Annotated in this window: 55 protein-coding genes (1 of these 55 cut by a window edge); 24 read left to right on the plus strand and 31 right to left on the minus strand. The window is 68.4% G+C overall.

Annotation, left to right across the window (positions count from 1 at the left end; translation table 11 throughout):
* Positions 1–434: 434 nt before the first annotated feature.
* From tyrS to ACFWUR_RS20305, 6 genes are all read right to left on the minus strand, one after another.
* A complete protein-coding gene (gene tyrS, locus ACFWUR_RS20280; RefSeq protein WP_378908788.1) occupies positions 435–1,721 on the minus strand; it encodes a tyrosine--tRNA ligase in 1,287 nt (428 codons plus the stop codon).
* A 25-nt stretch (positions 1,722–1,746) separates the two neighbouring features.
* Positions 1,747–2,607 carry an alpha/beta hydrolase gene (locus ACFWUR_RS20285; protein ID WP_378908790.1) on the minus strand — a complete coding sequence of 287 codons (861 nt, stop codon included), beginning with the start codon at positions 2,605–2,607 and terminating at the stop codon, positions 1,747–1,749.
* Positions 2,608–2,792: 185 nt separating this feature from the next.
* Entirely contained in the window at positions 2,793–3,218 is a 426-nt protein-coding gene (locus ACFWUR_RS20290) for a DoxX family protein (RefSeq protein WP_378908791.1), read from the minus strand.
* A gap of 108 nt (positions 3,219–3,326) precedes the next feature.
* A complete protein-coding gene (locus ACFWUR_RS20295) occupies positions 3,327–3,950 on the minus strand; it encodes a DNA-3-methyladenine glycosylase (RefSeq protein WP_378908793.1) in 624 nt (207 codons plus the stop codon).
* A 117-nt stretch (positions 3,951–4,067) separates the two neighbouring features.
* The gene (locus ACFWUR_RS20300) at positions 4,068–4,946 is read right to left on the minus strand and encodes an RNA polymerase sigma-70 factor (protein WP_378908794.1); all 879 of its coding nucleotides are present in this window, start codon (positions 4,944–4,946) and stop codon (positions 4,068–4,070) included.
* Positions 4,947–4,958: 12 nt separating this feature from the next.
* Positions 4,959–6,134: an NAD(P)/FAD-dependent oxidoreductase gene (locus ACFWUR_RS20305; protein WP_378908795.1), complete on the minus strand. Its 1,176-nt coding sequence runs from the start codon at positions 6,132–6,134 to the stop codon at positions 4,959–4,961.
* 187 nt (positions 6,135–6,321) lie between these two features.
* On the opposite strand from ACFWUR_RS20305, the gene ACFWUR_RS20310 reads away from it, so the two are divergent.
* The 4 genes from ACFWUR_RS20310 (at position 6,322) to ACFWUR_RS20325 (ending at position 10,066) form a co-directional block, all read left to right on the plus strand.
* Positions 6,322–7,836, plus strand: a complete 1,515-nt coding sequence (locus ACFWUR_RS20310) for a multicopper oxidase family protein (RefSeq protein WP_378908797.1) — start codon at positions 6,322–6,324, stop codon at positions 7,834–7,836.
* A 72-nt stretch (positions 7,837–7,908) separates the two neighbouring features.
* Positions 7,909–8,640 carry an ABC transporter ATP-binding protein gene (locus ACFWUR_RS20315; RefSeq protein WP_378908798.1) on the plus strand — a complete coding sequence of 244 codons (732 nt, stop codon included), beginning with the start codon at positions 7,909–7,911 and terminating at the stop codon, positions 8,638–8,640.
* Entirely contained in the window at positions 8,637–9,398 is a 762-nt protein-coding gene (locus tag ACFWUR_RS20320; RefSeq protein ID WP_378908799.1) for an ABC transporter permease, read from the plus strand. The genes ACFWUR_RS20315 and ACFWUR_RS20320 overlap by 4 nt, the downstream gene beginning before the upstream one ends.
* Before the next feature lie 32 nt (positions 9,399–9,430).
* The gene (locus ACFWUR_RS20325) at positions 9,431–10,066 is read left to right on the plus strand and encodes a TetR family transcriptional regulator (RefSeq protein ID WP_378908801.1); all 636 of its coding nucleotides are present in this window, start codon (positions 9,431–9,433) and stop codon (positions 10,064–10,066) included.
* A gap of 85 nt (positions 10,067–10,151) precedes the next feature.
* Here the strand turns inward: ACFWUR_RS20325 and ACFWUR_RS20330 are convergent, their stop codons facing one another.
* Genes ACFWUR_RS20330 through ACFWUR_RS20340 form a run of 3 tightly spaced genes read right to left on the minus strand, consistent with a single transcriptional unit; the run spans position 10,152 to position 13,090 of the window.
* A complete protein-coding gene (locus tag ACFWUR_RS20330; RefSeq protein ID WP_378908802.1) occupies positions 10,152–10,376 on the minus strand; it encodes a Trm112 family protein in 225 nt (74 codons plus the stop codon).
* A 9-nt stretch (positions 10,377–10,385) separates the two neighbouring features.
* Entirely contained in the window at positions 10,386–10,823 is a 438-nt protein-coding gene (locus tag ACFWUR_RS20335) for a GtrA family protein (protein ID WP_378908803.1), read from the minus strand.
* Positions 10,820–13,090: a hypothetical protein gene (locus ACFWUR_RS20340; protein WP_378908804.1), complete on the minus strand. Its 2,271-nt coding sequence runs from the start codon at positions 13,088–13,090 to the stop codon at positions 10,820–10,822. Before ACFWUR_RS20340 ends, ACFWUR_RS20335 begins: the two co-directional genes overlap by 4 nt.
* 277 nt (positions 13,091–13,367) lie before the next feature.
* Here ACFWUR_RS20340 and ACFWUR_RS20345 point away from each other — a divergent pair, with 277 nt between their 5' ends.
* Together ACFWUR_RS20345 and rffA are read left to right on the plus strand one after the other, a co-directional pair.
* Entirely contained in the window at positions 13,368–14,408 is a 1,041-nt protein-coding gene (locus tag ACFWUR_RS20345) for a glycosyltransferase family 2 protein (protein ID WP_378909022.1), read from the plus strand.
* Positions 14,405–15,541: a dTDP-4-amino-4,6-dideoxygalactose transaminase gene (rffA, locus tag ACFWUR_RS20350; RefSeq protein ID WP_378908805.1), complete on the plus strand. Its 1,137-nt coding sequence runs from the start codon at positions 14,405–14,407 to the stop codon at positions 15,539–15,541. The genes ACFWUR_RS20345 and rffA overlap by 4 nt, the downstream gene beginning before the upstream one ends.
* A 109-nt stretch (positions 15,542–15,650) precedes the next feature.
* Here the strand turns inward: rffA and ACFWUR_RS20355 are convergent, their stop codons facing one another.
* Positions 15,651–18,608 carry an AMP-binding protein gene (locus ACFWUR_RS20355; protein WP_378908806.1) on the minus strand — a complete coding sequence of 986 codons (2,958 nt, stop codon included), beginning with the start codon at positions 18,606–18,608 and terminating at the stop codon, positions 15,651–15,653.
* 598 nt (positions 18,609–19,206) lie between these two features.
* Between ACFWUR_RS20355 and idi the strand changes: the two genes are divergently transcribed.
* The 4 genes from idi to ilvA all read left to right on the plus strand — a co-directional run bounded on the left by idi (position 19,207) and on the right by ilvA (position 22,917).
* A complete protein-coding gene (idi, locus tag ACFWUR_RS20360; protein ID WP_378908808.1) occupies positions 19,207–19,767 on the plus strand; it encodes an isopentenyl-diphosphate Delta-isomerase in 561 nt (186 codons plus the stop codon).
* A 188-nt stretch (positions 19,768–19,955) separates the two neighbouring features.
* Positions 19,956–20,309: a hypothetical protein gene (locus ACFWUR_RS20365; RefSeq protein ID WP_378908809.1), complete on the plus strand. Its 354-nt coding sequence runs from the start codon at positions 19,956–19,958 to the stop codon at positions 20,307–20,309.
* A 147-nt stretch (positions 20,310–20,456) separates the two neighbouring features.
* Positions 20,457–21,635 (plus strand): serine hydrolase domain-containing protein, encoded by a 1,179-nt coding sequence (locus ACFWUR_RS20370; protein ID WP_378908810.1) that lies wholly within the window; start codon positions 20,457–20,459, stop codon positions 21,633–21,635.
* A gap of 58 nt (positions 21,636–21,693) precedes the next feature.
* Positions 21,694–22,917 carry a threonine ammonia-lyase gene (gene ilvA / locus ACFWUR_RS20375; RefSeq protein ID WP_378908811.1) on the plus strand — a complete coding sequence of 408 codons (1,224 nt, stop codon included), beginning with the start codon at positions 21,694–21,696 and terminating at the stop codon, positions 22,915–22,917.
* Between the two features lie 16 nt (positions 22,918–22,933).
* Here ilvA and ACFWUR_RS20380 read toward each other — a convergent pair whose 3' ends face one another.
* The 3 genes from ACFWUR_RS20380 to ACFWUR_RS20390 all read right to left on the minus strand — a co-directional run bounded on the left by ACFWUR_RS20380 (position 22,934) and on the right by ACFWUR_RS20390 (position 26,055).
* A complete protein-coding gene (locus tag ACFWUR_RS20380; protein WP_378908813.1) occupies positions 22,934–23,257 on the minus strand; it encodes a DMT family transporter in 324 nt (107 codons plus the stop codon).
* Between the two features lie 71 nt (positions 23,258–23,328).
* Positions 23,329–24,747 (minus strand): argininosuccinate lyase, encoded by a 1,419-nt coding sequence (gene argH, locus ACFWUR_RS20385; protein ID WP_378908814.1) that lies wholly within the window; start codon positions 24,745–24,747, stop codon positions 23,329–23,331.
* 105 nt (positions 24,748–24,852) lie between these two features.
* Entirely contained in the window at positions 24,853–26,055 is a 1,203-nt protein-coding gene (locus ACFWUR_RS20390) for an argininosuccinate synthase (protein WP_378908815.1), read from the minus strand.
* 266 nt (positions 26,056–26,321) lie between these two features.
* Between ACFWUR_RS20390 and ACFWUR_RS20395 the strand changes: the two genes are divergently transcribed.
* The 4 genes from ACFWUR_RS20395 to ACFWUR_RS20410 all read left to right on the plus strand — a co-directional run bounded on the left by ACFWUR_RS20395 (position 26,322) and on the right by ACFWUR_RS20410 (position 27,716).
* Positions 26,322–26,462 carry a hypothetical protein gene (locus tag ACFWUR_RS20395; protein ID WP_378908816.1) on the plus strand — a complete coding sequence of 47 codons (141 nt, stop codon included), beginning with the start codon at positions 26,322–26,324 and terminating at the stop codon, positions 26,460–26,462.
* A gap of 31 nt (positions 26,463–26,493) precedes the next feature.
* Positions 26,494–26,625: a hypothetical protein gene (locus ACFWUR_RS20400; protein ID WP_378908818.1), complete on the plus strand. Its 132-nt coding sequence runs from the start codon at positions 26,494–26,496 to the stop codon at positions 26,623–26,625.
* Between the two features lie 61 nt (positions 26,626–26,686).
* Positions 26,687–26,842 carry a hypothetical protein gene (locus tag ACFWUR_RS20405; RefSeq protein ID WP_378908819.1) on the plus strand — a complete coding sequence of 52 codons (156 nt, stop codon included), beginning with the start codon at positions 26,687–26,689 and terminating at the stop codon, positions 26,840–26,842.
* Positions 26,843–26,906: 64 nt separating this feature from the next.
* On the plus strand, positions 26,907–27,716 hold the full coding sequence (locus ACFWUR_RS20410) for an aldose 1-epimerase (RefSeq protein ID WP_378908820.1): 810 nt from the start codon (positions 26,907–26,909) through the stop codon (positions 27,714–27,716).
* Between the two features lie 143 nt (positions 27,717–27,859).
* Here the strand turns inward: ACFWUR_RS20410 and ACFWUR_RS20415 are convergent, their stop codons facing one another.
* The 10 genes from ACFWUR_RS20415 to ACFWUR_RS20460 form a co-directional block, all read right to left on the minus strand.
* The gene (locus ACFWUR_RS20415) at positions 27,860–28,363 is read right to left on the minus strand and encodes an arginine repressor (RefSeq protein WP_378908821.1); all 504 of its coding nucleotides are present in this window, start codon (positions 28,361–28,363) and stop codon (positions 27,860–27,862) included.
* Positions 28,364–28,397: 34 nt separating this feature from the next.
* On the minus strand, positions 28,398–29,330 hold the full coding sequence (argF, locus tag ACFWUR_RS20420) for an ornithine carbamoyltransferase (protein WP_378908823.1): 933 nt from the start codon (positions 29,328–29,330) through the stop codon (positions 28,398–28,400).
* Complete coding sequence (locus ACFWUR_RS20425) at positions 29,327–30,529, minus strand: acetylornithine transaminase (protein WP_378908824.1); 1,203 nt, start codon at positions 30,527–30,529, stop codon at positions 29,327–29,329. The genes argF and ACFWUR_RS20425 overlap by 4 nt, the downstream gene beginning before the upstream one ends.
* Positions 30,526–31,440, minus strand: a complete 915-nt coding sequence (argB, locus tag ACFWUR_RS20430; RefSeq protein ID WP_378908825.1) for an acetylglutamate kinase — start codon at positions 31,438–31,440, stop codon at positions 30,526–30,528. Before argB ends, ACFWUR_RS20425 begins: the two co-directional genes overlap by 4 nt.
* Complete coding sequence (argJ, locus tag ACFWUR_RS20435; protein WP_378908827.1) at positions 31,437–32,663, minus strand: bifunctional glutamate N-acetyltransferase/amino-acid acetyltransferase ArgJ; 1,227 nt, start codon at positions 32,661–32,663, stop codon at positions 31,437–31,439. Before argJ ends, argB begins: the two co-directional genes overlap by 4 nt.
* Complete coding sequence (gene argC / locus ACFWUR_RS20440) at positions 32,660–33,718, minus strand: N-acetyl-gamma-glutamyl-phosphate reductase (protein WP_378908828.1); 1,059 nt, start codon at positions 33,716–33,718, stop codon at positions 32,660–32,662. Before argC ends, argJ begins: the two co-directional genes overlap by 4 nt.
* Before the next feature lie 27 nt (positions 33,719–33,745).
* Complete coding sequence (locus ACFWUR_RS20445) at positions 33,746–34,969, minus strand: cation:proton antiporter (RefSeq protein WP_378908829.1); 1,224 nt, start codon at positions 34,967–34,969, stop codon at positions 33,746–33,748.
* Between the two features lie 57 nt (positions 34,970–35,026).
* Complete coding sequence (locus ACFWUR_RS20450; RefSeq protein WP_378908831.1) at positions 35,027–35,593, minus strand: hypothetical protein; 567 nt, start codon at positions 35,591–35,593, stop codon at positions 35,027–35,029.
* Positions 35,590–36,159, minus strand: a complete 570-nt coding sequence (locus ACFWUR_RS20455; protein ID WP_378908832.1) for a TetR/AcrR family transcriptional regulator — start codon at positions 36,157–36,159, stop codon at positions 35,590–35,592. Before ACFWUR_RS20455 ends, ACFWUR_RS20450 begins: the two co-directional genes overlap by 4 nt.
* A gap of 184 nt (positions 36,160–36,343) precedes the next feature.
* Positions 36,344–36,835: a pyridoxamine 5'-phosphate oxidase family protein gene (locus ACFWUR_RS20460; RefSeq protein WP_378908833.1), complete on the minus strand. Its 492-nt coding sequence runs from the start codon at positions 36,833–36,835 to the stop codon at positions 36,344–36,346.
* A 63-nt stretch (positions 36,836–36,898) separates the two neighbouring features.
* Here ACFWUR_RS20460 and ACFWUR_RS20465 point away from each other — a divergent pair, with 63 nt between their 5' ends.
* Positions 36,899–37,885: a helix-turn-helix transcriptional regulator gene (locus ACFWUR_RS20465; RefSeq protein ID WP_378908834.1), complete on the plus strand. Its 987-nt coding sequence runs from the start codon at positions 36,899–36,901 to the stop codon at positions 37,883–37,885.
* A 91-nt stretch (positions 37,886–37,976) separates the two neighbouring features.
* Here ACFWUR_RS20465 and ACFWUR_RS20470 read toward each other — a convergent pair whose 3' ends face one another.
* On the minus strand, positions 37,977–39,074 hold the full coding sequence (locus ACFWUR_RS20470; RefSeq protein WP_378908836.1) for an FAD-dependent monooxygenase: 1,098 nt from the start codon (positions 39,072–39,074) through the stop codon (positions 37,977–37,979).
* Positions 39,075–39,175: 101 nt separating this feature from the next.
* Here ACFWUR_RS20470 and ACFWUR_RS20475 point away from each other — a divergent pair, with 101 nt between their 5' ends.
* The 4 genes from ACFWUR_RS20475 to ACFWUR_RS20490 all read left to right on the plus strand — a co-directional run bounded on the left by ACFWUR_RS20475 (position 39,176) and on the right by ACFWUR_RS20490 (position 43,018).
* The gene (locus ACFWUR_RS20475; protein ID WP_378908837.1) at positions 39,176–39,724 is read left to right on the plus strand and encodes a TetR/AcrR family transcriptional regulator; all 549 of its coding nucleotides are present in this window, start codon (positions 39,176–39,178) and stop codon (positions 39,722–39,724) included.
* 104 nt (positions 39,725–39,828) lie between these two features.
* Positions 39,829–41,247, plus strand: a complete 1,419-nt coding sequence (locus tag ACFWUR_RS20480) for a serine hydrolase domain-containing protein (protein ID WP_378908839.1) — start codon at positions 39,829–39,831, stop codon at positions 41,245–41,247.
* On the plus strand, positions 41,244–42,353 hold the full coding sequence (locus ACFWUR_RS20485) for a sensor histidine kinase (protein ID WP_378908840.1): 1,110 nt from the start codon (positions 41,244–41,246) through the stop codon (positions 42,351–42,353). Before ACFWUR_RS20480 ends, ACFWUR_RS20485 begins: the two co-directional genes overlap by 4 nt.
* Positions 42,350–43,018 (plus strand): response regulator, encoded by a 669-nt coding sequence (locus tag ACFWUR_RS20490; protein WP_378908842.1) that lies wholly within the window; start codon positions 42,350–42,352, stop codon positions 43,016–43,018. The genes ACFWUR_RS20485 and ACFWUR_RS20490 overlap by 4 nt, the downstream gene beginning before the upstream one ends.
* Positions 43,019–43,026: 8 nt before the next feature.
* Here the strand turns inward: ACFWUR_RS20490 and ACFWUR_RS20495 are convergent, their stop codons facing one another.
* From ACFWUR_RS20495 to ACFWUR_RS20510, 4 genes are read right to left on the minus strand one after another with little or no spacing between them, the layout of a single operon-like run.
* A complete protein-coding gene (locus ACFWUR_RS20495; RefSeq protein ID WP_378908843.1) occupies positions 43,027–44,454 on the minus strand; it encodes a GntP family permease in 1,428 nt (475 codons plus the stop codon).
* 10 nt (positions 44,455–44,464) lie between these two features.
* Positions 44,465–45,106 carry a bifunctional 4-hydroxy-2-oxoglutarate aldolase/2-dehydro-3-deoxy-phosphogluconate aldolase gene (locus tag ACFWUR_RS20500; RefSeq protein ID WP_378908844.1) on the minus strand — a complete coding sequence of 214 codons (642 nt, stop codon included), beginning with the start codon at positions 45,104–45,106 and terminating at the stop codon, positions 44,465–44,467.
* The gene (locus ACFWUR_RS20505; protein ID WP_378908846.1) at positions 45,103–46,716 is read right to left on the minus strand and encodes an amidohydrolase family protein; all 1,614 of its coding nucleotides are present in this window, start codon (positions 46,714–46,716) and stop codon (positions 45,103–45,105) included. Before ACFWUR_RS20505 ends, ACFWUR_RS20500 begins: the two co-directional genes overlap by 4 nt.
* Positions 46,717–46,725: 9 nt before the next feature.
* Positions 46,726–48,021, minus strand: a complete 1,296-nt coding sequence (locus ACFWUR_RS20510) for an amino acid deaminase (RefSeq protein WP_378908847.1) — start codon at positions 48,019–48,021, stop codon at positions 46,726–46,728.
* 155 nt (positions 48,022–48,176) lie between these two features.
* Between ACFWUR_RS20510 and ACFWUR_RS20515 the strand changes: the two genes are divergently transcribed.
* From ACFWUR_RS20515 to ACFWUR_RS20530, 4 genes are all read left to right on the plus strand, one after another.
* Positions 48,177–49,211 (plus strand): sugar kinase, encoded by a 1,035-nt coding sequence (locus tag ACFWUR_RS20515; protein WP_378908849.1) that lies wholly within the window; start codon positions 48,177–48,179, stop codon positions 49,209–49,211.
* Positions 49,208–49,978, plus strand: a complete 771-nt coding sequence (locus tag ACFWUR_RS20520; RefSeq protein WP_378908850.1) for an IclR family transcriptional regulator — start codon at positions 49,208–49,210, stop codon at positions 49,976–49,978. The genes ACFWUR_RS20515 and ACFWUR_RS20520 overlap by 4 nt, the downstream gene beginning before the upstream one ends.
* 6 nt (positions 49,979–49,984) lie before the next feature.
* Positions 49,985–50,392 (plus strand): RidA family protein, encoded by a 408-nt coding sequence (locus tag ACFWUR_RS20525; protein ID WP_378908852.1) that lies wholly within the window; start codon positions 49,985–49,987, stop codon positions 50,390–50,392.
* Between the two features lie 105 nt (positions 50,393–50,497).
* On the plus strand, positions 50,498–50,665 hold the full coding sequence (locus tag ACFWUR_RS20530) for a hypothetical protein (RefSeq protein ID WP_378908853.1): 168 nt from the start codon (positions 50,498–50,500) through the stop codon (positions 50,663–50,665).
* A 3-nt stretch (positions 50,666–50,668) separates the two neighbouring features.
* Here the strand turns inward: ACFWUR_RS20530 and ppc are convergent, their stop codons facing one another.
* The 3 genes from ppc to ACFWUR_RS20545 all read right to left on the minus strand — a co-directional run bounded on the left by ppc (position 50,669) and on the right by ACFWUR_RS20545 (position 55,200).
* Positions 50,669–53,440, minus strand: coding sequence for a phosphoenolpyruvate carboxylase (gene ppc / locus ACFWUR_RS20535; protein WP_378908854.1), 2,772 nt, complete (start codon positions 53,438–53,440; stop codon positions 50,669–50,671).
* A gap of 79 nt (positions 53,441–53,519) precedes the next feature.
* Positions 53,520–54,056, minus strand: coding sequence for a sugar O-acetyltransferase (locus tag ACFWUR_RS20540; RefSeq protein ID WP_378909023.1), 537 nt, complete (start codon positions 54,054–54,056; stop codon positions 53,520–53,522).
* Positions 54,057–54,132: 76 nt separating this feature from the next.
* Complete coding sequence (locus tag ACFWUR_RS20545; protein ID WP_378908856.1) at positions 54,133–55,200, minus strand: ABC transporter substrate-binding protein; 1,068 nt, start codon at positions 55,198–55,200, stop codon at positions 54,133–54,135.
* A gap of 82 nt (positions 55,201–55,282) precedes the next feature.
* On the opposite strand from ACFWUR_RS20545, the gene ACFWUR_RS20550 reads away from it, so the two are divergent.
* A protein-coding gene (locus ACFWUR_RS20550; RefSeq protein ID WP_378908857.1) for a FecCD family ABC transporter permease crosses the window boundary here: on the plus strand, positions 55,283–56,281 show its 5' portion. Its footprint extends 33 nt past the window's final position; the window shows 999 of its 1,032 coding nt (coding positions 1–999); it begins with the start codon at positions 55,283–55,285; its stop codon lies beyond the right edge, outside the window.

The raw sequence follows: 56,281 nt of genomic DNA on the forward strand, positions 1-56,281 counted from the left end.
ACGACCGGGGGGTACATGAAAGATTGGAACCAATAATAATTATTGGCACTGACATTCATCGACACACTATTGAGTTCTCAAAGAACACACGCACAAGCGAAATAACCGAAATCCTTCGGATCTTCCGCAGGGCAACTGTTCCAGCCTAACCTCACGTCCAGACGATGTCAATCGTAAGCCTGGTCACAAGATCTTCAGCTCTGTCAGGCGCTTCCCCGTACTACCGCGTTTTCCCTTGGCCCGCCAGCCTCTCGGGCTAGCGTCTCGGCTCCGGGTTGGTGTCCGTGTCGCTCTGACTTCCAATAAGTTACGCGCCGGATAACGCCGCGTCAAATCGCCTGAACAGCACCGAATCTCCGCAGGTCACGGCAGTGCGCGCAGCCGCTGCGCCGGCCTGAATCACACGCATGTGACTCAGGCCTCCGCAGACGACGTCAGGCTATCCGATGCACGCCGGCCATGTTCTTCTTTCCGCGCCGCAGCACCAGCCACTCACCGTGCAGGTAGTCGGCTTCGGACGGAGTCCATTCGATGTCGCTGACCCGCTGGTTGTTCACCGACGCCCCGCCTTCGTTCACAACGCGACGGGCCGCTCCCTTGCTCTCGCACAGGCCCGACGCGACGAGCAGGTCGACGATCGTGTTCGGTTCACCCGGCACCACTTCGGCGACCTTGCCGTCGACCGCGGTCTCACGCAGGGCGGCACCGAGCGTGGACAGTGGGAGTTCGCCCAGCTCACCGCGACCGAACAGTGCCTGGCTGGCGAGTTCCACCGCACGGGTCTCGGCCTCACCGTGCACGAGTGTGGTCATCTCCGCGGCCAGGCGCTTCTGCGCCTCGCGGGCGAACGGGCGTTCCACTGTCGCCTGCTCGAGTTCGTCGAGTTCTTCGCGGCTCAGGAAGGTGAACCAGCGCAGGTAACGCACGACATCGGCGTCGGCGGTGTTCACGAAGTACTGGTACCAGGCGTAGGGGCTGGTCAGTTCGGGGTCGAGCCACAAGCTGCCGCCACCGGTGGACTTGCCGAACTTCTTGCCGTCGGCCGAGGTCACCAGCGGCACGGTGAGCGCGTGCACGTGCGCGCCGTCGACGCGCCGGTTCAGCTCGACGCCCGCGATGATGTTGCCCCACTGATCGGATCCACCGACCTGCAGCGTGCAACCGTGTTCGCGCCGCAGCTGCACATAGTCGTTGGCCTGCAGCAGCATGTAGCTGAACTCGGTGTAGGAGATGCCGTCGCCTTCGAGCCGCCGTTTGACGGTGTCGCGGGCGAGCATGACGTTCACCGAGAAGTGCTTGCCGATGTCGCGCAGGAAGTCGACGGTCGACAGCGGCCCTGTCCAGTCCATGTTGTTGACGATCAACGCGCCGGTCGGTGAATCGTCGAGGTCGACGAAACGCTCGAGCTGCCCGCGGATGCGCTGGGCCCACTCGGCGACGGTGTCGGTCGAGTTCATCGTGCGTTCGCCCACGTCACGCGGGTCACCGATCATGCCGGTCGCGCCGCCGGCGAGCACGATCGGCCGATGCCCGGCCAGTTGGAAGCGCTTGAGCGCCAACAGCGGGACGAGGTGGCCTGCGTGCAGGCTGGCGGCGGTCGGGTCGAAGCCGGCATAGAGCGTCAGGGGCCCGGCGGCCGCGGCAGTGCGCAGCTCGTCCAGGTCGGTGGACTGCGCGATCAGGCCGCGCCAGGTCAGTTCGTCGAAGATGTCGCCGGTCACGCTGACCCATCTTTCCGCATGCGGATCATCGCTCGCGCGCAGGCCGGGCCCGAGTGAGCCAAGCCAGCAGATCGGCTTCGACCTCGTCGCGGTTGGTTTCGTTGAGCACTTCGTGGCGGGCGTCCGCGTAGACCTGGTAGGTGAGGTCGCGCAGGCCCGCGTCGCGGTAGCGCTGGACCAGCAGGTCGGACAGGCGCAGCTTGTCGTTGAGCGGATCCTTGTCGCCGACCATCACGTAGACGGGCAGATCGGTGCGCACGGTGCTCGGATCCGCCAACCTGGTCTGGGAGCTGACCGCGAGCAGCCCCATGTTCGCTTCGTCTATGGCGAAACCGCACCAGGGGTCGGCGTTGTAGGCGTCGACCTGGGCTTCGTCGCGGCTGATCCAGTCGGCGTCGGTGCGGGTGGGCTGGAACTCGGCATTGAAGAAGCCGATCAGGTCGCCACCGGCGGCCGCGATCTCGCCGAACAGGCCGTCGACCGCGGTGGTACCGCTCAGGACCACCTCGTCGACGAGGTCGGAATGGTCGAGCAGGTACTGCTGCACGGCGAAGGATCCGAGGCTGTGGCCGATCAGGGTGACGGGCAGGCCGGGATGACGTTCGCGCAGGATCTCGGTGAGCGCCACCTCGTCGGCGACGAGCAGGTTCCATCCGTCGGTGCCCAGGTCACCCGGTACGGGACCCATGCTCAGGCCGTGGCCGCGGTGGTCGTCGGCGTACACAGCGAAACCGAGGCCCGCGAGCCGTTCGGCGAGGTGGCCGTAGCGTTCGGAGTGTTCACCCATGCCGTGTGCGATCTGCACCACGCCGCGTGGCTCGGTCTCGGTGGGGAGCCAGCTCCGCACATGGATCGTGGTGCCGTCGCTGCTGGGGAAAGTGAACACGGGCGCTCCTGCTCGTACGGTCTTCTCGACGTGGTCCTCGATCGTCGCACCTGCGCTGAGTTCGCCCTATTGGATCCGGAGACGAAATCGCGGCCGTGTGATCAGCTCCGCGACCGAACCCTCGGCACGCCGATGATCGCCGCAGCCGCGGGGCTCCGGCGATCGTCAGCGTGTCGAGTCGCTGCTCATCGCAGCCATGCGGTGATGGTGGCGCGGCGCTCGTAGGCGATCCAGGCGAAGATCGCGGCCAGCACCAGCGGGAAGATCCCCATCGCAGGCTTGTCGGCGATGAAGGCCTGGGTGGCGGCGGCGAGCACGGTGAGCACCGACAGCCCCGCGGCGGCCAGGCCGCTGAGCCGCGGCACCATCAGGCCGATACCGCCTGCCACCTCGACGACTCCGATGAAGATGAGCAGCCCGAGGGGGATGGTCAGATTCTCGGGTGCGTTGTCCATCAGGGTGTTCGGGATGACGAGTTTCGGGCCGCCCGAAGCGATGACGAAGAACAGACCGAGCACGATCTGCAGAGTCCACAGGACGCGGTTGCGGATCTTGCCGGGGCGGTAGGTGGCGGCGCTGGAGAAGTTCGCGGAGTGGGTCGCAGTGGTCATTGTCTCGTCCTTCGAGTCGGTCGCGCCGGGTTGGTAGCGCGTTCAACAGATAGGACGGGCCGGCGCTCGCAAACTCATCGCTGTCGGCGAAGTCCTCCTAAAGCGCTGCTAAGCCGTCGGCCCGGCCGCGCGTGGGCTGCGCCGATAGGTCGAGACGGCGGGCGAAGCGGGGAGCCAGAACCGCCATGGGATCTCGGCGGCGACACTGACACCCACTCTGGGGCCGGAGGCGATATCGGACTGCGGCACAGGCGGTTTCAGTTCCAGGCGCAGAGCGGCGAAGGGGTCGAACAGCTCGGTTCCGTAGTCGGCCATACTGACGCCGAGCGCGCTGCCGACATTGCCCGGGCCCCGCGCCAGGTCGGTGTCCTTGCGCGCGGCAGGTCGGCGTTCGCGGGCGGTGTCGATGCCGTCGACCACTTCGGCCGCACGGACGAGCACCGCGCCTGCTTCGCCGTCGTAGCCACCGGTCACGTTCACACACAGGTGAATTCCGTACGAGCGGTAGACATAGAGACGCCCGGCCGGCCCGAACATCACCGCGTTGCGCGCGGTCGGCCCCGGCCAGGAATGCGCGGCTCGATCGGGCCAGGGCCCGTCGGGATCGCTGCCGTAGGCCTCGACCTCCACGATGCGCAGCGCGACCGGACCCGACCACATGATCGCGCCGAGCAGTCTGCGCGCGGCGGTGGGCGGATCTACGGCCAGTTCCTGGGCGGACACGTTGCCCATTGTCACTCAATTCGCGCGCCCGTCGCGATCCGCCGCGGCGCGGCCACTGTCGCCGCGGCGTGATCTCGAGCGTGCGAAGGGCGCGGGCGGGCGGCGCGCGGATGCGGCGCGAGCGGCTCAGCCGAGCAGTTCGGTGCCTCGATAGAGCCCTGCCAGCTTGCTCGGGTTGACCTGGAATCGCAGGTTCTGGATGTGTCCGTCGACCAGGTCGAAAGTGAATGCGGCGCCGGGGTTACCGGCGAAGGACGCAAGGGCGCCGAGCTCACCGTTGATGCTCGCCGAGGTGAGTTCGAAGCCCGCGGACGACGGTTTGGCGAGGACTCCGAGAATCCACCGGGCGACGTGGTCGGGGCCGTGCAGTGGCCGACGTGCGGCGGTGACCACGCCGCCGCCGTCGGACCAGCAGGTGACATCGGGGGCGAGCAGACCCATCAGGGCGTTGAGGTCACCGCCCGCGCAAGCAGCCATGAATTGTGCGGTGACCTGGGCGCGGGCGGCTTTGTCGGTATCGAATCGGGGGCGGCGCGACTGGACGTGGTTCTTCGCGCGGTGCGCGACCTGCCGCACGCTCGCCTCCGGCCGGTCGAGGGCTTCGGCGATTTCGGCATGCGAGTACCCGAAAACCTCGCGCAGCAGGAACACCGCGCGTTCGACGGGGGTGAGGGTTTCGAGCACCACGAGCATGGCGGTGGAGACGGTGTCGGCCAATTCGGTGTCCTCGGCGATATCGGGCGATGTCAGCACCGGCTCGGGCAGCCAGGGGCCGATATAGCTTTCACGGGTCGCGCGGGCGGAGGTGAGCCGGTTGAGCGAGAGATTGGTGACCGTGCGAACCAGGTAGGCCTTGGGGTGGGCGACCGTGGCGTGGTCGGTGTCGTTCCACTTCAGCCAGGCGTCCTGCAGGATGTCCTCGGCGTCGGTGACGGTGCCGAGCATGCGATAGGCGGTCGCGAACAGCAGGCGTCGGTGTTCGAGGAACGAATCCTGATCGGGCACGGGGTGAACCTTTCACACGGTGGCGCGAGTCGCTCTACCACCCTTGGACAGTTGCACGTTCATGGTCATCTTCTTACTTGCCTTGAATGTCGGAACGGGGCTACCGCTGACCAGCTCCTTGTAGGTGCGCGCGGCCCAACCGGTCAGGTAGAGGCGGCGCGGGCTGTCGTCGGCTCTGGTGAATTGGATGACCGCGTCGCGACGGCCCAGGCTCACCGGCTGGTGGAAGTAGCCGAAGCGAAACGGTCGGACCGTCTTGCCGCGCAGCTCCGCGGCGATCACGTCGGCGGTGTAGGCGGCGGTGGGCAGACCGCTCTGGCACGTGCCGTGTACCTGCCCCCACGCCTGGCGAACGGCTGCGGCGTCACCGACGGCGTGGATCATGGGGTGCGACACCGACTTCAGGGTGGGGTCGACGACGATGAGCCCCCGTGCGTCGGTCTCGATGCCTGCCTCGGTGGCCAACGGCGACACCCGCACGCCGGTGGTCCAGAGGGTGAGGTCGGCGCCGATCACCGTGCCGTCGGCGAGTTCGACGGCGTCGGGCCGCGCTTCGGCGACCCGCACGCCGATCTCGCGCACGATGCCGAGCCGATCCAGTGCCTTGCGCAGATGCGTGCGGGCCTTGTCGCCCATCATCGCGCCGGGCTCACCCGAGCTGATCAGGGTGACGCGCAGGCCTGGGTGGCTTTCCGCGATCTCGGTAGCGGCTTCGATGCCGGTGAGGCCGCCGCCGCAGACGGCGACCGACCCTCCCCGCGCCGCGAGAGCGGACAGCTTGCCGGCGAATTCGTGGGCCAGGCGCGGGTCGTCGAGTGTGAAGGCGTGCTCGGCGACGCCGGGCACCAGGGTTGTCTCGGCGGTGCTGCCGAGGGCGTAGATCAGCTCGTCGTAGGCGAGCTCGTCGCCGTCGACGGAGACGTTCTGCGCGGTCGGGTCGATCGCGGTGGCCCAGCCCTGGACGAAATCGACGCCTGTGCCGTCGAGGATTTCCCGGATGTCGTGGTGTGCGAGTTCTTGACCCGTGGCGATCTGATGCATCCGCAACCGCTCGGTGAAGCGTGCCGACGGGTTGACCAGTGTGATCGACACATCCAGCTTCCTGGTACGCCTGGCCAGGCGGATCGCGACCAGCATGCCGGTGTATCCGGCGCCGAGGACGACGATGCGGTGCGTGGTGGCAGTCATTGCGGTGCTCCTTGTCGGTGGGATGTTCATGGGACAAAGCAGCCGCCGGGAAAGTGACACCGCACCGATGTGACCCGCATCACTATCTCTCGCTGTGTGTGAACCCTGAACACCGCGGTCAGGAATCAGGGTCGAACCGGGGCCGCACCCCGATGTGGTGCGGCCTCGTCGTCCCTACCGTCGATGCATGGCTTCTCCCCCACGTCGGCTGCGCCGCCTTCTGCTCGGCGCGTGCGCGCTCGCCCTCACCCTGGTCACCGCGATCGTGGCCGCGGTGGCGTGGACATGGGCCGACGCCGACGTATCCACCGTCGGCACCACGGAATTCACTACACCACTGCACATTCCACCGCTCGCCGCCTCGACGGTCGATGCCGCTGGAACGCGGGTGTTCTCGCTCGATATGCGTACCGGGACCACCGAGTTCGAGCCCGGCCGTGCCACCGACACCTGGGGTTTCAACGGCAGCTACCTGGGACCGACCTTGCGCGCCGCCCGCGGTGAACGTGTGCGAGTCCAGGTGCGCAACCAGTTGCCCGAGGCCTCGACCGTGCATTGGCACGGCATGCACCTACCGGCCGCCATGGACGGCGGCCCACACCAGATGGTCGATCCCGGCGCCGCGTGGGCACCGGAATGGGCTGTGGACCAACCGGCTTCGACCCTGTGGTACCACCCGCACCCGCACGGCGCGACCGAGGATCATGTGCGACGCGGCCTGGCGGGCATGTTCCTGATCGATGACGGACCGAGTTCGCACCTGCCACTGCCGAGCGCCTACGGCGTCGACGACATCCCGGTGATCGTGCAGGACATGCGCCTGCGCGGCACCCGCCTGGACGGCGCGCACGCGATCTTCCGCGATATCGGGTTCCTCGGCGATCGCACCATGGTCAACGGCACCCTGTCCCCCTACCAGGAGGTCGGCGACGAACTGGTGCGGCTGCGCCTGCTCAATGCCTCGACCGCGCGGACCTACACCTTCGCCTTCGACGATGGTCGCCCGTTCGCGATGATCGGTTCCGACGGCGGTCTGCTCGAACGCCCCGCCACCCTGGACCGCATCCCACTCTCGCCCGGCGAGCGAGCCGAGATCGTGGTCCGAATGCGGCCCGGTGAGCGCACCGTATTGCGCAGTGAGAAGCTCGCCGCGGGCCTGGACTTCTGGGCGAACCGGTTCTCCGGCGGTGACGACACGTTCGATGTGCTCGAACTGCGCGCCGCGTCCACCCTGCGACCCTCCCCCGCGTTACCGCAAAACCTTGTCCCGCCGTCGATTCCCGACGGCACAGACTCCGTCGTCGAACGCCGATTCGACCTGACCTCGGCGGGTATCAACGGCGAGCGCATGGATTTGAGCCGCATCGACACGACCGTCACCCGAGGCACCACCGAGACCTGGATCGTGCACAACATCGACGGCATGGCGCACAACTTCCACGTCCACGATGTCCAGTTCCGGGTGCTCGACTACGACGGCGCCCCGCCCGCACCCGAACTGGGCGGCGCCAAGGACACCATCTTCCTGCCACCGAACACGGCGGCGACCCTGGCCCTGCGCTTCGACGGGCCCGCCGATCCGACGACGCCGTACATGTACCACTGCCACCTGCTGTGGCACGAGGATGTCGGGATGATGGGCCAGTTCACCGTCGTCGAACCAGGTCAACAGGCCGCGACACCGCCGAAACATTCCCACTGACCTTGCCAGGTCCACCGCGTCGCGCTAAATTCATCACGTAGTGAATTCAACACTCGATGAATTGAGGCGACCATGTCGCACACCGCACCGCCGATCGCAGTTCAGGTCGCGCACCTGACCGTCGAACGCGGACAACGCACCGTCCTGCACGACCTGACCCTGGACATCCCGCGCGGCTCGATCACCGGCCTGCTCGGGCCGTCGGGGTGCGGGAAGACCACCCTGCTGCGCAGCATCGTCGGCACGCAGCTGGTGGAGTCGGGCTCTGTCACCGTGCTCGGGGAGCCGGCGGGAAGCGCCGGGTTGCGCCGCCGGGTCGGCTACGTCACCCAGGCGCCGAGCATCTACTCCGACATCAGCGTCCGCGACAATGTGGCTTACTACGCCGCGCTCTACGGGCGCGACCGGGCCGACACCGAATCCGCGCTCACCGCAGTCGGTTTGGCCGATCACGCGGATCAGCTCGGCGATCAGCTCTCGGGTGGGCAGAAGACCAGGGCATCGCTGGCGTGCGCGCTCGTCGGCAAGCCCGAACTGCTCGTCCTCGACGAACCGACCGTCGGCCTCGATCCGGTGCTGCGGGTGGAGCTGTGGAAACAGTTCCGCGAATTGGCCGCGGCGGGAACGACTCTGCTGGTGTCGAGTCACGTGATGGACGAAGCCGAACACTGCGACAAGCTGTTGCTGATGCGCGAGGGCAACCTGCTCGCCCAGCTCAGTCCCGACCAATTGCGCGAACGCACCGACGAACAGAACCTCGAGGCCGCTTTCCTGACCTTGATCACGATGGGAGAGCACTCGTGACAACCCTGCGCCCCTACACCGCCACCACGGGCCGAATCCTGCGCCAGCTACGCAACGATCACCGCACCGTGGCGATGATCCTGGTGGTCCCCGCCCTGCTGATGACCTTGCTGTACTTCATCTACCAGGACGCACCGCGCGCCCCGCACTCCCCACTCACCATGTTCGACCGCGTCGGCATCACGATGCTCGGCATCCTGCCGTTCATCGTGATGTTCCTGATCACCGCGATCGCGATGCAGCGCGAACGGACATCGGGAACCCTCGAACGACTGCTCACCACGCCGCTGAGCAAACTCGACCTGCTCGCCGGGTACGGCAGCGCGTTCTCCCTCGCCGCTGCCGCGCAGGCCGCCGTCGCGAGCGTGGTCGCGTTCTGGCTGCTCGGGTTGACCGCCGCGGGCAGTCCCGGTTGGGTGCTGCTGATCGCGATGGTCGACGCGGTGTGCGGAGTCGGGCTCGGCCTGCTGGCGAGTGCCTTCGCGCGCACCGAGTTCCAGGCGGTGCAGTTCATGCCGGTGATCGTCGCGCCGCAAATATTCCTGTGCGGGTTGCTGGTTCCGCGCGAGGAGCTACCCGGCTGGCTCGAGGCGATCAGCAATGTGATGCCGTTGAGTTATGCGGTGGACGCGCTGCAGCAGGTGTCGGTGCACGCCGAGCCGACCGGCGCCATGTGGCGCGATATCGCTGTCGTCGCCGGGTTCGCGGTGGTGGCGCTCGGCCTGGCCGCGGCTACCCTGCGTCGACGTACCCCGTAGCGAGCAGACCTGGCCACGACGAAAGGATCAGCATGAGCGAGGGCGAATCCGGTTCCGGCACAGCGAAATCCGGTCGCACCGGACGCAGGCCTGGCAATACCGACACCAGGACGGCGATTCTGGACGCGGCCCGGATCCGGTTCGCCGACACCGGGTTCGACAAGACCTCGATCCGGGCGATCGCCGGTGACGCCGACGTGGACCCCGCCCTCGTGCACCACTATTTCGGTACCAAGCAGCAACTCTTCGCGGCGGCGGTGGATTTTCCGGCCGACCCGGAGGTGACGCTGAGCGTTGTCGATCGGGCGCCGCTGGACGAACTGGGCGTGACCGCGGTGCGGGCGGTGCTCACCGTGTGGGACTCCCCCGCGGGGCCGGGCATCGTCGCGATGGTGCGCAGCATGTTCGGCGGCGGCGAACCGAACCTCGCACGCTCGTTCCTGCTCCAGGTGGTGCTCGAGCGGGTGCGCGTGCGCATCGCCACGCCCGATGACGACGGTCGCGCGCGGATATCGCTGGCCGCCGCACAGATGATCGGCCTGCTGACCGCTCGCAAGATCATCGGTATCGAGCCCCTGGCCTCGATGCCGATCGACGCCGTTGTCGACGCCGTCGGCCCCTCGATCCAGCGCTACCTCACCGGCGACATCGACACCGGCGTTTGGTGATTCAGCGCGATCGCGCCCCACACGGGGCGCACCAACGACAAAGGCGGGCGACGTTCGTGACAGATCCTCGACAACGACGGCTCGGTCAGGACTCCGCGACGAAGAACTCGTGTTCGGCGGCGGCGACGTCGCGGGCCTCGTCGATCAGCAGCACCGGGATGCCGTTGTCGATCGGGTACGCGCGGCGCAACCGGGGGTTGTAGAGCACACTCACGTCGGCTTCGGTACGCACCAGCTGCAGCGGGCCCTTGTCCTGGGGGCAGGCCAGCAGGCCGAGCAGGGTTGCGTCGATGGTGGATTCGTGCGCCATGTCCCTAACCTACCGCGACCGGCGGAACGAGATGTAGCGGTGTCCGAAGAAGCTGAGCACCGCGACCACACCCATGACGATCACCGAGGCGGGCGCGGCGGGGAACCCGAGGACGGTGACCGCCAGTTCCACCAGGATCACGTTGAGCACGAGTCCACCCGCGTTCACCCCGCAGAAGGCCAGGAAGTCCCGCGCGAGGTGTCCGTGCACGCGAAACACCAGTGTGCGGTGCAGGACGAACGCCACGATCGTGCTGACCGCGTAGGCGGCCACGACAGCCAGACCGGGTCTGCCGTCGCCGAGCACGTGCAGCCAGAACACGACCAGGGCCATGCCGAGCAGGGTGTTGAAACCGCCGACGATCGCGAACGCGAGCTCCTGCCGTTTCACGATCCGCAGCAGCGGGCCCGGTGTCTCGAGCACGCCGCCCGCGGCCTCGGTCGTCATCGCACGGCGTCCGCGAGCGCGGTGTCGTCATCGGCCAGGGACTCGGCCGCCGGAGCGTCCTGTTGTTCGTCCTCGAGCTTGCGTCCGCGCACATACAGCCACTGGAACACCGCGAGTCCGAGCAGTCCGAGGCCGATCGCGGCGCCGCCGATCTTCCAGCCCGGCGGACGCCAGGTCAATTCCAGGTCGCCGTCGCGTGTCCCGGCCGGGATGTCGACAGCGACGAAGCTCTTCGCGACGACCCTGAACGGGATGTCCTCGCCGTCGAGGCTCACCCGGTAACCCGGCCAGCCCAACCGCGCGAACACCACGCTGCCACCGGTCTCGGAGCTCACGGTGACCCGACTCGTCGTATCGCTTTCGGAAGTCGAGACCGCGGTCGCGTTCTGAACCGCCGAGATCCGGCCGTTGCGGGTGGAGATCAGCCCGTCCTCGCGCTCGAGGACCGCGATGTAGTTCTCGTGGCCCGGGTAGTCGACCCACTTCCACCCCGCCGGGGCGGGCTCGGTGCGGGCGGCCGGGTAGAGCGCTCGTTGCAGGACCACGCGGTCGATGTTCATCAGGTCGACGACCGTTTTCCCGGTCGACGGCTCGACCGCGAACGCACGGCGGTAGGCGTCGGGGCACACGCTGGTGTCCCAGCGCATGCAGAGCATGTCGCCGAACCAGAAGTGGCCGTTGGGGGTGTAGCCGCTGACGTAGGTGCGCTCGATGTCCTTGGCGTAGTTGCCGAAGACCAGCGAGCCGTAGGCGCCGTCGAGGGTGCGCTCGCCCGGCTGGATCAACGCGCGATCGCCGAGTTGCAGCGTGGTCCCCGCGAATTCCGGGAACGCCGCGCGCGCCGCGGCGCGGTCGCTGGGCAGATTCCAGCTCATCGGGGTGGGTTGCGCCCGTTGCACCTGGACGTAGGCGATCGGCGACACCGCGATGATCGCCAGCGCGACCGCCGCCGACATCCCCTTGTTCAGCGCGAGCCACACCAGCGCGGCGCCGAGCGCGGCGATGGCCAGCGCGGCGATCACGTGCGCGATCCAGTTGTGCGGGTCGGCCGAGAACGACCGCACCCACAGCAGCCCGATCAGCACGGCCGCCGCGATACCGCGCGCACGCCAGTCCTTGAACGTGGCGAAGCGCCCCAGCAGCACGCAGACCAGCAGCAGCAGGCCGAGCGCCACCATCGGCAGCACCCGGGCGGGCCAGCGCAGCGGGCCGATCGTGCCGGGACCCGCCGTCCACATCAGCGCCGCGATCGCGAACAGCCCGATGCCGCTGAGCTCGCGCCAGGCCGCGCGCGCCTTGCCCCAGTCGATGAACGCCAGGGCCGGGATCAGGAACCAGGCGATGTAGACCACCGGCAGCGGCTGCACGTAGCCCCACCACGAAGTGAAGGCGGGCAGGGTCGAGGGCAGGCTCGCGTTCAACGATTCCGACCACGGCACGGTGAGGAACATGTCGTTGTTGATCTGGGCGGTGCCACGCCAGGTCACCTTCGCCGACAGCATGCTCGGCAGATACGTCGCGGCACCGGCCAGCGCCGCGAGCCCCGCCACCGCCAGCAGTCTCAGCGACGGGCGCCAGGTCCGCTGGTAGATCAGCTCGCCGATCGCCACCGCGGCGATCATCAGACCGGCCTCCACCGCCGGGAAGATGTACTGCACCGAAATCGCCAGGTAGAGATACACGAACACGGAGATCGGGCCGCAGTAACCCACCGGTCCGCTCGGGCGCCCCGCGTGGTCACGCTCCGCCACCGCCTCCGAGCGTTGACCGAGCAGGCGGGGACCCCGCGCGTAGCGAACACCCGACGCCCATGCGTGCACCATCCAGGCGGTGCCGGTGAAGGCGGTCATCCAGCTGGCCTCGTCGAAGAACAGCAGCCAGCCGGTGAACGGAATCGACACACCGGCCAGCGCCGCCCACTGCACGCGCGAACCGTAGGCCAGGCAGATCCGGTAGACGCCGAGGCCGAGAACGATCGCGAAGATCAGCTTCACCACGGTCGCGTACAGCACCAGGTTGTCCACCGAGGGCGCGATCAGATCGATCAGCAGCTGCGGCGGATTCAGCAGGCCCGCTTCCTCGATCGCGTAGTTGCCGGCCATCCAGTGCTCGGGCACCATCACCGGCAGATCGCCGTCGCGCAGCCGGTTTCCGAGCATCACCCACAGCGGGACGTACTGGGATTCGGTGTCGTCGGTGTAGAAGTGCCGCACGTTGGCGAGCAGAACCGCACCATAGCCCGCGATCACTCCTAGGGAGGTGATCAAGCCCCAGATGTAGACCGAACGTCGGGACGGGGTTCTACTTTCCACCACGAGGAACAGACCCTACAGGCACGCACCGGAATCGGCACCGCCGCACAGCGGGATCCGCTACCGCCGACCCGTCACCCCCCGGTGTTAAAGTGCCCACACTGTTGGGTCAATACCTCCGCGTACCGAAACCTCCGCATACCGAAAGTGTCCGATGCCGATTCCTTCCGCACCTTCCAGGCCGAGCACCGAGGTGCGCGTGGGCGCGCCCCCTCGCAACGGGTCGAGCCCGGTGCAGTCGGTGTCGGTGGTCGTACCGGTGTACCGGGGCGAGGAAACGATCGCGGCGCTGGTCGCGGAGCTCGATCGGCTCACGGGCCCCACCACGACCGCCGCGGGCGCACGCTTCGCCGTCGAGGAGATCATCCTCGTCCACGACAACGGCCCCGACCGTTCCGATGTCGTGCTGCAGGAATTGGAAGGCTCCTACCCGCAGGTGCGGGCGGTGTGGTTGAGCCGCAATTTCGGTCAGGACGCGGCCACGATCGCCGGTATGTCGGCGGCGCAGGGCGACTGGATCGTCACGATGGACGAAGACGGTCAGCACGACCCCGCGTTCATCGCCGACTTCCTCGACGCGGCGCTGGCCTCACGCGCGGACCTGGTCTATTCGAAACCGTCCAACACCCGCCCGCACGGCTTCTTGCGCAATCTCACCTCGCGCGGCGCCAAGATAGTGCTCGCGACGGTGTTCGCGTTCCCGGATTCGACGCGGTTCGAGAGCTTCCGGCTGATCCGCGGTGACATCGGCCGTCAGCTCGCCGAGGTCGCGGCCAACGGCGTGTACCTGGACGTGGCGCTCACCTGGGTGGTCGGCAACGCGGTGTCGGTGCCGGTGGTGTTGCGCGCGGAAGGCCGGGAGGAATCGGGCTACAACTATCGCCGCCTGTTCTCGCTGTTCTGGAAGATGGTGCTGTGCAGCGGCACTCGTGGTCTGCGACTGGTGAGCATGCTCGGCGTCACGCTCGCGGTGGCCGGGGTGATCATGGCAGGCATCGTCATCGTGCAGGCGCTCACGCAGGACAATCACGATCCCGAGGGCTGGGCCTCGATCATCGTCGTGATGCTGCTGTGCTCGGGCGCGATGCTGTTCTCGCTCGGACTGATCGCCGAGTATCTCGGTGTCGCGCTGCACATCCTGGTCGGCAAGCCGCTCTACCTGACCGTGCAGACCCCGACACCGCGCCCGGATACGATGCACGCGCCGGCCGTGATCCATCGAGTCGACGCCGCGGTACCGGCAGCCGCGACGGAGAAGGGCCACCGCGCGTGAGCGACCGCATCATCTTCAGCAGGCCGTTCCGCGCTGCCGCCGAACGCCCCAATCTGATGACCGTGCTCGATTCCGATCACAGCCACGGCGACGGTCAGTTCACCAAGTCGGCCACGGCGAAGATCAAGGCCATCACCGGCGCCGAGCACGCCCTGCTCACCACCTCGTGCACACACGCGCTCGAACTGGGCGCGCTGCTGCTCGAGCTCGGCCCCGACGACGAGGTGATCGTCCCGAGCTTCGCGTTCACCTCCGCGGCCACCTCGATGGCGCTGCGCGGGTGCACCTGTGTGTTCGTCGATATCGACGAGTCGACCGGCAATATCGACCCGGCCGCCGCGGCCGCCGCCCTCACCGACCGCACCAAGGCCATCGTGGTGATGCACTACGGCGGTGTCGCGGCCGAGATGGAGCCGCTGCTCGCGCTGGCCGACCAGCACGGCGTCGCGATCATCGAGGACAACGCGCACGGACTCGGTGGTACCTGGCGAGGCAGGCAGCTCGGCACGATCGGCACCCTCGGCACGCAGAGTTTCCACGACACCAAGAACGTGCACTGCGGTGAGGGCGGCGCGCTGCTGCTGTCGGACGAGATCCTCATGGGTCGCGCCGAGATCATGCGGGAGAAGGGCACCGACCGTGCTCGCTTCCTGCGCGGCCAGGTCGACAAGTATTCCTGGCAGGACATCGGTTCGAGCTATCTGCCCAGTGAGCTCAATGCCGCTGTGCTCGACGCCCAGCTGGCCGAGTTCGACACCATCCAGGCCAACCGCCACCGCGTGTGGGACACCTACGCGGCCGCGCTACCCGACTGGGCCGCTCGCAACGACGTGCGCCCGATGACGGTGCCCGCCGACGCCGGCCACACCGCACACCTGTTCTTCCTGCGCATGCCCACCGAGGACAGCCGCGACGGCATCATCGCCCACCTCGCCGAACGCGGGATCGTCGCGCCGTTCCACTACATTCCGCTGGATTCGAGCCCCGCCGGCCTCAAGTACGGCCGCACCCCGGTGCCGTGCACGCGCTCGGCGAATTTCTCGTCGACGATCGTGCGTCTGCCGCTGTGGCCGTTGCTCAGCGAGGCGCAGCTCGGTCGTGTCGTGGACGCGGTCACCGAGTATCAGGTGTAGCCCCCGACCGAGAAGCTGTTGCGATGCAGCTGTTTTCGATTCTCACAGACAAAGGCCGCCCGTTTCGACGGGCGGCCTTTGCCGTTGATCGCAGGGGTGCTCCGTCGAGTCAGTGTCCGCCGAAGAGTTCGGCGGCTGCCGCGTCGGCGAGCACGTCGTAGGTCTCGGTCTCCCGGTTGTAGATCCAGGTGCCCGGCCCCGCCTCGGGCAGGCCCGCGGCCTGCACCGCCGGTGCCGAGGGACGGAAGCTGGAGCTGCGCGGGATCTCGTCGACGACGTAGACCAGGTCCGGGCGCTGGCTGCGCTCCAGCCCGCGCATCGCCTCGGTGACATCACCCGGTTCGATCCGGAACCCGTGGCGCACACTCAGCGCCGCTGCGGCGATGACGCCCGCCGAAGTCTCGAGCCCGAAGGCGACCTCCATGTCGACCGGGGTGATGTCGTTGAGCACGTCCACGATCGGCTGGGTGAACACCGGGCCGCGGGCGGTGTGGATCACCGTGTCGCGGCGGTCCACCAACCAGTAGTCCCCGTCGCTGTCACGCCGGAACAGGTTCTCCGTCGGCCACCAGGCGTCACCGGCCCGGAACACCCCACGCAGTCCGCCATCCGAGATATCGCCACCGTCGACGGCCTTACCGAGCAACAGCCCCGGTTCGTTGTCGGCGCAGCGGCGCGCGAACCCGTCGTCGCCGACGAGGATCTGTTCACTGATCGGGTCATAGGCGACCAGTTCGACCCGTGCGGTGCCGGGCACCGGCCTGCCCTTCGACCCGATCTTGGCGCCGGTGACATTCGCCAGCACCACGTCACCGTCGATCGAGGCGTAGAACTCGAGCACCCGGGCCGGGGCGAACTGTTCGACGGTGCGCCGCCACAGACCCGCGGGCATACCGGATCCGATGAACAGCCGGATCGGATGGTTGTGGCCGGCGGGGAACACCTTGGAGTCGAGCAGGTCGCGCAGCATGGTCCAGGTGTAGGTGACGACGGTGACGCCGTAGCGGTGCACCTCTTCGGCGAAGCGGCCCGGGTCCAGATCCATCGGCCTGGCCAGTGCGATCCGGCTGCCACCGGCGATCGCCCCACCCAGGCTCACCAGCAGACCCGACGAATGGTGCAGTGGCGCAAGGCAGTACACAGTGTCGCGGCGGTCCAAGTCGGCCGCGCTCGCCGTGCCGAAGGCCGAGAGGGCCCAGCGGTGGTTGGTGATGTATTTGGCCTCGAGCCGGTCGCCGGAGCCCAGCACGAGCACGAACGCGAGTTCGCGCGCCAGCCCCGGGTTCGGCCGGTACCAGGCGGGCACGCGCACCTTCGCCGGGTCGATCTGTTCCAGGTCGATCACCCGGTCGCCGGTCGGCACCGCGAGCGCGCGCGAGGGCCCGCCACCGAGCACCAACACCCTGGCGGCGGTCGCGGCGGCGGCACGCAGGTTCTCCGGGTCGGTGATCAGCGACTGCACGCCGGTCAACTCGATGGCGCGGTCGAGTTCGGCGCCCGGCGCGAGCAGCACCGCGACGGCGCCGAGGCGCGAGAGCGCGGCGACCGAGGCCAGCGCGCTCGGACGCGTCTCCATCATGATGCCCACGCGCATGGCGGGCCGGATACCGACGGAGATCAGGCCGCGCACCACATTGTCGACGCGTTCCTCGACGGCAGCGTTGGTGTGCACGCGGTCGTCGAACAGCACCAGGTCCTTCTGCGGCGCCCGACTCGCGTGCTCGCTGAGCAGTTTGCCGAGTGAGATGCGGGTGTGCGGCTGGATCATTCCGAGCCGGGTGAGCCGGGGCAGGGCACGCGCGGCCTCGCCCGCCATTTCGAGCGAACCGCGAATCGTGTTGCCCGCGATACCTTCCAGCGCCTTGCCGACGCCCGCGCCCGCTTCGGCCAGCCCGGCGGCGGTGTGCACCATCCGGTTGGCGGCAGTGCGCGGCGCGTTGCTCGCGACGTGTTCCTGCATGGGCACGATCTGCTCGGGCAGGGCGCCGTTGCCGTTCATCCACGCGATCCAGTCGCGCACCATCGGCCAGGTGTGGTTGGTGGCCGTCGAACCGGCGACGAGCCCGAAATGTCCTGCCACCAAACTGGCTTCGTACACCTCGGCGTGGGGCGCTGCCCGCACGATGCCGCGCACCGCGGCGGGCTGGCCGATGTCGTCGACTTCGCCGACGAATGCCAGAATCGGACACTTCAGTTCGGCCAGTGACACCGGGTGGTCGCGAATCACGAAGCCGCCGAGCATCATCCGGTTGTGGGCGACGAACTGCTTGAGCAGATCGGCCACGGCCGGACCCGAATACCCCACCCAGCCATCGCTGTTGAGGAACCGGCGCTGACGTTCCTTGGGCAGCAACGCTTCCCGATCGTGCAGCTGCAGCAGGAAGTCGATGCGCGACTTGGCGGTTTTCACCGGGTCGAGCATCTGGAACCCGATGCGCACCATCGACTCGGTGATGGGCAGCCGGTGCATCACATGGTCGGCCAGGAAGTCGGCCACCTCGGAGACCACGCCGTAGGGCAGCCCGAACGGCATACCGGCGACGATGTCGACGGGGCTGCCGAAGGTGACGATCGAGGCCACGCCTTTGCCGTAGCGGTAGGCGGTGGTCTGGTAGGCGAACATGCCACCCTGGGAGTACCCCATCAGATGCACCTGCGCGCCGGTGGCCTCACAGACGGTGTCGATGGCGGAGTTCACCGCGAGCACATGGTCGGCCAGGTCGCGTTCCCAGCCGCCTTCCTCCGTCGCGGGTGAGCCGAAATCGATCACCCAGCAGTCGACTCCGCTGTCGTGCAGGATGCCGACCGCGCCGCCCGCCGCATTGACGTCCCAGATGTCGGCGTTCACCATCAACGGCGGCACCAGCAGCGCTACCGGACGGCCTGGCGTCGTCTCGTCGGGAAAGTAATGCCGCAGCCGGTACATGCGTCGACGCTCGACGACCTCGAAGGGCGAGGACTCGACATCGTGTGACAATCCGCCGAAGCGGATCACCTCCAGCCCGTTCTGCGCGGTAGCCAGCAACCGCTGCACCGAACCGACCACACCTCTTGGACTGATATCCACCGTTCCCACCTGGCCCTACCTGCTTAAAGTGACACACCTCACACACCCCGATGTGCTCATATGAGCTAACCACACCGGACCTCCATTATGTGTCGGCTGTGACAGGCCGCATGTTCCAGCGATTCACCTCACACCCGGCAGCCGATCGCGTCGCGGTCGACGCACTCGACCGGTCATCGCGCCCGGATCAACCGCGCCGCCGATCGGACCGGCCACCACAGCACACCGATACTCCCGGTCATCGCTATGTTTTCCCCAATGCCCGGCGCGCGGCCACGCCGGCCCCTACGATCGTCCCCGTTCGGAACCTACTGACGCACAGACGATTTCGTAGAGCACCGTTTCACACGGCAGACCTCCACGCGCTGATGGTTCTTACGCGTCGGACCGTTCGCCTCGCACTGTTGCCACCCCCGAAGCCTGTCGCGCACCGTCGCATTCGACGGGGTGATCCGATGTGCCGATTTCCGCCCGAGGTGAGGAGATACTCCATGACTCTCGAATCCGAACTCGCCGTCGGCGTCGAGCCACCCTTGCCCACCGCCTACCGCGGGGGGAGCTTCCATTACCCGCTGATCGTCGTCGATAAGGTGGCCTGGTGACCGACAAGCTCGCCGACCCGTCAACCGACCGTGAAGCCATGGCTGTCGAGTTGGTCGACGACTCGGGCACAGCGATCGGCGCGTGCTCGGTGGCCGATGCCCATCGACCACCCGGCACATTGCACCGCGCCTTCTCGGTGCTGCTGTTCGACCGGCACGGTCAGGTGCTGCTCCAGCAGCGAGCCGCGGTGAAGACGCGGTTTCCGCTGCGATGGGCCAACACCTGCTGCGGTCATCCGGCGCCCGGTCAGGCGGTCACCGAGGCCGCCGCGATCCGCTTGCGCGAGGAGTTCGGGATGACCGCCGAGCTCACCGAGGTCGGCGCCTTCACCTACCGCGCCGGCGACGAGGCGACAGGGCGCGTCGAGTACGAATACGACCACGTGTTGATCGGCGCGGTCGGCGACCTGCCGCCGTGCCCGAACCCGGCCGAGATCGGGAGCTGGGCATGGCTGCCCCCGCAGACTGTCCGCGCCGACATCGCGGCCGACCCCGGCAAGTTCACACCGTGGCTCGCTCAGGTGCTCGAGATCGCCGGTCGGGCCCACCAGGCCTGACCGGTCCGTCCTTGCTTTCTCTTTCTCGATTGCCTTTCCTGAAAGCGCCTAAACCGTTAGATGCGCATATCTATATTTGTCGATGTCTTCGATTCCTTGGCTAACTCACAGGCTCACCACAGTCGGCGAACAGGCCGCCCGACCAAGCTGGACATCGAACGGTCCGCACGACGGCGAGTGAGGTAGCGATGGTCGAGGTCGAGATCAACGACGACACGGTGACGGTCAACGTGCTGGGTGGGCATCGCCTGCTCGCCCTGCGCCAGCAGGTCGTGATCGACCGTGCCGCCATCACTGAGATCGCCACCGCCGAAGTGGACCTGCGGCCCCCGTGGGTCCGCGCTCCCGGCACCTTCATCCCCGGGGTGATCGCCGCGGGCGTCTATCGCGGCAAGGGCCGCAAGGAGTTCTGGGACACCACTTTCGGTGGCAGCGCCGTACGGATCGATCTGCACGGTCCCGACTTCACCCGTCTGGTCGTCGACGTCGACGATCTCGACGCGGTGCTGAACGCGCTGACCACCGAGACCGCCGGCGTCTGAACAGGATTCACGAACCGAAGGAGTCCAGCGGTCCCGCGAAAGTCTTCGTTCTGCGGGGCCGCGAACCTCCCCGAGATGCCCGCCGTGACGGTGGGGAAACGATCACCGAACCGACCGGTCCCCAGTGTGCGATGGCATGCTCGGACTATGGGAGTTTCGACAACGCAGTCGGTGGATCGCCGTTTCGTCCGCTTGGTCGCCGTGTTCGACCATCTGTTCCGCAAGCCGTCGCACGGCGGTGGCGCGCTGTGCGTGTATCTGCACGGCGAGCCCGTGGTCGATGTGTGGGCGGGCTACGCGAGTCCGGGCGTGCCGTGGACCGCGGACTCGGTGGCGTTGGGCTTCTCCACCGGAAAAGGCGTGGCCTCCACGGTGATGCACCAGTTGGCCGACCGGGGACAGCTCGACTACGACAGTCCGGTCGCCGAGTACTGGCCGGAGTTCGCCGCGGCGGGCAAGGCCGACATCTCCGTGCGCGATGTGCTCACCCACCGTGCCGGCCTGCACCGTTTACGCGGTCTGCTCCCCGGTCCGATCGAGAGCTTTCTCGATGACGAAGCCGTCACCGCCGCGCTGGCCGCCGCCACGCCCGACCCGCGGCACCGGATCACCAGCGGCTATCACGGAATCAGCTACGGACACCTGGCCGCCGAGATTGTCCGGCGCGTCACCGGCCGCGACTTCGTCGATGTCGTGCGCACCGAACTCGCCGAACCCCTCGGCGCCGAAGAACTGTGGTTTCGCGTGCCGCAGGACCAGCGCCACCGCATCGCCACCACCTTCCCGCGCCTGCGGGCCGCGGGCATGGACTGGGACACCGGCTCCGATCTGCTGGGCCGCACCCGCTTCTCCGCCGCCGCGGAAACCACCCCGCGCGGCTTCGCCGACCTGATCGTCGACGCGCGCGTGCACGATTCGGTGATGCCGGGCGTGAACGGCGTCTTCTCCGCCCGCGCTCTCGCCCGCGTCTACGCCGCCTTGGCCAACGGCGGTGAACTCGACGGCACCCGCATCCTGTCCCCCGACGCCATCCGCCGTGTCGCGACCCGCCAGGTCTTCACCCCCGACTACGTTCTGGCTTTCCGCATTCCCTGGGCACTCGGCTTCCACGGCGTCCCCATGAAGCCCTCGAAGGCCGACCCGATCTCGGCCTTCGGCCACTTCGGCCTCGGCGGTTCCGGCGCGTTCGCCGACCCCGAGACCGGCCTGTCCCTCGCCTTCGTCACCAACCGCCTCGGCGGCAAACTCACCCCGCTGGGCGATGCCCGCCTCACCCGCCTCGGCACCATCGCCCACAACATCGCGAAGGCCGAACCGCGCGCCTGAACCGGACGCGAGGGCACGAACTCCGCTCGGCGCACTTTCAGCTACCGGGACTGGCACCATGTGGCGGATGGAGACCGTGGGAACGGAGCGGATCGAGGCGGCGGCACGGCTGTTGGCGCCGGTGATCCGGCGTACGCCGACCGTCGGGTCGCGGGTGTTGTCGGAGCGAGTCGGCGCGCCGGTGCTGCTCAAGTGTGAGAACTTGCAGCGCACCGGGTCGTTCAAGCCGCGCGGGGCCTACAACCGGATCGCGAATCTGCCCGCGGTGCAGCGAGGGCGGGGAGTGGTCGCGGCCAGCGCCGGCAATCACGCGCAGGGGGTGGCGTGGGCGGCGAGCGAGCTCGGGATCTCCTCGACGGTGTTCATGCCGGTCGGGGCCTCGCTACCGAAACTGGTCGCCACGCGCGCCTACGGCGCCGAGGTGCATCTGGTGGGCGACACGATCGACGAGTCCTTGCTCGCCGCACAGGAATTCGCCGAACAGACCGGTGCGACCCTGATCCATCCCTTCGACCATCCCGACATCGTCGCCGGACAGGCGACGGTCGCGCTGGAGATTCTCGAGCAGGTGCCCGATGTGGGCACGGTCGTCGTGCCGACCGGTGGCGGCGGCTTGCTCGCGGGAGTCGCGGTGGCGTTGCACGCGTGGTCGCCGCAGGTGCGGGTGATCGGCGTACAGGCGGCCGAGGCGGCGGCGTGGCCGGATTCGCTCGCGGCGGGCAAGCCGGTGCGGGTGCCCCGGATGTCGACGATGGCCGACGGCATCGCGGTGGGGTTGCCCGGCGCGGTGCCGTTCGGCCATGTGGCCGAGTTGGTGTCCGAGATCGTCACCGTCGACGAGGACGCCTTGTCGAAAGCCCTGCTGCTCTGTCTCGAACGAGCCAAACTCATCGTCGAACCCGCGGGCGCGGCGGGTGTCGCGGCGCTGCTCAACTCCACCCTGACCGAACTCCCCGGCCCGGTGGTGACGATTCTGTCCGGCGGCAATATCGACCCTCTGCTACTCACTCGCGTCATCGGCCACGGCCTCAGCGCCGCGGGCCGCTATCTGGCGATGCGCGTGACGATCGACGACCGCCCCGGCGCTTTGTCGGCGCTGCTCGCGGTGGTCGGTCGCGCGGGTGCGAGCGTGGTCGACATCGTGCACTCGCGCACGGGTCCGTGGCTGGCCGTCGACGAAGTGGAGGTGTCGCTCACCGTGGAAACGCGAGGTACGGCCCACCGCGACGATGTACTGGACGCACTGCACGAGGCCGGCTTTCGCGTGCGCGCGGAGCTCTAGACCGGTGCGGCCGACATCAGCGCGCGCCACCGAGCTCCAGCGCGAGCACGCCGAGAATCACCAGTCCGATGCCACCGACCTGCACGAACGTGAGCCGCTCCCCCAGGAACAACACACCGATGGTGGCGATGGCGGCCACGCCCACCGCTGACCAGATGCCGTAGGCGACCCCGATCGCCATGCCGCGCTTCAAGGCCTGCGACAGGAAGTAGAACGCCGCGCCGTAGCCGACCACCACGACGATGGACGGCACCAATTTCGTGAAGCCCTCGGACAGTTTCAGCGACACGGTCGCCGTCACCTCGGTGGCGATGGCCAGCGCCAGGAAGAGCAGGGTCATGGCCGCAGACTAGTCGGGCGCGCGCTGTATCGCGGGCGGTGCCAGGCGATTACGCACCCGACCGGCTGTGGTCAGCCCAACCAGGCGCGGGCGGCGTCGGCGGTCTCGCGAACCTCGTCGAGCTGCTCGGTCACCCGAACACCGGCGGTGCCGCCGCGCGCATTGCGCGAGGCGATCGAGCCCTGCACCGTGAGCACTTCGCGCACACCGGCGGTCAGTGCCGGGTCGACGGCGGCGAATTCGGCGTCGGTGAGTTCGTCGAGGCCGACTTCGCGCGCCTCGGCGACCCGCACGCAGGCACCGGCCGCTTCGTGGGCAACGCGGAACGGAACCCCTTGGCGCACCATCCATTCCGCGATATCGGTGGCGAGTGTGAAACCGGCAGGGGCCAATTCGGCCATCCGGTCGGTGTGGAAGGTCAGGGTGCCGACGAGGCCCGCGATGGCGGGCAGGAGCAGTTCCAGCTGGGCGACCGAGTCGAACAGTGGCTCTTTGTCTTCCTGGAGGTCCCTGTTGTAGGCCAGCGGTTGGGCTTTCAACGTTGCCAGCAGGCCGGTCAGGTTGCCGATCAGGCGACCAGCCTTGCCCCGGGTGAGTTCCGAGACGTCGGGGTTCTTCTTCTGCGGCATGATCGACGAACCGGTGGACCAGGCGTCGGCCAACGTGACGTAGCCGAATTCCGGTGTGCTCCAGATGATGACCTCTTCGGCCATCCGGCTCAGGTCCACGCCGATCATGGCCAGCACGAAGGCGGCCTCGGCGGCGAAGTCACGCGAGGAGGTGGCGTCGATCGAATTGGCGGCGGAGGCGGTGAAATCCAGCTCGGCGGCGATCTGCTCGGGGTCGAGCCCGAGCGAGGAACCGGCCAGCGCGCCCGAACCGTACGGCGAGATGGCGGCGCGCTTGTCGAAATCACGCAGGCGTTCCAGATCACGCAGCAGCGGATGCGCGTGGGCGAGCAGGTGATGCGCGAGGAGCACCGGCTGCGCGGCCTGCAGGTGGGTCTTGCCCGGCATCACCGCATCGGGGTGCGCCGCGGCCTGCGCGACGAGCGCGTCGACCACGTCGAGCACACCGGCCGCGACGCGACGCACACCGTCACGCAGCCACATCCGGAACAGGGTCGCCACCTGGTCGTTGCGCGAACGACCGGCCCGCAGTCGACCACCGAGTTCGGTGCCGACCCGCTCGATCAGCCCGCGCTCGAGCGCGCCGTGCACATCCTCGTCGGAGTCGGCTGGCCCGTAGGCGCCCGAAGCGACATCGGCGGCGAGCGCATCCAGACCGGCCAGCATGGCGGGCAGATCGTCGTCGGCGAGCAGCCCTGCCTTGTGCAGCACGCGGGCATGCGCCTTGGACGCGCGAATGTCATAGGGAGCCAGCACCCAGTCGAAGTGGGTCGACTTGCTCAACGCCGCCATCGCCTCGGCCGGACCGGAAGCGAATCGCCCACCCCAGAGCGCACCTTCGTTGGTTCCACTGTGGGTCATAGTCGATGTCTCCTCCGGTCGGGATGGCGGGCATGGATGATGACGACACCGGCCGATCCGTGCGGACCGGCCGGTATCGAGACTACGAGGGTGATTTTCCGCTTGTTACTTCTGGTTCAGGTCGCGGCGGGCGGCGACCTTCGAGGACAAGCCGTGGATCTGGACGAAGCCCTTGGCCAGGGACTGGTCGAAGGTGTCGCCCTCGTCGTAGGTGGCCAGGTTGAAGTCGTAGAGCGACTGGTCGGAACGACGGCCGTTGACCACCGCGGACCCACCGTGCAGGACCATCCGGATCTCGCCGGTCACGGTCTGCTGGGTGTCGGTGATGAACGCGTCGAGCGCGCGCTTGAGCGGCGAGTACCACAGGCCGTCGTAGGCCAGCTCGCCCCAGCGCTGCTCGACCTGGCGCTTGTAGCGGGCCAGTTCACGCTCGACGGTGACGGCTTCGAGGGCCTGGTGCGCGGTGATCAGCGCGATGGCGCCCGGCGCTTCGTAGATCTCGCGGCTCTTGATGCCGACGAGCCGGTCTTCGACCATGTCGAGGCGGCCAACGCCCTGACGACCGGCGCGGGTGTTCATCTCCTCGATGGCCTGCAGCACCGAGACCGGACGGCCGTCGATGGCGACCGGCACACCCTTCTCGAAGGTGATGATGACCTCGTCGGGCGCCTCGAAGTTCACCGTCGGGTCGGCGGTGTAGTCGTAGACGTCCTTGGTGGGCGCGTTCCACAGGTCCTCGAGGAACCCGGTCTCGACCGCGCGACCCCACACGTTCTGGTCGATGGAGAACGGCGACTTCTTGGTGACGTTGATCGGGAGCTTGTTCTCCTCGGCGAAGGCGATGGCCTTCTCACGGGTCCAGGCGTAGTCGCGGACCGGGGCGATGACCTCCAGGTCGGGCGCGAGCGCGCCGATGCCGACCTCGAAGCGGACCTGGTCGTTGCCCTTGCCGGTGCAGCCGTGCGACACGGTGGTCGCGTTGTGGAACTTCGCGGCCTCGACGAGGTGCTTGACGATCAGCGGGCGGCTGATGGCCGAGACGAGCGGGTACTGACCCTGGTACATGGCGTTGGCCTGGATGGTGGGCAGGCAGTACTCGTCGGCGAACTCGTCGCGCGCGTCGACCACGATGGCCTCCACGGCGCCGCAGTCCAGCGCTCGCTGTCGGATCGCGTTCATGTCCTCGCCGCCCTGGCCCAGGTCGATGGCCACGGCCACCACCTCGGAACCGGTCTCCTTCGCGATCCAGCTGATGGCGACGGAGGTGTCAAGCCCACCGGAGTAGGCGAGTACGACGCGATCGGACATGTCTGTTGTGCTCCTCGAAGTCTGGTACGTAAGGCCTGCCCTGAGCAGTATGGATGCTCCGGCCGCCGGTTCGGCTCACGCCGTTGCTGCAAATGATTATGCACGATGATGCAATCTCATTCATAACGGGGGGTCCGAGCGCGGACCGCCGTCACCGAAATAGCCGATCACCTGCGAAGACAACGCAAGACCCCTTGGCGAGTACGCTCGGCTATGAGACGCTGGTCACAGTAGGCAACCATTGGGTCGGGACCGAAGGAGCCATCATGCAGTCGCTACGTGATTTCGCCGAGGCCAACTACGACCTGATCGGGACGGTCGTCATCGGACTCGGGAACCTCGGCCTGACGGTCGCCAAGACCGTCATCGATCTCGGCACCCCCCTGCTCCAGGGATTCTTCGCCTGACCCCACCGACCTCGAATCCAGGGAGCACACCATGGACGAAGTCCTGCAGTTCCTCTCCGACAACTATGAAGCCGGCGCCGCCCTCGGCCTCTATATCGGCCGCACCGTCTTCGAGATCACCGCCCCGCTGACCCTGCTGATCCTGAACTTCCTGAACTCCTGACCGCTCGCGTGTGGCACTCTGGGAGAGCACTATTCGCTCGCCACACGGGAGGACGAACAAGATGCTCCACTACATCGCCCAGGAATTCTCGACCCTCGGCAACGGTGTTCTCGATGTCGGCCGTGCCGTCGTCGGACTGGTCCAGGACATCATCGACATCGCCACGCCGAACAACCACGGCGGTGGCGCGGGCGGCGGACAGTACCCGTTCAATTGAGCCCCGGCCGCGTTTCGACGCGGGTTACCGTCGGTGACCGACCCACGCCGCTGGTGTGCCGACCATGACCGACGCTGTGCGGCTCCGCGCAGGCTCCGCGGGTCTCACGATCGCCCCGGGCGACGGGGGCGCGATCCACAGCCTCACCGTCGACGGCACCGAACTGCTCCGCCAGGACCCGGGAACCGGCTGTTTCGTCATGGCGCCGTGGGCCGGTCGGCTCGGCGGGGGTGAGCTGACCGTCGGCGGCCACGCGTATCGGATGCCGATCAACAATGCCCCGCACAGCATCCACGGCACCGCACGCGAGGGAGCATGGGACGTGGTCGCGGTGTCGCCGAGCGAGGCGACGATCAGTCATCGGCTCGGTGACCCATGGCCGTTCGCCGGGACCGTCACCCAGACGTTCACGCTCACCGACACCGGCCTCACCCTGGCGATGCGCATCGCCACCGACCGTGATGCTTTCCCCGCCCAGGGCGGCTGGCATCCGTGGTTCCTGCGCGAGGTCCCACCCGCCACGGGCCCGCTGGTGCTCGAGTTCGACCCGGCATGGCAGTACGAGCGCGGCGACGACTACCTCCCCACCGGGCGCGAGATCGCGCCGACACCGCCACCGTGGGACGACTGCTTCGCAATGCCCGACGGCGTCGAGGTTCGACTCACCTGGCCCGGGTTCCTGGAATTCACCATCACCAGCCCGGTCCACGACGTGGTCGTCTGGACACTGCCGACAGAGTCGCTGTCGGTGGAGGCGCAGTCGGGACCACCCAACGGCCTGAACACCGATCCCCGGATGGTCACACCCGAGGCACCGCTCGATGTGCGCGTGGACTGGACCTGGCAGCGGTTGTCGCCGGACCCGGCACGGTAGCGCCTCGCGTCACCCACGAACGCGTCGGATCGCCGACACCCCATCATCGACAACGACGGAATCGGTGCCAGCCGTTGGCTGTTCGCTGTCACCGCGCGAGCTCGTGGTGGGCGCGACTGCCGGGCAGCCGAATTGTGGTCGGGTCAGGCCAAATCCTCGATTTTGGCCGCCAGTTCGGCGCCGGTGAGGGGTTCGCGAGCGATGACCGCGATGGTGTCGTCACCGGCGATGGTGCCGACGATGAACGGCAGCGCGGCGCGGTCCAGGGCGCTGGCCAGGAAGTGGGCGGCGCCGGGCGGGGTGCGCAGGACGGCGAGATTACCACTGGCATCGGTGGAGACGAGCAGGTCGCCGAGGAGTTTGGACAGGCGGCCGGTACCGCCGGTGACGCCGCGCACGGGGCTGCCGTCCTCGGGGACGATGTAGACCCCCGCGCCGCCGTCGGCCGCACGCAGTTTCACCGCGCCGAGTTCGTCGAGGTCACGTGAGAGGGTGGCCTGGGTGGTCTCGATGCCCTCGGCGGACAGCAGGGCGGCGAGTTCGGTCTGGCTGCGGACCGAGTGGGAGGTCAACAGTTCGATGATGCGGGACTGACGGCCGGCGCGGGTGCGGGCGATCGCGGGCGAGCCCTTCTCGGGTGCGCTCATCGCCGCGCCTGTGCGCCGGCCCCGGTTCGCGGTCTCACGCGGCGGCTTTCGCGAGCAGCCACACCAGCAGCGCCTTCTGTGCGTGCAGCCGGTTCTCGGCTTCGTCCCAGACCACGCTGTGCCCGCCGTCGAGTACTTCGTCGGTGATCTCCTCGCCGCGGTGCGCCGGAAGACAGTGCAGCACAATCGCTTCCGGGGCAGCGTAGGCGAGCAGCTCGGTATTGAGCTGGAACGGGCGGAACGGGCCGACCCGATCGAGACCGTCGTTCTCCTGCCCCATGGAGGTCCAGGTATCGGTGACGAGCACGTCGGCACCGGTCGCGCCGATCACCGGGTCACCCGTCACCGAGACCCTCGCACCGGTGTCCGCGGCGCGCTCGGCGGCGGCATCCAGGATCCACGGCAACGGTTCGAAACCGGCGGGCGCGGCGACGGTGACGTTCATTCCGGCGGTCACCCCACCCAGCAGCAGCGAGTGGGCCATGTTGTTGGCGCCGTCACCGAAGTAGGTGAGGTTCAGTCCTTCGAGGAACCCCTTGCGCTCGCTGATCGTCTGCAGGTCGGCAAGGACCTGGCAGGGGTGGAACTCGTTGGACAACGCGTTCACCACGGGAACCGTCGAGGTGACCGCCATCTCGTCGAGGCGGGACTGTTCGAAGGTCCGCCACACGATGGCGTCGACATAGCGCGAGAGCACGCTGCCGGTGTCGCCGAGGGTCTCCTCCCGACCCAACTGGGTGTCGCGGCCGTCGACGACCACCGCGTGCCCGCCGAGCTGGGCGATGCCGAGCTCGAACGAGAAGCGGGTGCGGGTGGAGTTCTTCTCGAAGATCACCCCCACGCCACGCGGACCGTCGAGGGGTCGGTGCGCGAACGGGTCCTTCTTCAATTCGGCGGCGATGGCGAGTATTTCGGCCTGTTCGGCCTGGGTCACATCGTCGTCACGCAAGAAATGACGCAGGGTCACTTGGTCGCTCCCTTAGCATCGGCGGCGGCCTTGTCGAGGATCTCGGGCAGGTCGGCGACGAAATTGTCGGCCTGGGTTTCGGTGAGCACCAGCGGCGGTGCCAACCGGAGGACGTTGGGCTTGGCGGGGTTCAGCAGGTAGCCGGCCTCGCGCGCCCGTTCGTCGACATACGCGGAGATGTCGTCGCGCAAGACGATGCCGATGAGCAGGCCCGCGCCACGCACGTGGTCGATCTCGGGGTGCTCGAGCAGGGCGATGCCGTCGCTGAGCTTCTTGCCGACCCGTTCCACATGGGTCAGCAGGTCGTCGGAGTCGATGGTGCGCAGCACGGCCAGAGCCGCCGCGGCACAGACGGGATTGCCGCCGAAGGTGGTGCCGTGCAGGCCCGGCGTGAGCAGTTCGGCGGCCCGGCCCTGCGCCAGCACGGCGCCGATCGGCAGGCCACCACCCAGGCCCTTGGCCAGGGTGATCGCGTCGGGGACGATGCCCGCCGCCTGGTGCGCGAAAAATGTTCCGGTGCGCCCGATTCCGGTCTGCACCTCGTCGAGGATCAGCAGAGCCCCAGCCCGGGAAGTGATGTCGCGAGCCTTGGCCAGGTAGTCGAACGGTGGCACGACCACACCGCTCTCCCCCATCATCGGCTCGAGAAACACCGCGGCGGTATCGGCGTCGACCACCGCGTCGAGTGCGGCGGCGTCACCGTAGGGCACGTGCACGACACCGGGCGGCATCGGCTCGAACGGCGTTCGCTTGGCAGCCTGACCCGTGAGCGCCAGCGCGCCCATCGTGCGACCGTGAAACGCCTCCTCGGCGGCCACGATCTTGGTCCGCCCGGTGAGCCGCGCGATCTTGAACGCGGCCTCGTTGGCCTCGGTGCCGGAATTGCAGAAGAACGCCTTGCCCTCCCCGTCGCCGAAATGCGCGAGCAGCTTCTCGGCCAGCTCGATCACCGGCTCGTTGGCGTACAGGTTCGACACGTGACCGAGCGTGCCCAGTTGCTGGGTGACCGCCTCCAGGATCGCGGGGTGGGCGTGGCCGAGGCTGTTGACCGCGATGCCACCGAGGAAGTCGATGTAGCGCTTGCCGTCGGCGTCGTAGAGCACCGCGCCGGCGCCGCGCACGAGCGCGACCTTGGGGGTGCCGTAGTTGTCCATCATCGCGGCCGACCACCGCTGCTGCAGCATCTCTGTTTCGCTCATGATTGCGTTCCATCCGGCGACCCGGCGGGGGTCACCATGGTTCCGATTCCTTCTCCGGTGAACAGCTCCAGTAGTACCGAATGCGGCACCCGCCCGTCGATCACGTGGGCGCTGGGCACCCCGCCGAGCACGGCGCGCAGACAGGCTTCCATCTTCGGCACCATGCCCGCATCCAGGCGCGGCAGCAACGTCGACAAGGCGTCGGCGTCGATGCGGCTGGTCAGCGAGGAGCGATCCGGCCAGTCGGTGTAGAGGCCCTCGACGTCGGTGAGGACGACGAGTTTCTCGGCGCCGATGCCCTCGGCCAGTGCGGCGGCGGCGGTGTCGGCGTTGATGTTGTGCACCACGCCGTCGGCGTCGGGGGCGATGGTGGAGACCACCGGGATGCGGCCCGCGTCGATCAGGTCGAGCACCGCGCCGGGGTTGACCTCGGTGACGTCGCCGACCAGGCCGATGTCGGTGGCCACACCCTCGACGGCGACCGTGCGCCGGGTCGCGGTGAACAGGTGCGCGTCCTCGCCGGAGATACCGACCGCGTACGGGCCGTGCGCGTTGATCAACCCGACGAGCTCACGGCCCACCTGACCGAACAGCACCATCCGCACCACATCCATCACCTCGGGGGTGGTGACGCGGAAGCCGCCGCGGAATTCGCCTGCCATACCGAGCCTTGTCAGCATGGCGTTGATCTGCGGGCCACCGCCGTGCACGACCACCGGGTGCACGCCGACGGTGCGCAGGAACGCCATGTCGGCGGCGAAGGCGGCCTTGAGTCCGTCGTCGACCATGGCGTTGCCGCCGTACTTCACCACGACGATCTTGTCGCGGAACTTCTGCAGCCACGGCAGCGCGTCGGCGAGCACGTGCGCCTTGTCCAGCGCGGAAAGGCTGTGCACCACACTGGGGCTCATGAGCTGTATGCCGAGTTCTCTTCGACGTAGGCGTGCGAGAGGTCGGTGGTGCGCACCATCGCGGTGCCGTCGCCGACATTGAGCTCGATGTGCACGTCGACGTCTTCGCCGGACAGGTCGACCGCACGGGCGCCGGGCGCGCCGACGCTGTCGACGCACACCGGATCGCCGTTGAACGACACCGTGATCCGGTGCGGGTCGAGGGTCACGGGCGCGATACCGACAGCGGCGAGCACACGGCCCCAGTTCGGATCGGAACCGAACAGCGCGGTCTTGACCAGGCTGTCGCGGGCGACGGCGCGCGCGACGGTCAGCGCCTCGTCTTCGGATACCGCGCCGGTGACGGTGACCCGCACCCGCTTGGTGACGCCCTCGGCGTCGGCCATCAGCTGCGCGGCCAGGTCGTCACACACGGTGAACACCGCGGCGTCGAGATCGTCCTGCGACGGCGCGATGCCGCTGGCACCGTTGGCCATGAGCAACACGGTGTCGTTGGTGGAGCAGGAGCCGTCGACATCGAGCCGGTCGAAGGTGTACTTCGTGGCCTTGCGCAGCGCGGAATCGAGCTGGGCGGGCGTGGCGACCGCGTCGGTGGTGAGCACCACGAGCATGGTGGCCAGCGACGGCGCGAGCATGCCCGCACCCTTGGCCATGCCGCCGACGTTCCACTTGTCCTCGCTGTGGAAGGCCGACTCCTTCGCAACGGTGTCGGTGGTCATGATGGCGTGGGCGGCGTCGGAGCCACCCGATAGGCCGCCGCCCATCTCGTGCACGATCTCGGTGACCGCGGGAAGCAGCTTGTCCATCGGCAGACGGTCACCGATGAGACCGGTGGAGCACACCGCGATCTCGCCCGCACCGGTCTCGGTGCCCCAATTGCTCAGTGCCGCGGCGAGTTCCTCGGCGGTCTTGTGCGTGTCCTGGAAACCGCCGTGGCCGGTGCAGGCGTTCGCGCCGCCGGAGTTCAGGATCACCGCACGCAGATGACCGGTCTTGAGTACCTGCTGCGACCACAGCACCGGCGCAGCCTTGACCTGGTTGCTGGTGAACACACCGGCCGCCGAGTATTCGGGGCCCTCGTTGAGCACCAGCGCGAGGTCCGGCTTGCCGCTGGCCTTGAGACCGGCCGCGATGCCCGCCGCGCGGAAACCCAGCGGTGCGGTGACGCCCTGGGTGTGGATCAGTTTGCCGTGGTCCGGGGTCTGCGGATCAGGGGTCGTCACGGTGCCACTCCTACGGTGGAAAGTCCTGCGGTCTCGTCGAATCCGACGGCCAGATTCATCGATTGCACCGCGGCGCCCGCGGTGCCCTTGGTCAAGTTGTCGATCGCGCCGATCACCACGAGCAGACCCGCGTCGGCGTCGACGGCGACCTGCAGGGTGATGGCATTGGAGCCGAGCACCGAACCGGTCTGCGGTAGCACGCCTTCGGGCAGCAGGTGCACGAAAGGTTCTTCGGCGTAGGCCTTTTCGTAGACAGCGCGGGCCGCCTCGGCATCGACCCGTGTCGGGGCGGTGCAGGTGGCGAGGATGCCGCGCGGCATCGGCGCGAGTACCGGGGTGAACGAGACCGAGACGTCGACGCCGCCTGCGGCTTTCAGGTTCTGCGCGATCTCCGGGGTATGCCGGTGCGCGCCCGCGATGCTGTAGGCCCGGACGCTGCCCATCACCTCGGAACCGAGCAGACCGACGTCGAGCTTGCGACCCGCGCCCGAAGTACCGGTCACCGCAACGACATTCACCGTGGGCTCGATGATCCCGGCGGCGATCGCCGGGGCCAGCGCCACACTCGACACGGTGGGATAGCAGCCGGGCACGGCGATCCGCCGGGCGCCGGTCAGCTTCGCCCGCGCGCCGGGCAGTTCGGGTAGGCCGTAGGGCCAGCTGCCCGCGTGGGCACTGCCGTAGTACTTCTCCCAGGCGGCGGCGTCGGCGAGCCGGTAGTCGGCGCCGCAATCGATGATGATCGTCTCGTCGGGCAGGGCGGCCGCGATCGCGCCGGACTGGCCGTGTGGGAGACCGAGGAACACGATGTCGTGGCCGGCCAGGATGTCGGGGGTGGTCTCGTCGAGGATCCGGTCGGCCAGCGGCAGCAGATGCGGCTGCAGCGCGCCCAGAGCGGTGCCCGCGTTGGAACCGGCGGTCAGCGCCCCGATCTCGAGGCGCCCCGCTCGGTATTCGGGATGGCCGAGCAGTAGACGCAACACTTCGCCACCGGCGTAACCACTCGCACCGGCAACCGCCACCCGCAACACGGGTTCTCCCGACGAATCAACCATGCGATGATTATGCACGACTATGCAAGCTCATTCATGCGTGGGTGTGACCGACTTCGCCGCATGCGCCCCGATCAGGCGGGCTACCAGCGGAAACACCAGGACGGTCGTCGCGCCCGCCGCGACCAGAATCGAGGCGACATCGGCGGTCAGCAGGCCGGTCTGGGTGGCGACCTGAGTCACCGCGACGATGATCGGCAGGCCCGTCGCGGCGTAGAGCGCCAATTCGACGCGCTCTGCCCCGGTCGACAGGTTGTCCCCGCGCGCCACGAACCGCTCGCTCAGCCAGACGGGCAACCCGCGCGCGAGGGCGATGATGACCACGAACCACAACCACAGCATCGGATTGCGACCGACCGCCGCCACGTCGATACCCATCCCCGACACCACGAAGAACACCGGGATCAGCAGCCCGTAGCCGATGGCCTCCAGTGACGAGTCCACATCCGGATGCCCCGCCGCGATGAGCCGCCGCAGGATCATGCCCGCGGCGAACGCGCCGAGCACTACGTCCAGGTCGAAGACCTCGGCCACCACCATCAGCACCAGCAACAGCAGCACGACGCCGCGCACCGGCAGCTGCGAGGTGCCACCGCCCAGCCTGCCCAGCGCGGCGCCGAGGTCGGGAATCCGGTCGAGCATCCGCACCGGCACGAATCCGACGACCGCCGCCGCCACCACGAACATCACCACGATCACCACCGCGCTGCCCGCGTCTCGACTGGTGAGCAGCACCGACATCGCCACGATCGGCCCCAGCTCACCCACCGCACCGTGCGTCAGCACCGCGCGGCCCAGTGGTGAGTCGAGGCTTCCCGACTGCTTCAGAATCGGCAGCAGGGTACCGAGCGCGGTGGAGGTCAACGCGATGGCGACCGCGATCCGCGTTCCGGTCGACTTGTCCGTGGCCGCCACGACGATCGCGAACGCGAACAGCAGGCACACGATCCACACGGCCCACGCCGTGCGTCCCGATCGGCCGCGCAGCAATCGCGGATCGAGCTCGTAACCCGCCAGCAGGAACAGCATCCCCAGCCCCAACTCGCTGACCAGGTCCACCCCGCCCGCACTGCTCGCCCATCCGAGCACGTGCGGTCCGAATGCCGCGCCGGCTACGAGCAGGATCACCACATCCGGCAGATAACCGCGCATCAGTCGCGACAGCAGCGGCGCGGCCACCGCGATGAGCGCGATCCAGAACAGCGAGACGATCGGCGAGGGATCTCCGACACCAGCGGAAGCGAGCAGATCCATGCAGCTCATCGTGGCACAGCGGCCTGCCCGATCCCCGAAACCGCGCCCTGCCGATCCTCACCCCACCGGGCGAGGCGTTCGCGGCCGAGGCTCGTCGACGGTGCCCGGCTCCGGCAGGAGGTGGGCGAGCAGGAGTTTGATCAGCAGGACGGGCCCGAACCAGAGCACGAACGTGGGGACCGCGAGCACGGCCACCGTGATCGCGGTACCGAACACGGTGGCGGCGAACGCGATCGGTGTGCGCAGGTGCTGGGGCACCGAGGTCACCGTGATCGCGGACGCGACGGCGATCACGTAGATCGCGCTCGCCGTCCACCAGCCGAACCCGGGGACCACCAGCGCGAGCAGGAACGGCTGGCCGTGGATCGCCACGAACGCGAGGTGATGGCGGGCCTCACGCCCTGGCCGGTGGAACCAGCGCTTCGCCGACGCCGTCGCGTTCACCACCGCGCCGCCGAACACATCGAAGCCGACCAGCGTGACGACGGCGATCATCAGCGCGGATCCGCCCGTTCGCCCGGCGAGCAGACCCGCTGTCGCCGCGCCCACCACCGCGGCCGTATAGCACAGGGCGGCTTCACTTCTCGTCGCGTTCGGGGCGATCAGCCGGTCGGTGATCGTCATCGCCGGATTCCGTCCACGCACACAGCCACGAGAGGTTCGGTCAAGTCGACGAGCCGGACACGATCGTCGGCGAGCCACTGCACCAGGCAGCCTTCGATCGCGCCGACGATCACCGCCGCATGCTCGGGTCCGATCCCCGCCCGCAAGTGCCCGTCGTCGCGAGCCTCGCGCAGCAGCTCGGCGATCGCCGCGCGGTAGTCCGCGTACACGGCGGCCATGTCTATCGGGGAGCGGGCGGCCCACACATCCAGCAGCACGCGCGCGTGATCGGGATGTGCCGCCAGCATCGCGACCGCCGCCCGGATCAGCGCACCCAGCCGATCCAGCGCCGACCCGGTCGAGGGCAGTGCGAGCTGTGCCCGCGCGCGGGCACGGTACTGGTCGAACGCCGCGGTCAGCAGTTCCTCCCTGCTGCTGACCGCCAGGTAGACACTGCCTTTCGCGACGCCGGCTTCGGCCGCGACGTCCTCGATCCGCGACGCGGCGAAACCTTTGCGCGCGAACACTCGCACGGCCGCGTCCAGGATTTCGGAGCGCCTGGCGGCCACATCGACTCTCTTCGGCATGCACCCGATTATGACTGACCAGACAGTCATAATCAACCCATCGATCCCTCCCGCTCTCGACGAACTGCCCCGACAACCTCGCGGGCGACCGCGGCCCGAATCAGTGTTCTCGTGCGGGGCGAGCGAACTGCTCGCGGGAGCCCGCGTCTCACGCCGGACCCCTCGACGTACTGAACCGGGCGGCTCATTGCTTGCGCACGATTGTTTCGCCGGCACCCGGTTTCCAGACGGTGATGTCGAGATGGTCGTCGCTGACTTCGACCGTGGACGCGCCGGTGAGGTCGGCGACATAGAAGTGGTCGAATTTCTCGCCGCGAATGTCGAGACCGCTGTCGTCGAACAGATTCTGCGCGAAGCGTGCGTGCACGGCGTCGTCCTGGAGATCGGTGACGGTGCCGAAGAGTTTCGCGTCGCCGTCCGCGACGTTGGTGTCGATGGTGGCGGTGTGCAGGCAGAAGCGTGGATCGCGGGCGAGGTCGTCGAATTTCCGGGTCTTCGGCATGCCGGCCAGGATGAGCATGTCCTCGAAGATCATCGGTTCGATCGGGCTGATCCGCGGTGATCCGTCGGCGCGCAGGGTGCCGAGCATGCACAGGTTGCCGGTGGCTCGATGGCGGCGCAGAAACAGCGCCGCGATGCTCGGGGCTTCTTCGGTGAACTGGCTCCACGTGGTCATATCTCGTACGGTACGACCCAACCTCGACATCTCCTGTCAGGTTTGACGGCTAGTCTCGAAGTTGTGCGAGCGAGCAGATTGGTGCGGCTGCTGCTGCTGTTGCAGACGGGCGGCGGCACGACCGCGAGCGCGTTGGCGCGGGAGCTGGAGGTGTCGGTGCGCACGGTGTACCGGGACGTGGAAGCGCTGTCGGAGGCCGGCGTTCCGGTGTACAGCGCGCCTGGACGCGGCGGCGGCGTGCGCTTGATCGACGGCTACCGGACCCGACTCACCGGCCTCACCTCCGACGAAGCCGATGCCGTACTCCTCGCGGGCCTGCCCGGCGCAGCCGCCGACCTGGGCCTCGGCACCGTCCTGGCCACCGCGCAGCTGAAAATGCTCGCCGCGCTCCCACCCGAACTGCGCGGCCGGGCCACCCGGATCGCCGAACGCGTCCACATCGACATGCCCGGCTGGTTCCAGCGCCCCGACGCCACCCCCACCCTCGCCACGGTCGCCGACGCTGTCTGGCACGACCACCGCCTCACGATCAGCTACCGCCGCGGCGATCGCACGGTAGCGCGCACCCTCGAACCGCTCGGCCTGGTCATGAAGGCAGGCACCTGGTACCTCATCGCCCGCGACGGATCCGATGTCCGCTCGTATCGGGCGAGCCGAATCGCCACCGCCGAACCGACCGGCGAATCCTTCACCCGGCCGGCCGATTTCGATCTCGCCACGCACTGGCAGGACGGCGCCGAACAGTTCGCGCGATCGATCCTGCGTGTGCGCGCCCACTGCCGAATCTGCACCGACCAGCTGAACCTGCTCCGCCTGATGAACGACGCTGCCGCTGTCCGCGAAGCCCTGGACTCGTTGCAACCCGCCGACGCCGACGGCTGGGCCGACATCACGATCCCCGGGGAGTCCCACGAAATCCTCGCCCACGCCCTGCTCCCCCTGGGCGATCACGTCGAGGTCCTCGACCCACCCGAGCTGCGCGCGATCATGGCTGCCACGGCCGCCTCGATGTTCGCGCGCTACCACCGGTCGGTGCAGGCAAGCAGCTAGTGCGGTGCCGCTGTACCCGGGAACCGCTCGTCGCCGTGTCGACTGTCCGAGAGCGATCACGGTCTCGCGTCCGCTGACAGCCGACGGTATGTCAACAGGTCCAATCGAGAACCGTTGCCATGGCGCGGAGTTGGGCCGACGCGGGGGTCAGCCGCATCGCAGTGTCGCGGAGCGCGACCGCGGTCGGCGTGGAGAGCTGGGCGATGGTGCCGATCCGGGCGGAGCGGCGGGCGATCATCTGCGCGCGAGGTCGGCGGCGACGGTCGTATTCGGCGAGGCCGTTGGGTTCGCCCACGGAGTTACCCAGGATGACGGCATCTTCGAGGGCTTGGCAGCCGCCCTGGCCGAGGTTCGGTGTCATCGCGTGCGCGGCGTCGCCGAGCAGGGCGATCCGGCCCGCGGTGAAGGTCGACAGCGCAGGCAGGTCGTAGATGTCGTTGTGCAGCACCGCGTGCGGGTCGGCGGCAGCGAGCAACGCGGGTATCGGGTGGTGCCACCCGGCGAAGAGCTCGCCGACGTCGGCGAGGCTTCCGGGAGCGTGTTCGGGCGCGTTGTAGACGGCGAAGCAGTACACGCGGCCGTCGGCGAGGGGCGCCATGCCGAAACGCCTGCCGCGACCCCAGGTTTCACCGAATTCCGTCAACGGTTCGTCGAGGTCGATCACCGCCCGCCAGGCGGTATAGCCCGCGTAGCGCGGTGCCACGTCGCCGCAGACGGCTCGACGGACGACGCTGCGAATCCCGTCGGCACCGACGACCAGATCGGCGCAGGAGGTCCCCGCGGAGTGGAGGACTCGCCCGTCGACAGTCGCCTCGCGCACCGAGATTCCGGTGCGCACAACCCCTTCGGGCAACGCGGCGCGCAGGATGTCCAGCAACCGGGCGCGGTGGATCACGACGGGAGCACCGAACCGTTCCCGCAGTGTCGTCACATCGGTCCGCGAGAGCCATCGCCCGCGCTCGTCCCGAACCCCGGCGGACACCTCCGCCATCCCGTGCGCACGCACCGCATCGCCGACGCCGAGCGCGTCCAGCGCCCGTAACGCGTTGGACCACAGCGAGATCCCCGATCCCACCGCCTCGACCTCCGGTACCCGTTCCAGCACCTGAACAGACCACCCCCGACCGACGAGCGCGAGCGCCGCGGCCGTTCCCCCGATTCCGCCGCCGACCACGATCGCTGTAGACATCGCACACTCCCTCGTTTCGGGTACCGACCATGACTTTACTACGGCTGTAGTGTCAAACACTACGAATGTAGTACTGCTCACTACGGGCGTAGTATCGGCGCGTGGCTACCAAACGCGAGCAGGTACTCGACGCCGCTATCGAGGTGTTGGGCACGGGTGGGTCGCGTGCGCTCACCCACCGCGCGGTGGACCAGGCCGCCGACCTGCCGCCCGGTTCGACCTCCAACTATTTCCGCACCCGCGAGGCGCTGCTGTGCGGCGTGGCCGAACGCCTCGAACAGCGCGATCACGCCGACTGGGAGACGCTGAACCGCACACTCGGCCTCGCCACCGTCGAGCACCTCATCGACGGTCTCGCGCTGTTCCTCACGCACGCGACGACCACCGACCGCATCCGCACGCAGGCACGTCTTGCGCTGTTCGGTGAGTCGCAGACGATGCCGGCGCTCCACGAATCAGTGCAGCGCGGGCACCGGCGACTGCGCGCGTGGGCGATCGAGATGGCCGCGTCGGTCGGCTTGGCCGCCACCGACGCCGGGATCCTCGTCGACTATCTCGACGGCGCCGTCGTTCACCGGCTGACCGGGGCGGAGGTCGGCGAAGACCCGCGCGCAGCGCTCGCTCGACTGACGCGCGCGCTCCTCGACTGAACGACGCCGCTGGGCGATCACGCCCGGCATTCCCGACTTTCGTCCAGGCCGGTCGTGGCCGTTCGTCGGATCCCAGCCAGGCGAGCAGTTCCTACGGTTGCCGCATGCATCGCGTACTGATCATCACGGCAGTCATCATCGTCGGCTTCTCCGCACCCTCGAGCGCGCTCGCCGCGCCCGGCCCGGCGGACATCACTCCCGCGGCCATCGACGCCTACCTGGCGAGGGCGATGGACTCCACGAGGCTGCCGGGAATCTCCGTGGTGGTCACCCGTGGCGACACCGTCGTGCACGCCACCGGCGCGGGTCAGGATTCACGGGGCGAGCCGATCACCGAGCACTCGCCGATGCGCATCGCCTCACTGAGCAAGTCGATGACCGCGACCGCGGTGATGATGCTCGTCGAGGAGGGACGTCTCGCACTGGACAGGCCGGTGGTCGAGCAGTTGCCGGAGTTCCGGATGAACGATGCTCGGGCAGACCGGATTACTGTGCGGCACTTACTGAATCAGACATCCGGACTCTCGGATAGGACGGTCGATATCGGTGCCACCGATCACGCACGGTCGTTGACCGACTACGTCGCCACGGTGCAAACCGGCACGTTGGCCGCCGAGCCCGGAACGCGGTGGGCCTACTGCAACGTCAACTACGACATCGCCGCGCGACTGGTGGAAGTGGCAAGTGGCCGTGACTTCGGCGACTTCCTGCGAGAGCGCGTGTTCGCTCCGCTGGGAATGACGGCCAGCGGCACCGACGCCGACCTGCCCGCACCGCCGGACGGCTTCACCTCACTGTTCGGGCAGTGGGTTCCGCGGCCCGAACTCGCGGGGTTCGCGGGCGGTGGAGCCGGTTCGGTCATTACGACGGCCGCGGATATGGGCCGGTGGCTGATCAGCAATACCGGCAACGGCCCGCAACTCGTCACCGCGCGGAGCCTGACAACGATGCGCACCCCGGTCCTGCACCGTTACGGAATGGGTTGGGGCACAGAGGAAGAAAGCGATCTGGTTGTCCATTCCGGAAACCTGTTCACCTACAACGCCGCTCAGGCGATCGACCCGGACACCGGGTACGGCTTCGCCGTGCTCACCAACAGCGCCGGACTCGCCGACGACACCTACCCGGTCATGCTCGGCCTGGCCGCGATGAGTCGTGGGGAGACACCGGAAACACCCGGCGGCGCCCGACAGTGGACGGAGCTCGCGCTCGGGGCGAGCACGGTGACCGCACTCGGACTCGGTGCGCTCGGTGCGATCCGAGCGCGGCGGTGGGCGCGCGCCAGGCTCGGGAAGTCGTTCTGGTGGACCGGCGCACGGATGCTGCCCGCCCTGATTCCCGGCCTGCTGTTCGCCGGTTTGCCCGCGATCGTCTCGATCATCATGAGCGGGCGCACGGTCACCTGGGCGCAGCTCGCCTACTACGCGCCGCTGCCGATCGCGGTCGCCGCGGCCGCCGCGGCCGGGCTGGTCACCACGGTGACGCGGCTGTATCGGCTGCGATCGGTAAGGTCGGGCGAATGAGGAACGGGGCCGCGCTGGTGCTGCTCGCGGGAGCGGCCCAGGCCAATGGGCTGTTTCTCGACGCTGTCCCGCTGTGGCGGCAGATGCTGTACCTGGTGCTCGCCGTCGTCGCCTTTCTGCACGGTCGACGACTGCCGTTCCCGCGCGAATGGACGGTGCTCGCCGCGCTGACGGTGCCGGGAGTGGTGCTCACGCTGGTCGATTTCTCGGTCGGCAGCGGTGTGCTCGGGTCGTTCGTTCTCGCCTGCGCGCTGCCGTGGTCGGCGGGTCGATTCCGTCGTCAGCAAGCCGAACTGCTGGCGGCGAGTGCCGAGCGGGTCACTCATCTCGAACAGGAGCAGCGGCTGATCGCCGAGCGCGCCGAGCTGCGTGAACGCACCCGGATCGCCGCGGACATCCACGACAGCCTCGGCCACGACCTGGCGCTGATCGCCCTGCGTGCGGGTGCGCTGGAACTGGCGGGCGAGCTGTCCGAGCAGAACCGGCAGGCGGCCGCCGAACTGCGGGCCGCCGCGGTGACGGCCACCGATCGGTTGCGCAGCACCATCGGGGTGCTGCGTCGAGCGGGCCCGATCGACCCGCACATCGAACACGTCACCGCGGTCGTCGACAGCGCGCGCAGCGCCGGAATGGTTGTCACGACACAGGGTTTCGACGGCGTGCCGATGCCACCGCTCATCGAGCGGGCGGTGTCCTACATCGTGCGCGAGTCGCTGACGAACGCGGCACGGCATGCTCCCGGCGCCGAGGTCGTGATCGGCGTGGAGCGCACCCCGACTCGGGTCGAGGTCACGATCGCCAACCTACGGACCGGCCTGCCGATCCGCGCGACCGGCACAGCGCCCTTCTTCGACCTCGCGGTCGACAGCTCGCCGGGTGCCGCTACCGACTCTCGGTCCGCATCCACGTCCAGCGAACCGCCGGACTCTCGGCCGGGCGTCACATCCAGCCGTCCGCCGGGCCCGGTACAGGGAACCGGCATCGGTCTCGCAGGTCTGCGCGACCGAGTTCACCTGCTGGACGGCTCCTTTCACGCGAGCGCCGAGGACGATCGTTTCATCGTCCGCGCGCGGATCCCACTCGATCGGAACGGGGCAAGTCGATGACGATCCGGGTGCTGCTCGCCGACGACGAACCGTTGATCCGCATCGGCGTGAAGGCGATCCTGGCGACAGACCCGGAGATCGACGTGATCGCCGAGGCGGGCGACGGACGCGAAGCGGTCGAGTTGGCCCGCCGGCACCGGCCCGACATCGCGCTCCTCGATATCCGAATGCCGCGATTGGACGGACTCGGCGCCGCTGCCGAACTACGCACCACGCTGCCGACCACGGCGGTGGTCCTGCTGACCACATTCGACGAGGACGACTACGTCGACGCCGCGATGGCGCACGGCGTCGACGGTTTCCTGCTCAAGGCCGCCGACCCTCGCGAACTTCTGCTCGGCGTCCGCGCCGTGGCCGACGGCGCGGCCTACCTGTCCCCGCGGATCGCGCAGAAGGTCATCGCCCGCTCCGGTAGCGCCGCGCCGACCGTCACCGCCGCGCGGCGACGCGTCGAGGCGCTGACCGACCGCGAACGAGACGTGCTCGCTCTGCTCGGGCGTGGACTGTCCAACGCCGACATCGGCCGTGGACTGTTCCTCGCCGAGGCGACGGTGAAGTTCCACGTGAGCGCGATTCTGCGGCGGCTCGACGTGGACAACCGGGTGCAGGCCGCGATCCTGGCATACGAAGCCGGGCTGACCCGTGGGGACAGCCCGGCTCGGTGATGCGGTGCTCAGACGATCGAGAACAGTAGCGCCGCGACCGCGAAACTCACTATCGACAGGATGGTTTCGAGCACGGTCCAGGTTTGCAGCGTCTGTTTCACCGTCATGTTGAAGTACTTGGCGATGATCCAGAAGCCGCCGTCGTTGACATGGCTGAGGATGATCGAGCCCGCCGCGATCGCCATGGCGATCAGCGCGATCGCCATCTGCGAGTAGCCCTGCTCGGCGACCAGCGGTGCCACGATGCCGCCGGTGGTGACGATGGCGACCGTCGCCGAACCCTGCGCGATACGCAGCCCACAGCTGATCAGGTAGGCGAGCACGATGATCGGCAGTCCCGCCGCCGACATCGTGTCGGCCAGCGCCGTGCCGATGCCGGTGGCGGAGATGACCTTGCCGAAGAAGGCGCCCGCACCGACCACCAGCAACACCATGCCGACCGGCTTGAGCGATTCGGCGGTGATGGTACTCAGCTCCTGCACCGTCGAACCACGTCGGATTCCGAGCAGATAGAAAGCGACCAGCACGGTGATGAGCAGTGCGACGGCCGGGGTGCCGAAGAAGGTGAGCACTTGCAGCAGGGCCGAATCCTTGTCCAGCAGTTGATAACCGAACGTGGCGCCGAGGATCAGCACCAGCGGGATGGCGATGATGCCACCGATCAACCCCACCGAGGGCGGCGATTTCGTGATCACCGCCGTCGCACCCGAACCATCGGCGGGCTCGGGCTCGGGCTCCAGCGGCACGAACTCCTCCGGCACCGAGACCTGCACCCGCTTGCCGATGTAGGTGCCCCACATGATGCCCGCGGCGATGAAACCCGGGATGCCACAGACGAAACCCATGAGAATCAGCCAGCCCAGGCTCACCCCGAGCAATCCGCCGAGCGCGACGGGTCCGGGGTGCGGCGGCAGGAACGCGTGCGTCATCGACAGACCTGCCAGCATCGGCATGGCGTAGAGGACCAGCGAGCGCCCGCCGCGCTTGGCCGCGACGTAGACCAGCGGCGCGAGCACGAAGATGCCGATGTCGAAGAACACCGGGATGCCGAAGATGAGCCCGAGCAGGCCCATCGCGACGGGAGCGCCCTTCTCGCCGAACACCCTCAGCAGTTTGTCGGTGAGAACGTCGGCGCCACCGGATCTTTCGAGGATCGCGCCGAGCACGGTGCCGAGGCCGATGATCACCGCGATGTGGCCGAGGATGCCGCCGAAGCCTGTTTCCAGTAGTGACTCACCGGCTTTGAGCGGTGTGCCGACGATCTCGGAGATCGGCAGCCCGGCGGCCAGCGCCAGCAGCAGTCCGGTCAACAGCAGCGCGACGAACGGCTCCAGTTTGACCTTGATGATGGCGATGAGGAGTACAGCGATCGCGAGACCGCACAGCACCAGCAACCCGGGGGTGGTGGTGCGCAACCAGTCGACGGTGGCGCCCATGGAAAACCTCTCAATCAAGCGAACGGACGAAATGCGCGGCCTTGGCGCCGATGTGGGACCAGCGCGCGGCCTCGACGTCGGACGGGGCGACCACGTCGGTGCCTGCGGTCACGGCGATCGCGCCCGCCCGGAGGAAGTCGCGGGCGTTGTGGGAATTGACGCCGCCGGAGGGGATCAGCAACAGATGCGGGAACGGCCCGAGCAGATCCTTGAAGTACTGCGGGCCCAGCGCGCGCGCCGGGAAGATCTTCACCGCCGCCGCCCCCATCTCCGCCGCGGCGAGGACCTCCGACGGGGTGAACGCACCCATGATGACCGGAATCGTGTGCGCCGCGGCCACTTCGGCGACCTCGGGGCGCAGCGCGGGCGTGACCAGGAACCGGGCACCGACCTCGATGGCGGCTTCGGCCTGCGCGCGGGTGGTGACGGTGCCGACCCCGATCACGGCGTCGGCGACCGCGGAGGCCTTGCTGATCGCGTCGAGCACACCGACGGTGGTGAAGGTCAGTTCGACCGCCCGCATCCCGGCGCCGACGAGCGCGTCGGCGAGCGCGACCGGGTCGGGAATGTCGGGTGCGCGGACCACCGTGAGGGCCCGGTCCGCGCGGATCACCTCCATGGCCTCCGACGACGAGCTGAGCAACGGGTTCATCGGGTTTCCTCCTTCGTGGGGTCCAGGCGCAGCGCGCGACCGGCGCGAACCCCGGTCGCGGTGCCGTTCTCCAGTGCGAATTCCCCGTTGACCAGCACGTGCTGGATTCCGCGGGCCTGTTGTCGGGGGTGGTCGAACGTGGCCGTGTCGTGGATCGTCGCCGGATCGAAGACGACCAGGTCGGCGGCGAAACCGGCCCGGATCAGGCCGCGTTCGGCCAGGCGCAGTCGGGCGGCGGGTCGGCCGGTGAGGTGGTGCACGCAGTCCTCGAGTCCGAGCACGCCCAGTTCCCGGACGTAGCGCGAGAAGTACCGGGGAAAGGTGCCCCAGGCGCGCGGGTGGGGTCGGGCCCCGACGAGCAGCCCGTCGCTGCCGCCCATGTGACCGGGGTCGACCATGATGGCGCGCACGTTCTCCTCGTGGCCGACGTGCTGCAGGATCGTGGTGGCGAGTTGGTCGCGGCGCAGCAGGTCGAAGAAAACCTCCACCGGGGCGATCCCGCGCTCGGCCGCGATCTCGTCGACCGTGCGCCCGACCGAGTCCGACAGCGCGTCGTCGCCGACCCCGCTGATCTGGATGGTCTCCCACTCGACGGTGACGCCGTGGCAACCGTCGGAGCCGTTGACGTCGACATCATCGGCGATCCTGGCGCGCTCGGCCGGGTCGTCGAGGCGGGCCAGTGCGGCGTCGGGCCCACCCGACATCGCCCAGCTGGGCAGCAGCGCGGACAGGGTGGTCGACCCGGGCAGGTAGGGGTAGGTGTCGAGGGTGATGTCGCAGCCGTCGGCGCGACCCTGCGCGAGCATCGCGAGGAATTCCGGTGCCCGGCCGCGGTTGATCCCGAAGTTCATGGTGGCGTGGGTCAGGTGCAGCGCGCACCCGGTGGCCGCGGCCAGGCCGATCATCTCCGCGTAGGCCTCGAGCGCGCCCGCGCCATAGGAGCGGGTGTGCGGTGCGTAGAAGCCACCGTAGGAGGCGACCACCGCGCACAACGCGGCGAGTTCACCGGTGTCGGCATACATTCCGGGCGTATAGGTGAGCCCGCTGGACATGCCGACCGCGCCCTGTTCGAAGCCCTCGGCCAGCAGTGCGCACATCCGGTCGATCTCGGCGGCGGTGGCCGCGCGCTGTTCGCTGCCGACGACGAGCATGCGCAGCGTGCCCTGCGGCACCAGATAGGCGGCGTTGGGCGTGATGCCCTGATCGAGGCGGTCCAGGTATTGCGCGACGGTGCGCCAGGTGAAGTCGAAGTCGCCGGGGTTGCCGTTCCATCCCGCGATCTGCTTGCGCACCACCGCGAGCGTCGCTTCGTCGATGGGTGCGTAGGACAGCCCGTCCTGGCCGATCACCTCGGTGGTGACGCCCTGGGTGATCTTGGGGAAGTGGTCGGGATGGGTGAGCAGGTGGAGATCGGAGTGCGCGTGCATGTCGATGAACCCGGGTGTGAGAACCGAACCCGGCTCCACGGCAACGACTCTCGCGTCGGACTCGATGGAGCCGGGTGGCGCGATCTCGGCGATGTGGCCGTCGCGGACCGCCACGTCGCCACGGGTGCGTGGGGCGCCGGTGCCGTCGACGATGTCGATGTCACGAAAGAGCAAGTGCGTCATGGTCGTCCGTCAGAAGTAGGTGCGGATCAGGTCGACCATGCGCGGGTCGGTCGCGTCGGCGTTGTCGATCACCGGGATGAGACGCCACTTGTCGAACGCGGTGCACGGGTGTGAGAGGCCCAGTCGCACCACGGAACCGACGGGCAGGGCGGTGTGATCGGCACCGGGCAGACGCAGGAAGGTGTGCTGATCGTTGAGCGCGGTGACCACCGCGTTCGGTGGAAGCGTGCCGCCGACGACCCGCTGGGGCACGGGCAGGCCTTCGTCGAAGGGGAAGTCGCGTTTGCCGCCGTCGAGCAGGGCCAGTTCCGGCTCGGGCCGGGAGACCACCCGAGCCCAGCCGTGCATGGCCGACCGAAGACCGGGTTCTGTCGCGGGCGCGGCGAGCGGGGAGATCCCGGCGTAAAAGCCGTCGTCGTGCACCAGGTAGGCGCCGCTGCGCAGGACGACGGTGGTCGCCACGCCGCGCGCACCGGCGGGGTCGGCCAGGCCGGCGAGCTCCTCCACGACCAGTTCGGGGTACGCGCTGCCACCGGCGGTGACCACCGCCGGTCCCGAATAGGCCCCCGCCGCAGCGAGTTCGGTGTGCAACGCGCCAAGTTCGCCGAGGTAGACGCGCACCGCCTCGACACCAGCGGTGCTGCGATCGTGGGCCAGCGCGCCTTCGTAGCCCGCGACACCGGCCAGGCTCAGACGCTCACTGGCACCGATGGCGACGGCGACCGCGTGCGCTTCGGCGCGGGTGCGGGCGCCGGTGCGGCCGTGCGGGCCGCCCAGTTCGACCAGCACTCGAACACGGGGACCCGCGGGAGTATCACGCAGGATCTTGTCCATCAGTTCGACGGTGGCGACGCCGTCTGCCCAGCAGTAGAACTCGAAGCCGGGATCACGCGCCGATTCCGCGGCGGCCCAGGCCAATCCGACCGGGTCGATGAGGGTGTTGGCGAGCATGATCCGGCCGACACCGAACACGCGCGCGAGCTGCGCCTGCCACGCGGTGGCCAGCGTGATCGCCCACGACCCGGTCACGAGCTGCTCGCGCCACAGCTGTGGCGCCATCGTCGTCTTGCCGTGCGGGGCGAGCGCGACGCCTGCCGTGGCGGTCCACTCGGCCATGAGGTCGCGGTTCGCGTCGAGCCTGTCACGGTCGAGGGTGAGCAACGGTGTCTGCCACCGATCGAGTCGCGGTGCGGTGGCGAGGTATTCGCGCACGGTGCTTCCCCATGCCGCCGGCGGCACGCTCTTGCCCTCGGGTCCGAGCAACTCGTCGGCGAGGGCGTCCACGACGTCGTTGTCGATGATCACAGCATCCCTTTCTCCTCGACCGAACCCGGGGTGACGGCTCGATCGGTTATGTCGAACAAGTATTGCACTATGCGCAACGGTGGTTGCGCTGACTGTTCCTGCTCGTTATTGTGCATCCCGAGGGCAGTGACCGCAAGCACGAAAGGACAAATGGGGTGACCCAGGCAACAACCACTCGGCCGAGGGCGGTCACCGTCGGCGAGGGACTCGCCGTACTGATCGCGGGCGCGGGACCCCTGGAGCGATCGGCGCGGTTCGATCGCGGCGCGGGCGGCGCGGAGGCCAACGTGGCCGTGGTGCTCGCCCAACTCGACGTGTCGGCGGCCTGGCTGTCACGGGTCGGCGACGACGGCTTCGGGCGGTACCTGGTCGCCGAGCTCGGTGCGCAGGGGGTGGACGTCAGCGCGGTCGCCGTCGATCCGACGCGACCCACCGGCCTGTACATCAAGGAGCGGGGTGCGGGATCCGGGGTGGCCAACGACCTGGACGCCGATGCCAGCCGCATGCACTACTACCGCACGGGGTCGGCCGCCAGCGCGCTGTCGCCTGCCGACCTCGCAGGCCGGGCGCCACTGCTCGACGCCGTCGACCTCGTGCACTTCACCGGCATCACCCCGGCACTGTCGGAGTCGGCGAGCGAACTCACCCGCGCGCTGCTCGCCCGGCCCCGTCACGGGTTGGTCAGCTTCGACCTGAACTACCGTCCGGCAGTGTGGGGTTCGCGAATCGATGAGGCCACCGACGAACTCGACGCGCACATCCGCGGCGCCGACGTGGTGTTCCTCGGCACCGACGAGGCCGAGGAGATCTTCGGCACCGGCGACCCGGGCACCCTGCGCGCGTTGTTCCCCGAACCCGCCCAGCTGATAGTCAAGAACGACAAGCACACCGTCACCGGCTTCGAGGGTGCGTCCTCGATCGAGGTACCCGCGCTGACGCTGACGATCACCGAGCGCATCGGCGCCGGTGACGCGTTCGCCGGCGGCTACCTCGCCGCCCTGCTGCACGGCGCCGACCTGCGCACCCGCCTTCGGTACGGGCACTTGTGCGCCGCGGCGGCGCTCACCGCTACCGGCGATGCGGCGAAACTGCCACCGTCACAAGATCTTCGACGCCTGGCGATGCTTTCCGACCGGACCTGGGCCGGGTTGCGCTATCCCGCGGCGCTGGATGAAACGATCAGCTCATGAGTCAAAGCGTGTCGCGGGCCATGTCCATTCTCATCGCCCTCGGCGAGAACTCGCAGTCGCTCGACGAGCTGGCTGTCCGGCTCGGGGTCCACAAGTCGACGGTGCTGCGCCTGCTACAGACCATGCAGGCCGACCGGTTCGTCGTGCGCGACAACGCCCATCGCTATTCGCTCGGCACCCGGATGTTCGAATTGGCCAGCCGCGCACTGGAGAACCGCGATGTGCGCACCGTCGCCCGTCCGCACCTGAGCGCGCTGGGCGCGGCCACCGGGCAGACCGTGCACCTGGCCGCCTACGAATCGGGCGACGCCGTCTACATCGACAAGGTCGACGCCGAGCAGGCGGTGCGGATGTACTCGCGGATCGGCAGGCCCGCTCCGCTGCACTGCACCGCGGTCGGCAAGGTACTCGTCGCCGCGCTGCCGCGCACCGAATGGGCCGCGGTGGCAGCGCGATTGGACTACCACCCCTTCACCACCCGAACCCTGCGCTCACCCGAGCAGTACCTGGCCGAATTGGCGCTGGTCGACGCGCAGGGCTTCGCCGAAGACCACGAGGAACACGAGAGCTTCGTCAACTGCATCGGCGTCGGCGTGCGCGACGGACTCGGTTGCGTCGTGGCCGCGGTGTCGGTCTCGGTTCCCGACGTGCTGCTCGACCACGATCAGGTGCTGGCTTTGTTGCCCCAGGTCAGAGCAACGGCCGATGCCATCTCCATCGAACTCGGCTGGGACCCCCGCCGAGACGTCACCGCGAGGAAAGGCTGAACCCCCATGTCCGACAAGACCGCCGTGCGCACCTCCGATGCCCCGGCTCCGGCCCACACCTTCTCCCAGGGCGTGCGCAAGGGCCCGTTCGTCCAGGTGTCCGGTCAGGGCCCGGTGGATCCCGAGACCAACGAGTATCTGCACCAGGGCGATGTGGCCGCCCAGACCACCCGCACCCTGATGAACGTCAAGGCGATCGTCGACGCCTCCGGCGCCACCTTCGACGATGTGATGATGCTGCGGGTCTACCTCACCAAGCGCGAGGACTTCGCGATCATGAACGAGGCGTACGGCGAATTCGTCCAGAAACACACGACCAACGGTGTACTGCCCTCGCGCACCACCGTTTTCACCGGCCTGCCGCGCGCGGAGATGCTGGTAGAGATCGACGCGATCGCTGTCGTATCCGACTGAGCGACCGCGATTCCCACCATGTCGTGGACGCCGCCGACGCTTCGTGTTGAGATGGGGACGCCTCCGCACGGGGGTGTTCAGCCCGTTCTACCCGAGGATCAGCCTATGTTCACCACGTTCGCCCGCCCGCTCGCCGTTGCCGCCCTCGCCCTGTCCGTGACCGGAATCGGTGCCGGAACCGCCGCGGCGGCCCCCGCGCAGCCGGTGGTCGGCTCGGTGTCGATCTGCACCGGCATTCCGGTCGGACCGTTCACCGTCAGCGTCTGCCTCTGAGCGCTACCCCGAGTTGCGCAGGGCGGTGGCCAGGCCGTTCATGGTGAGCAGGATGCCCCGCTTCACCAGTTCGGAATCGTCACCGCCGCGCAGCCGGGCCAGCAGGTCTACCTGGAGCTGGTTCAAGGGCTCCAGGTAGGGGAACCGGTTGTGGATCGACTCGGCCAGTGACGGGTTGTCGCTGAGCAGTTCGGTGTGGCCGGTGACCGCGAGGTACATGCCGATGGTGCGGGCGTGTTCGTCGGCGATCATGGCGAAGATCTTCGCGCGCAGCGTTTCGTCGGTGACCAGCTCGGCGTAGCGGGCGGCGATGTCGAGGTCGCTCTTTGCCATCACCTGGGCCAGGTTCGACAGCACGGTGTTGAAGAACGGCCATCGCTGGTAGAGATCGGTCAGGCGCGCGAGGCGGGCCGGGTCGTCGCCGACCCAGTCCTGCAGCGCGGTGCCGGTGCCGTACCAGCCGGGCAGCATGACCCTGGCCTGGCTCCAGGCCATCACCCAGGGGATGGCGCGCAGGTCCGAGACCGAATTGGTGGGTTTGCGCGAGGCCGGGCGGCTGCCGATATTGAGGTCGCCGACCTCGGCGACCGGGGTGGATTCGCGGAAGTATTCGACGAAGCCAGGCGTGTCGTGCACCAGGTTCGCGTACGCCGCACGAGCACGGGCGGCGAGATCGTCGAGGAGTTCGTAGGCGGGTTCGGCGTCGTCGCCGAGGCCCTCCACATCCAGCAGCGTCGATTCGAGCGTGCCCGCGATGAGCGATTCCAGGTTGCGGTGTGCCGCACCGGATTCGGAATACTTCGCGGCGATCACCTCGCCCTGTTCGGTCAGTCGCAGTGAACCACGTACCGCGCCCGCGGGCTGGGCCAGGATGGCGTCGTAGCTGCGGCCGCCGCCGCGCCCGACGGTGCCGCCGCGTCCGTGGAACAGCCGCAACCGGATGCCCGATTTCCCGGCCACCTCGACCAGGTCCAATTCGGCCCGGTAGAGCGCCCAGTTCGCGGCCAGGTATCCACCGTCCTTGTTGGAATCGGAATAGCCGAGCATCACCTCTTGCCGCATGCCGGCCGCCTCGACCAACTCGCGATAGACCGCAACCTCCAGTACCGCGGCCAGGGTCGAGGCGCCCGCGCTCAGGTCCTCGATGGTTTCGAACAGCGGAACGATGCCGACCGAACAGCTCGGCGCGGCATCGGCGGTGCCCGGATCGAGGATGCCCGCCTCCTTCAACAGCAGGGCCGCTTCGAGCATGTCGCTGACCGAGGTGCACATGCTGATGATGTAGTTCGGGACGGCGGCGGCGCCGAAGGTATGGATGACCTCCTCGGCGGCGCGCAGTACGCCGAGTTCCTTGGTCGCGAGCTCGCTCAGTGCCGCGTTGGGGCCGAGAAGTGGACGGCGAGTACGCAACTCGGTGGCGAGCAACTCCACGCGCTCGGCTTCGGACAGGCTCTGATAGTCGGGATGCACACCGGCCCAGGCCAGCAGTTCGGTGACCACCTGTTCGTGTACCTCGGAGTTCTGGCGCATGTCGAGGCCCTGCAGGTGGAAGCCGAAGGTCTCGATCGCATGGCGCAGGGCCGCGAGGCGGTCATCGGCGAGCAGTCCGTCACCGCTGGCGCGCAGGGATTCGTCGATCGCGTCGAGGTCGTCGAGGACGGACTGCGGCGCGGGATACGGGGTGGCACCGGCATCGAGGCCGTGCTCGGGCAGGTCACCGAGCGCCAGCACGGCGGTAGCGCTGAGGCGGGCCCGAATCGCGTGCAGCGCACGACGATACGGTTCGTCGGCGAACAGGCCGGGGTCGGGATACCCCGCGGCGGCGAGCTCCGCGACCGGCGCCGTCACCTGGACCAGGCGGGCCGATTGCGACAGCGACTTCTCGAGTTCGACCAGCTCGTCGAGGTAGCGGCCGAACGCGTAGGCGGCGGCCTGTTCGGCGGCGGTGTGCACGACGTCCGCGGTGACGAAGGGGTTTCCGTCGCGGTCCCCGCCGATCCACGAGCCGGGGCGCAGGATCGGGCGCGGCAGCAGATCCTGCTCGGGCCAGCGCGTGCGCAGAGCCGCGCGCACCTGCGCGTTGATCGCGGGAATCACGTCGTAGAGAGTGAGGTCGTAATAGCGCAGGCCGACGGAGATCTCGTCCTGGATCCGCAAGCGCGCCAACCGGATCAGGGCTGTACGCCACAGGGTGAGCACCTCGCGGCGGATCTGCAGTTCGGATTCGTCGAGGCCGGGCTCGCCGGGTTCGAGGCGGCGACGCAGGCGCATGAGCTCGGTGATCTTGGACTGCACGTCGAAGACGGTGCGCCTGCGGGTTTCGGTCGGGTGCGCCGTGATCACCGGGGACACGAGCGCGTCGCTGAGCAGCTCGGCCACTACCGAACCGTCGAGACCGGCCGCCTCGAGCTTGTCGTAGGTGGCGGCCAGCGAGGAATCCTGTGGTGGCTCGCCCGCCGCGACGTGGACGGCACGGCGGCGATCACGTTGGATGTCCTCGGCCAGGTTGGCCAGCAGCACAAAGTAGCTGAACGCCCGGATCAGCGGGATCGCGACCTCGGTGGGGGTGCCGTCGAGCATATCGGCGACGGCGCTGCGTTCGACCTCCTCGCGGCGCACCCGGAACGCCTCGATGCGGACGCGCTCGATCAGGTCGAACACCTCCGGACCTTCGTGGTCGCGGATGGTGTCGCCCAGGATGCCGCCGAGGAAGCGAATGTCCTCGCGCAGCGGCCGGGTGGCTTCGGGTTCCATCTCGATTCGCGATTCGCCCATAGTCAGACAGTATTGCCGCAGGCTCGCGGACGCGACCCGACGCCGCACCCGCCCCGCATGTCGCGCCCGCCGCGCGAACCTAGAGTTGCCTGATCACCCGTGCCGGATTACCCGCCGCGAACACCCGATCCGGCAGATCGCGCGTCACCACGCCGCCCGCGCCGACCACCACATCGTCGCCGATCGTCACGCCGGGGCACACGATCACCCCACCGCCGAACCACGCGTTGTTCCCGATCCGGATCGGGGCGGCGGATTCCCACCGCTGGCTGCGTTTTTCGTGATCTTCCATCGGATGCAGCGCGGTGAGCAACTGGCAGCGCGGCCCGATCGAACAGTCGTCCCCGATGATGATCGGCGCACAGTCGAGCAGAATCGCGTCGTAGTTGAGAAAGGTGTTCGCCCCGATCTCGATCAGGTACCCGTAGTCGCACTGGAACCGCGGCATGATCCAGGACCCCTCCCCCAGCGTGCCGAGGAGATCGTCGAGTAACTCGGTCCGCCGCCCGGTCGCGTCCGGGCCGGTGCGGTTGAACTCGTCGCACAGCCGTTGCGCCCGTTGTCGTTCGGCCACCAGTTCGGGATCGTTGTCCTTGTACAGCTCCCCGGCCAGCATCCGCTGCTTCTGTTCGCCCACCTCGCCGAGTGTAGGGGCGGGCGCACAGCGCACGCGGTGCGCTGTGCGCGCCCGGCTACCGTGCCGGATCCACCCCGAAGGTCTTGGCGATGTCGTCGAGCACCGCGTGCGCTCCGGTGAGGCCGACGGAGGTCAGCCACGTCAGGTCGTCGACCGGAGTGATCTTGCCGCGCAGCTGATTCCACAGCGGGTTGGCCTGCGCGGCGGCCTCGCGCTGGGCGGCGGCGTCCTCGCCGTTGCTGGTCAGGAAGACGTAGTCGGCGTCGGCGTCGAGCAGCCGCTCGGGGCTCAGTGCGATCGAGAAGTCGTTGGTCGGGTCGTCGGACTTGTCGAGCTGATTCAGCCCGGTGTCGGCGAAGATGTCGCCGACGAAGCTGACCGGCTGCATCAACCGGTCCTCCTTGGGCAGGAAGCGCAGCAGCGACACGGTGGGCGCGTTGCCGCCGTTGCCTGCCTTGATCGCCGCGCCGATCCTGGTGGCGCGATCCTGATACGCCGCGAGCTTGGTGCGGGCGAGGTTCTCCTTGTCGACCGCCTTGGCGAGCAACAGCAGATTTTCCTTCCAGGTGGCGCCGGTGGTCTGACTGAACACGACCGGCACGGTGCCCGCGCCGAGCTTGATGCCCTTGAACTGCTCGTACTGCTTCTCGTGACGCACCTTGGCCGACACGATCAGATCCGGTCGGGCTCCGGCCAGCTTCTCGATGTCGGGGGTCTGCAGATTACCGATGTTCACCGCTCGCGCGCCGCAGGTCTGGGCGGCCGCGCCGAGGAACGCGGGCAACTTCTCACCCATGGCCTGGTAGGTCGTGTAGGCGACCACCTCGGTGTTCAGCACCAGGGCGGCGTCGACGAACGTCTGATCGAGGGCCGCGACCCGGACCGGTCGGGTGGTGATGGTGGCCGGGTCGACCACCGTGCCGACATTCGTGCCCGCCTTGTCCTTGACCGCCCCGGCCTCGATGGTGCGCGGGTAGGCGCCGCCGTCGAGGTTGCTCGCGGTATCGCAATCGCTGCTCGCGGTGCCGGTGGCCGATCGGTCCTGGCCGCACGCGGACAGACCCAGGACGGCTGCGGCCACTACCGCGGCCGCGGCGAGCCGACGGCTCAGTGGGGTGTTCATCGACGTCTCCCGGTTGATTCGGAGTTCTACAGTGTTGCTAACCTAGCGAAGCCTTACCTAATTACCAACTAGAAGAGGGATAGTGACCGCATCGCCGCCCGGAGCCGTCTTCGCCGATACGCGGTCTCGCCGGTTGCTCCTCATCGCCGGACTGTTCGCCGCGGCGCTCGCGGCCGTCCTGCTCAGTTTGGCCGTCGGATCGAAATTCATCGCTCCCCTTGATGTTCTGGACGCGCTCGGCGGCACCACCGATACCGAGACCGGCGCCATCGTCAACGGCCTGCGCCTGCCTCGCACCCTGTTGGGGATCCTCGCCGGCCTCGCGCTCGGCGTCGCGGGCGCGGTGATCCAGGGCCACACCAGAAATCCACTGGCCGACCCGGCGCTGCTCGGGATCACCCAGGGCGCGGCTCTCGGCATCGTCATGGCGGTGATGATCGGTGGCATCTCGAGCCTGTTCGGCTATGTGTGGTTCGGCTTCGCCGGGGCGCTGATCGCCACCATCACCGTCTTCGTCATCGGCGCGACGGGCCGTGGCGGGCCCACCCCGGTGACCCTCGCCCTGGCCGGCGCCGCCGTCAGCTACCTGTTACAGGGACTGATCTCGGCGATCGTGCTGTTCGACACCGACGTCACCGACATCTACCGCTTCTGGAAAGCCGGTTCGCTGGTCGGGTCCGACCTCGACCTACTCGGCGAAGCCACACCGTTCGTCGTCGTCGGGATACTGCTCGCCCTGGCCAACACCTCCGCCCTCAACGCGCTGGGCCTCGGCGAGGACACCGCCCGCGGGCTCGGCCATCGTGTGTTTCTGGCTCGCGTGGTCGGCGTCGGCTCGATCGTGCTGCTGACCGGCGCTGTCGTGGCGATCGCCGGACCACTGGGCTTCGTCGGGCTCGTCGTTCCCCACCTGGCGCGCGGCATCACCGGGCCCGACTACCGCTGGCTGGTCCCCGTCGCCGGGCTGCTCGGCGTGGTCATGGTGCTCGTGGCCGACGTCGCGGGCCGGTTGGTCCTGGACCAAGGCGAACTTCCCGCGGGGATCATGCTCGCCTTCGTCGGCGTTCCGTTCTTCATCGTG

Origin of the sequence: Nocardia sp. NPDC058633, from assembly GCF_042717045.1 — a bacterium.
Taxonomy (GTDB): Bacteria; Actinomycetota; Actinomycetes; order Mycobacteriales; family Mycobacteriaceae; genus Nocardia.

Coding starts and splice junctions, on each gene's coding strand:
- ACFWUR_RS20290 (WP_378908791.1), bottom strand. CDS start 3,218: ATGACCACTGCGACCCACTCCGCGAACTTCTCCAGCGCCGCCACCTAC.
- ACFWUR_RS20295 (WP_378908793.1), bottom strand. CDS start 3,950: ATGGGCAACGTGTCCGCCCAGGAACTGGCCGTAGATCCGCCCACCGCC.
- ACFWUR_RS20305 (WP_378908795.1), bottom strand. CDS start 6,134: ATGACTGCCACCACGCACCGCATCGTCGTCCTCGGCGCCGGATACACC.
- ACFWUR_RS20310 (WP_378908797.1), top strand. CDS start 6,322: ATGGCTTCTCCCCCACGTCGGCTGCGCCGCCTTCTGCTCGGCGCGTGC.
- ACFWUR_RS20315 (WP_378908798.1), top strand. CDS start 7,909: ATGTCGCACACCGCACCGCCGATCGCAGTTCAGGTCGCGCACCTGACC.
- ACFWUR_RS20325 (WP_378908801.1), top strand. CDS start 9,431: ATGAGCGAGGGCGAATCCGGTTCCGGCACAGCGAAATCCGGTCGCACC.
- ACFWUR_RS20330 (WP_378908802.1), bottom strand. CDS start 10,376: ATGGCGCACGAATCCACCATCGACGCAACCCTGCTCGGCCTGCTGGCC.
- ACFWUR_RS20335 (WP_378908803.1), bottom strand. CDS start 10,823: ATGACGACCGAGGCCGCGGGCGGCGTGCTCGAGACACCGGGCCCGCTG.
- ACFWUR_RS20365 (WP_378908809.1), top strand. CDS start 19,956: ATGGTCGAGGTCGAGATCAACGACGACACGGTGACGGTCAACGTGCTG.
- ACFWUR_RS20370 (WP_378908810.1), top strand. CDS start 20,457: ATGGGAGTTTCGACAACGCAGTCGGTGGATCGCCGTTTCGTCCGCTTG.
- ilvA (WP_378908811.1), top strand. CDS start 21,694: ATGTGGCGGATGGAGACCGTGGGAACGGAGCGGATCGAGGCGGCGGCA.
- ACFWUR_RS20380 (WP_378908813.1), bottom strand. CDS start 23,257: ATGACCCTGCTCTTCCTGGCGCTGGCCATCGCCACCGAGGTGACGGCG.
- argH (WP_378908814.1), bottom strand. CDS start 24,747: ATGACCCACAGTGGAACCAACGAAGGTGCGCTCTGGGGTGGGCGATTC.
- ACFWUR_RS20390 (WP_378908815.1), bottom strand. CDS start 26,055: ATGTCCGATCGCGTCGTACTCGCCTACTCCGGTGGGCTTGACACCTCC.
- ACFWUR_RS20395 (WP_378908816.1), top strand. CDS start 26,322: ATGCAGTCGCTACGTGATTTCGCCGAGGCCAACTACGACCTGATCGGG.
- ACFWUR_RS20400 (WP_378908818.1), top strand. CDS start 26,494: ATGGACGAAGTCCTGCAGTTCCTCTCCGACAACTATGAAGCCGGCGCC.
- ACFWUR_RS20405 (WP_378908819.1), top strand. CDS start 26,687: ATGCTCCACTACATCGCCCAGGAATTCTCGACCCTCGGCAACGGTGTT.
- ACFWUR_RS20410 (WP_378908820.1), top strand. CDS start 26,907: ATGACCGACGCTGTGCGGCTCCGCGCAGGCTCCGCGGGTCTCACGATC.
- ACFWUR_RS20415 (WP_378908821.1), bottom strand. CDS start 28,363: ATGAGCGCACCCGAGAAGGGCTCGCCCGCGATCGCCCGCACCCGCGCC.
- ACFWUR_RS20425 (WP_378908824.1), bottom strand. CDS start 30,529: ATGAGCGAAACAGAGATGCTGCAGCAGCGGTGGTCGGCCGCGATGATG.
- argB (WP_378908825.1), bottom strand. CDS start 31,440: ATGAGCCCCAGTGTGGTGCACAGCCTTTCCGCGCTGGACAAGGCGCAC.
- argC (WP_378908828.1), bottom strand. CDS start 33,718: ATGGTTGATTCGTCGGGAGAACCCGTGTTGCGGGTGGCGGTTGCCGGT.
- ACFWUR_RS20445 (WP_378908829.1), bottom strand. CDS start 34,969: ATGGATCTGCTCGCTTCCGCTGGTGTCGGAGATCCCTCGCCGATCGTC.
- ACFWUR_RS20450 (WP_378908831.1), bottom strand. CDS start 35,593: ATGACGATCACCGACCGGCTGATCGCCCCGAACGCGACGAGAAGTGAA.
- ACFWUR_RS20455 (WP_378908832.1), bottom strand. CDS start 36,159: ATGCCGAAGAGAGTCGATGTGGCCGCCAGGCGCTCCGAAATCCTGGAC.
- ACFWUR_RS20460 (WP_378908833.1), bottom strand. CDS start 36,835: ATGACCACGTGGAGCCAGTTCACCGAAGAAGCCCCGAGCATCGCGGCG.
- ACFWUR_RS20470 (WP_378908836.1), bottom strand. CDS start 39,074: ATGTCTACAGCGATCGTGGTCGGCGGCGGAATCGGGGGAACGGCCGCG.
- ACFWUR_RS20480 (WP_378908839.1), top strand. CDS start 39,829: ATGCATCGCGTACTGATCATCACGGCAGTCATCATCGTCGGCTTCTCC.
- ACFWUR_RS20485 (WP_378908840.1), top strand. CDS start 41,244: ATGAGGAACGGGGCCGCGCTGGTGCTGCTCGCGGGAGCGGCCCAGGCC.
- ACFWUR_RS20490 (WP_378908842.1), top strand. CDS start 42,350: ATGACGATCCGGGTGCTGCTCGCCGACGACGAACCGTTGATCCGCATC.
- ACFWUR_RS20495 (WP_378908843.1), bottom strand. CDS start 44,454: ATGGGCGCCACCGTCGACTGGTTGCGCACCACCACCCCCGGGTTGCTG.
- ACFWUR_RS20500 (WP_378908844.1), bottom strand. CDS start 45,106: ATGAACCCGTTGCTCAGCTCGTCGTCGGAGGCCATGGAGGTGATCCGC.
- ACFWUR_RS20505 (WP_378908846.1), bottom strand. CDS start 46,716: ATGACGCACTTGCTCTTTCGTGACATCGACATCGTCGACGGCACCGGC.
- ACFWUR_RS20520 (WP_378908850.1), top strand. CDS start 49,208: ATGAGTCAAAGCGTGTCGCGGGCCATGTCCATTCTCATCGCCCTCGGC.
- ACFWUR_RS20525 (WP_378908852.1), top strand. CDS start 49,985: ATGTCCGACAAGACCGCCGTGCGCACCTCCGATGCCCCGGCTCCGGCC.
- ACFWUR_RS20530 (WP_378908853.1), top strand. CDS start 50,498: ATGTTCACCACGTTCGCCCGCCCGCTCGCCGTTGCCGCCCTCGCCCTG.
- ppc (WP_378908854.1), bottom strand. CDS start 53,440: ATGGGCGAATCGCGAATCGAGATGGAACCCGAAGCCACCCGGCCGCTG.
- ACFWUR_RS20540 (WP_378909023.1), bottom strand. CDS start 54,056: ATGCTGGCCGGGGAGCTGTACAAGGACAACGATCCCGAACTGGTGGCC.
- ACFWUR_RS20545 (WP_378908856.1), bottom strand. CDS start 55,200: ATGAACACCCCACTGAGCCGTCGGCTCGCCGCGGCCGCGGTAGTGGCC.